Source organism: Streptomyces sp. NPDC047049 (assembly GCF_040643995.1).
In the GTDB taxonomy this organism is placed as follows: domain Bacteria; phylum Actinomycetota; class Actinomycetes; order Streptomycetales; family Streptomycetaceae; genus Streptomyces; species Streptomyces mooreae.
Genome location: NZ_JBEYVM010000026.1, coordinates 57514 through 104453, shown reverse-complemented (window position 1 = coordinate 104453; position 46940 = coordinate 57514). Strand labels below are relative to the sequence as shown.

33 protein-coding genes (1 of these 33 running past the window's edge) are annotated in these 46940 nt (G+C 72.4%); 17 read left to right on the top strand and 16 right to left on the bottom strand.

The annotated features are described in order from the left end of the window. Positions 1-488: 488 nt before the first annotated feature. From ABZ851_RS34545 to ABZ851_RS34525, 5 genes are read right to left on the bottom strand one after another with little or no spacing between them, the layout of a single operon-like run. Positions 489-1799, bottom strand: a complete 1311-nt coding sequence (locus tag ABZ851_RS34545; protein WP_361136287.1) for a DUF58 domain-containing protein — start codon at positions 1797-1799, stop codon at positions 489-491. A gap of 9 nt (positions 1800-1808) precedes the next feature. Beyond that, positions 1809-2774 (bottom strand): MoxR family ATPase, encoded by a 966-nt coding sequence (locus tag ABZ851_RS34540; protein ID WP_361136285.1) that lies wholly within the window; start codon positions 2772-2774, stop codon positions 1809-1811. Next, positions 2755-3984: a DUF4350 domain-containing protein gene (locus tag ABZ851_RS34535; RefSeq protein WP_361136283.1), complete on the bottom strand. Its 1230-nt coding sequence runs from the start codon at positions 3982-3984 to the stop codon at positions 2755-2757. The genes ABZ851_RS34540 and ABZ851_RS34535 overlap by 20 nt, the downstream gene beginning before the upstream one ends. Further along, positions 3981-4634 (bottom strand): DUF4129 domain-containing protein, encoded by a 654-nt coding sequence (locus ABZ851_RS34530; RefSeq protein WP_361136281.1) that lies wholly within the window; start codon positions 4632-4634, stop codon positions 3981-3983. The genes ABZ851_RS34535 and ABZ851_RS34530 overlap by 4 nt, the downstream gene beginning before the upstream one ends. A gap of 43 nt (positions 4635-4677) precedes the next feature. Further along, positions 4678-6345 (bottom strand): hypothetical protein, encoded by a 1668-nt coding sequence (locus ABZ851_RS34525; RefSeq protein ID WP_361136279.1) that lies wholly within the window; start codon positions 6343-6345, stop codon positions 4678-4680. Between the two features lie 152 nt (positions 6346-6497). On the opposite strand from ABZ851_RS34525, the gene mtnA reads away from it, so the two are divergent. The 7 genes from mtnA to ABZ851_RS34490 all read left to right on the top strand — a co-directional run bounded on the left by mtnA (position 6498) and on the right by ABZ851_RS34490 (position 15343). Then, a complete protein-coding gene (gene mtnA / locus ABZ851_RS34520) occupies positions 6498-7664 on the top strand; it encodes an S-methyl-5-thioribose-1-phosphate isomerase (protein ID WP_361136278.1) in 1167 nt (388 codons plus the stop codon). Beyond that, on the top strand, positions 7661-8338 hold the full coding sequence (gene mtrA, locus ABZ851_RS34515; protein ID WP_088797934.1) for a two-component system response regulator MtrA: 678 nt from the start codon (positions 7661-7663) through the stop codon (positions 8336-8338). Before mtnA ends, mtrA begins: the two co-directional genes overlap by 4 nt. Before the next feature lie 64 nt (positions 8339-8402). Then, positions 8403-10454 (top strand): MtrAB system histidine kinase MtrB, encoded by a 2052-nt coding sequence (gene mtrB / locus ABZ851_RS34510; RefSeq protein WP_361136276.1) that lies wholly within the window; start codon positions 8403-8405, stop codon positions 10452-10454. Beyond that, entirely contained in the window at positions 10444-12327 is a 1884-nt protein-coding gene (locus ABZ851_RS34505) for an LpqB family beta-propeller domain-containing protein (RefSeq protein ID WP_361136274.1), read from the top strand. Before mtrB ends, ABZ851_RS34505 begins: the two co-directional genes overlap by 11 nt. 321 nt (positions 12328-12648) lie before the next feature. Beyond that, a complete protein-coding gene (locus tag ABZ851_RS34500; protein WP_361136272.1) occupies positions 12649-13377 on the top strand; it encodes a phosphoribosyltransferase family protein in 729 nt (242 codons plus the stop codon). Between the two features lie 293 nt (positions 13378-13670). Further along, positions 13671-14360, top strand: coding sequence for a ribosome-associated translation inhibitor RaiA (raiA, locus tag ABZ851_RS34495; protein WP_129296074.1), 690 nt, complete (start codon positions 13671-13673; stop codon positions 14358-14360). A 230-nt stretch (positions 14361-14590) separates the two neighbouring features. Further along, positions 14591-15343 carry a response regulator transcription factor gene (locus ABZ851_RS34490; protein WP_361136269.1) on the top strand — a complete coding sequence of 251 codons (753 nt, stop codon included), beginning with the start codon at positions 14591-14593 and terminating at the stop codon, positions 15341-15343. Between the two features lie 128 nt (positions 15344-15471). On the opposite strand, the gene ABZ851_RS34485 is transcribed toward ABZ851_RS34490, so the two are convergent. Further along, a complete protein-coding gene (locus tag ABZ851_RS34485) occupies positions 15472-16701 on the bottom strand; it encodes a crosslink repair DNA glycosylase YcaQ family protein (RefSeq protein WP_361136267.1) in 1230 nt (409 codons plus the stop codon). Positions 16702-16882: 181 nt separating this feature from the next. Further along, the gene (locus ABZ851_RS34480) at positions 16883-17533 is read right to left on the bottom strand and encodes a GNAT family N-acetyltransferase (RefSeq protein WP_361136265.1); all 651 of its coding nucleotides are present in this window, start codon (positions 17531-17533) and stop codon (positions 16883-16885) included. 252 nt (positions 17534-17785) lie between these two features. On the opposite strand from ABZ851_RS34480, the gene secA reads away from it, so the two are divergent. Beyond that, positions 17786-20611: a preprotein translocase subunit SecA gene (gene secA, locus ABZ851_RS34475; RefSeq protein WP_336051939.1), complete on the top strand. Its 2826-nt coding sequence runs from the start codon at positions 17786-17788 to the stop codon at positions 20609-20611. Between the two features lie 191 nt (positions 20612-20802). On the opposite strand, the gene ABZ851_RS34470 is transcribed toward secA, so the two are convergent. Next, complete coding sequence (locus ABZ851_RS34470; protein ID WP_361136262.1) at positions 20803-21471, bottom strand: Rv3235 family protein; 669 nt, start codon at positions 21469-21471, stop codon at positions 20803-20805. Here ABZ851_RS34470 and ABZ851_RS34465 point away from each other — a divergent pair. The 4 genes from ABZ851_RS34465 (at position 21470) to ABZ851_RS34450 (ending at position 28604) form a co-directional block, all read left to right on the top strand. Further along, positions 21470-21685, top strand: coding sequence for a hypothetical protein (locus ABZ851_RS34465; RefSeq protein ID WP_361136260.1), 216 nt, complete (start codon positions 21470-21472; stop codon positions 21683-21685). The genes ABZ851_RS34470 and ABZ851_RS34465 overlap by 2 nt on opposite strands. 262 nt (positions 21686-21947) lie before the next feature. After that, positions 21948-22454, top strand: coding sequence for a hypothetical protein (locus ABZ851_RS34460; protein WP_361136258.1), 507 nt, complete (start codon positions 21948-21950; stop codon positions 22452-22454). A gap of 105 nt (positions 22455-22559) precedes the next feature. After that, positions 22560-23225, top strand: coding sequence for an HAD hydrolase-like protein (locus ABZ851_RS34455; RefSeq protein WP_361136256.1), 666 nt, complete (start codon positions 22560-22562; stop codon positions 23223-23225). Positions 23226-23648: 423 nt separating this feature from the next. Beyond that, positions 23649-28604 (top strand): NAD-glutamate dehydrogenase, encoded by a 4956-nt coding sequence (locus ABZ851_RS34450; RefSeq protein ID WP_361136254.1) that lies wholly within the window; start codon positions 23649-23651, stop codon positions 28602-28604. Between the two features lie 88 nt (positions 28605-28692). Here ABZ851_RS34450 and ABZ851_RS34445 read toward each other — a convergent pair whose 3' ends face one another. After that, the gene (locus tag ABZ851_RS34445) at positions 28693-29490 is read right to left on the bottom strand and encodes an ABC transporter ATP-binding protein (RefSeq protein ID WP_361136293.1); all 798 of its coding nucleotides are present in this window, start codon (positions 29488-29490) and stop codon (positions 28693-28695) included. 31 nt (positions 29491-29521) lie between these two features. Beyond that, the gene (locus tag ABZ851_RS34440) at positions 29522-30457 is read right to left on the bottom strand and encodes an ABC transporter permease (RefSeq protein WP_336051949.1); all 936 of its coding nucleotides are present in this window, start codon (positions 30455-30457) and stop codon (positions 29522-29524) included. Between the two features lie 146 nt (positions 30458-30603). Between ABZ851_RS34440 and ABZ851_RS34435 the strand changes: the two genes are divergently transcribed. Then, a complete protein-coding gene (locus ABZ851_RS34435) occupies positions 30604-31227 on the top strand; it encodes a TetR/AcrR family transcriptional regulator (RefSeq protein ID WP_361136252.1) in 624 nt (207 codons plus the stop codon). Positions 31228-31456: 229 nt separating this feature from the next. Further along, positions 31457-33667, top strand: a complete 2211-nt coding sequence (locus ABZ851_RS34430) for a PIG-L family deacetylase (protein ID WP_361136250.1) — start codon at positions 31457-31459, stop codon at positions 33665-33667. Here the strand turns inward: ABZ851_RS34430 and ABZ851_RS34425 are convergent. Genes ABZ851_RS34425 through ABZ851_RS34415 form a run of 3 tightly spaced genes read right to left on the bottom strand, consistent with a single transcriptional unit; the run spans position 33625 to position 37933 of the window. Then, a complete protein-coding gene (locus tag ABZ851_RS34425) occupies positions 33625-34146 on the bottom strand; it encodes a GtrA family protein (protein WP_361136248.1) in 522 nt (173 codons plus the stop codon). The genes ABZ851_RS34430 and ABZ851_RS34425 overlap by 43 nt on opposite strands. After that, a complete protein-coding gene (locus ABZ851_RS34420; RefSeq protein WP_361136246.1) occupies positions 34146-35132 on the bottom strand; it encodes a glycosyltransferase family 2 protein in 987 nt (328 codons plus the stop codon). Before ABZ851_RS34420 ends, ABZ851_RS34425 begins: the two co-directional genes overlap by 1 nt. Positions 35133-35191: 59 nt before the next feature. Further along, positions 35192-37933, bottom strand: coding sequence for a YfhO family protein (locus ABZ851_RS34415; RefSeq protein WP_361136244.1), 2742 nt, complete (start codon positions 37931-37933; stop codon positions 35192-35194). Between the two features lie 111 nt (positions 37934-38044). Between ABZ851_RS34415 and ABZ851_RS34410 the strand changes: the two genes are divergently transcribed. The 3 genes from ABZ851_RS34410 (at position 38045) to ABZ851_RS34400 (ending at position 40963) form a co-directional block, all read left to right on the top strand. Continuing rightward, positions 38045-39997 carry a glycosyltransferase gene (locus tag ABZ851_RS34410; protein WP_361136242.1) on the top strand — a complete coding sequence of 651 codons (1953 nt, stop codon included), beginning with the start codon at positions 38045-38047 and terminating at the stop codon, positions 39995-39997. A gap of 160 nt (positions 39998-40157) precedes the next feature. Further along, positions 40158-40541 (top strand): hypothetical protein, encoded by a 384-nt coding sequence (locus ABZ851_RS34405; RefSeq protein WP_088797915.1) that lies wholly within the window; start codon positions 40158-40160, stop codon positions 40539-40541. A 149-nt stretch (positions 40542-40690) separates the two neighbouring features. Beyond that, positions 40691-40963: a DUF1876 domain-containing protein gene (locus ABZ851_RS34400; protein ID WP_361136240.1), complete on the top strand. Its 273-nt coding sequence runs from the start codon at positions 40691-40693 to the stop codon at positions 40961-40963. A gap of 67 nt (positions 40964-41030) precedes the next feature. Here the strand turns inward: ABZ851_RS34400 and galE are convergent, their stop codons facing one another. From galE to ABZ851_RS34385, 3 genes are all read right to left on the bottom strand, one after another. Further along, the gene (galE, locus tag ABZ851_RS34395) at positions 41031-42008 is read right to left on the bottom strand and encodes a UDP-glucose 4-epimerase GalE (RefSeq protein ID WP_336051959.1); all 978 of its coding nucleotides are present in this window, start codon (positions 42006-42008) and stop codon (positions 41031-41033) included. Between the two features lie 53 nt (positions 42009-42061). Then, a complete protein-coding gene (locus tag ABZ851_RS34390; RefSeq protein ID WP_361136291.1) occupies positions 42062-43714 on the bottom strand; it encodes a glycosyltransferase family 2 protein in 1653 nt (550 codons plus the stop codon). 265 nt (positions 43715-43979) lie between these two features. Continuing rightward, positions 43980-46940 carry the 3' portion of a CDP-glycerol glycerophosphotransferase family protein gene (locus tag ABZ851_RS34385; protein ID WP_361136237.1) on the bottom strand. Its footprint extends 717 nt past the window's final position, so 2961 of the gene's 3678 nt are visible here — the last part of the coding sequence; its start codon lies off the right edge, out of view; it ends in the stop codon at positions 43980-43982.

The window sequence follows — 46940 nt, the reverse complement described above, 5'->3', positions numbered from 1 at the left end:
GAAGCTAAGCCTTTCAGCGCCGATGGTACTGCAGGGGGGACCCTGTGGGAGAGTAGGACGCCGCCGAACAATTCTTCAGCTCCGGTCCCTGAACCTTCGTGGTTCAGGGACCGGAGCTTTTTTGTGTTGGTGGAATGCCTCGCTTCCGGATTCTGCTCGGGGGGCGGGGGCATTTTTGCCTGGGTGTTGGAGTGTTGCGCTTATGGGGTGTGGTCTGGAGAGGGACTGCAGAGGTCCGGCACAAGGAAGCTGAGGCAGAGCGGTCTCGGCTCTCTGCCGGTGTCCTTCAGCTTGCTCGCCGGCGTTCTTGAGCGTCCTCGTGGCGGGGCTGTGCTGCTGAGAGGTAGGAGCAGCTCCACCTGGCGGTGCTGGTGCTCTCCCGTGAGCTGCGGGGTAGCCAATGTGTGCTGGTAGCCACGCCACGTATTCCGTGGTGTGGGTCGGCTTCTGCCCGGAGCTTGCCTTCCGAGGGGCGGGGCCAGGTGGCTTTAGAGGCGGCCGGTGGACTTCAGGGTGAGGTAGGCGTCGGCCAGGTCGGGGGCCAGGCGGGCCGGGGTGGAGTCGATGACGGTGATGCCGTGGTGGCGGAGGCGGTCTGCGGTGCGGAGACGGGCGGCGTGAGTCTGTTCCGCTGCGGCGGCTGCGTAGACGGCCTGCGGGGTGTGACGGCCGGCGGCCATTTCCTCGATGCGGGGGTCGGCCACGGCGGCGACGATGAGTTCATTGCGTTGGGTGAGGCCGGGGAGGACGGGCAGGAGGGCTTCCTCCACGGGGGCTGCGTCCAGGCCGGTGAAGAGCACGATGAGGGACCGTCGCGGGGTGCGGCGGTGGATGGCGGCGGCCAGGCCCCGGGCATCTGCCTCGACCAGTTCGGATTCGAGGGGCGCCAGGGCGTCGGTCAAGGCCGGGAGGAGGTCGCGTGCCGTGCGGCCTTGTACGGAGGCACGTATGCGGCGGTCGTAGGCGAGCAGGTCCACACGGTCCCCGGCGCGTGCGGCGAGGGCGCCGAGCAGGAGGGCGGCGTCCATGGAGGCGTCGAGGCGGGGAATGTCGCCGACTCGGCCCGCGGAGGTACGGCCGGTCTCCAGGACGAGCAGGATGCGCCGGTCGCGCTCGGGGCGCCAGGTGCGGACTGCGAGGGTGTGCCGGCGGGCGGTGGCACGCCAGTCGATGGAGCGGGTGTCGTCGCCGGGGGTGTAGTCGCGGAGGCTGTCGAACTCGGTTCCTTCGCCACGGGTGAGGATGCTGGTGCGGCCGTCGAGTTCGCGGAGCCGGGCGAGCTTGGCGGGGAGATGCTTGCGGCTGGTGAAGGGGGGCAGGACGCGCAGCGTCCAGGGGAGGTGCCGGCTTCCTTGTCGGGCGGCCAGGCCGAGCGGGCCGTAGGAGCGGATCGTGACGCGGACCGCCTGATGGTCGCCGCGGCGGGTGGGGCGGAGCATCGTGGTGAGGCGGCGGCGTTCGGCGGCGGGGATGCGGAGGGTGTGGCGGGACTCGTCGGTGTCCGCATCGGGGCGGAAGGAGCTCGGGGGCCAGGCGTCGCGGATCGTGGCGCGCAGGGTGCGGTGGCTCGGGTTGGTGACGGTGAGGTGCGAGGAGGCTTCGCCTGTTAGTCGAACTGTTGTGTCACCGGTTCGGGTGATATGCAGCTTTCGCACTGGCGCGGCGAGCAGGAGATCGCACAAAATTGCTAGCAGCAAGGCGAGTTGGACGAGCAGGACGCCGAGCCAGCTGGGCAGTACGAAGCCGACGAAGAGTGCTCCGAGTGCGGAGATGAGGGCGGTGCGTCCGGTAAGGGCCACGGTGTCGTCTCAGCGGGGGACGGGGAGATGAGCGAGAACGGCGTTGATCACGGAGTCCGCGGTGACTCCTTCCATCTCCGCTTCGGGGCGAAGGTGGACGCGGTGTCGGAGCGTGGGAAGAGCAAGGGCCTTGACGTCGTCAGGGGTGACATAGTCGCGGCCGGTGAGCCAGGCCCAGGCTCGTGATGTGGAGAGCAGGGCGGTGGCGCCTCGGGGGGAGACGCCGAGAGAGAGCGAGGGGGAGTCGCGGGTGGCACGGCAGATATCGACGATATAAGCGGTGACTTCGGTGGAGACGGCGGTCTTGGCGACCGCGGCCCGGGCAGCGTCGAGGTCGGCGGCGGAGGCCACGGGGCGTAGTCCGGCGGCGCCGAGGTCGCGGGGGCTGAAGCCGGCCGCGTGCCGGGTGAGGATGTCTATCTCGTCGTGACGGGCGGGGAGCGGCACCGTCAGTTTCAGCAGGAAGCGATCGAGCTGAGCTTCGGGGAGCGGGTAGGTGCCCTCGTATTCCACGGGGTTCTGCGTGGCCGCCACCAGGAACGGCTCGGGGAGGGGACGGGCCGTGCCGTCGACGGTCACCTGCCGTTCTTCCATCGCTTCGAGCAGGGACGCCTGGGTCTTGGGAGGTGTGCGGTTGATCTCGTCGGCGAGCAGGAGATTGGTGAAGACGGGGCCCGGCTGGAAGGAGAACTCGGAGCTGCGGGCGTCGTAGACCAGTGAGCCGGTGACGTCGCTCGGCATCAGGTCGGGGGTGAACTGGACGCGTTTGGTGTCGAGTTCGAGAGCCGTCGAGAGGGCGCGTACGAGCAGGGTCTTGGCGACGCCGGGGGCGCCTTCGAGGAGCACATGACCGCGGCAGAGCAGGGCGACCACCAGCCCGGTGACGGTGGGGTCCTGGCCTACGACGGCCTTGGCTATCTCGGTGCGCAGGTCCTCCAGGGAAGTTCGGGCGCTGTCAGCGGTCGGGGTGCTCACGAGGGGCGTGCCTCTCTTGGGAAACGATCGAGGATTCGAGTGCGTCGAGTTGGTCGGCCAGGTGCACCAAGGCTCTGCCGTCCGCGGGAGCCGGGCCGAAGAGCAGGGCATGGAGTCCTGTTTCGGTGCCGGGGGCGGAGGTCAAGTGGGCGTGGAGAGCAGGCAGGAGGACGTCGGCAGTGTGGGCGTGAGCCGAGGACACTCCGACGAGAGGGGCGAGCCGGGTGCGGGTTGCGGAGCGCAGCACGTCAGCGGCCCGGTCGCGGGCATGGGCCTGCTCGTAAAGGCGGGCGTGGCCCTCGGTGGTCTCGGCGGCCGGGACGGTGACGGGGAGTCGTTCCGCAACCAAGGGGCCGAGTCGGCGGGCGCGCCACAGGGCTGCCAAGACGGCGGCGAAGGCGAGTTGGAGCAGGGCCCAGCGCCAGCCGGAAGGGATGAGGTCGAGGAAACCGCGCTGGTCGTCCTGGGCGGATGACGGGTCGCTCACGGAGGGGAGGTACCAGACCAGATGCTTGTGCGTGCCGAGGAGTTGAAGGGCCAGCGAGGCGTTGCCGTGTTCGGCGAGATGGTGGTTGTAGAGGAGGTCGGCGGAGCCGAGGAGCACGGTGTCGCGGCCGTTGTCCGGTGCCGGAAGGCGCAGCAGGGTAGGAGCGTCGGCGCCGGGGTAGCAGCGATCGGCTCCGTCGACGGCGGTGGTGTAGCGGAGGCCGCCGAGGAGGGCGCTGCCCGCACGGCGGGCATCCGGCAGGGAACAGGAAGGCCGGCGTACCGAGGTGGGGGCCGGGCGTTCCATCTGGACGCCGGGGGCGAAGGCTTCGAGTGCCGGCGGTCGCGGGGCGAGCAGGACGGTACGACCGGGAGTGTGCGCGGTGGCGGTGTGCAGGCCCGTCAGCTGATCTGGTGTCAGCAGGTCGGGTTCGGTGACGAGCAGGGTGGTGCCGGGGCCGGCGGCGGCAGCTGCCTCCTCGGAACTGGTCACGACCTGGGTGGAGATGCCGTGCGCGGCCAGGAGTCGGGACAGGGCCCGGCTGCCGGTCCGGTCGGCGGAGCGCGGGTCGAGCCGTCCGTGCTGCTCGCCGGACTGCAGGGCCCCGAGGACCACACCGCTGACGACGAGCAGAAGAAGGGCCAGCAGCGGGCCGCGGAACCGGGTCCACAGACTACGAACGGTGGAAGCCGGCGCGGGGGCGCCGGTGGGAGCCGTGGTCATCCGCTGCTCCTGGTCGGGGTGGTGGCCAGGGCGGGCTTGGCGTGCTGCAGAGCGGTGTCGAGGCCGGCCAGGAGGGTGTATGCCGCTTCCGTGCCGGGGCGACCGCCGTATGTGACGTCGTCGAAGGTGCGGGCCGCGGTGCGGAGGTGGTCGGCGTACTCGGGAAAGGCGCGGCTGGCTTCCGTGGCGGCCTCGTCAGCGGTGCGGCCCGGGCCGGGCGTGAGCAGAGTGCGCTCTTCCAGAGCGAGGACAAGGGCGCGCATCCGGTCCTGGATGGCTTGGTTCCAGTGGCCTTCGGCGGCGTGCCGGTCAGCTGCGGACCGGTGTTCGGCGGCAGTGCGGGGCGCTTCGGCGAAGAGTGCGCCGCTCGTGGTCGGAGTGCGGCGCACCGCGCCGAGACGCAGCCGGAGGGCGATGAGCAGCAGAACGACGCAGGCGGCGATGGCGATGAGCCCGGTCCAGCCGCCCGGGGTGGTGCCGGCGGCCGCGTTGGCGAGTTCGTTGATGCGTGCCCAGAGCCAGTCGAGGGCCTGCTGGATCGGGTTGGGGTCGTGCTGGTGGTACCGCGGGTCGGACAGTTCGCGTTCGGCCGCCTCGCGGGCGGGGACGCGTGGAGTCCGCACCGGTATGTCGTCGTCGGAGCGTGCCATGAGTCGTCCCGGCACGGCCATTTTCCCCCCTCTGGTCACCGCATCAGTTTCCCGGCGCGGCGCCGTCGGAGCGTGGGGCGGGACCGTCGGCGGGTGTGGTGGTGTCCGTGGCAGGGGCGGCCGGGGGAGTGGCGCCGCCGGTGGTCGCGGTGCCCGCCTCGGGGCCGTGCGCGTCGGTGCTTTCCTCCGGGGCGCCTTCCGTGTGGGGGACGTTCGGCGTGGAGTGGTCCGTCTTCGCCCCGTCCGCAGGGGTGTCGGCGGAGGCCGGTGCGGCAGGTGCCGGTGCGTTGTCGGCGGTGGTGCTCGTGGCGGCGGGAGCGGGCGTGGCCGGGTGGGGGCGGGGAGCGTCGGTGCCGTAGCCGGGGAGGCCCGCGGCGCGGGCGAGTTCGAGGTCGAGCGCTTCGCGGCGGATGCGCTGGTCCATGTACAGGAGCGCGGTGACGCCGGCGGTGATCGGGAAGGTGATGGTGGAGCTGATGACGGCTCCGATGCCCAGCACGATCAGGAAGGGCCAGCTGGTGGTGTTGCTGGTGCCGTTCGCCCAGTCCACGAGGCTCTCGCCGCCGACGACGAAGGCGACGATGGTGGCCGGGATCTGGATGATGAACTCGACGATGCCCACCAGGAGGTAGGCGAGGAGCTGCACCCCCAGCACCCGCCACCAGGCGCCCCGTACGAGCTTCGCGGAGCGGCGCATGGCGCTGATGACGCCCTGCTTCTCCAGCATCAGGGCGGGGGAGGCGAGGCTGTAGCGGACCCCCAGCCAGATGCTCACGATGCCGGCGGCCAGCCCGCCGAGCAGGGTGAGGAGCAGCCCGGCTTCCAGGGCGCCGGTGGCGGTGAGGATGAGGCCCGGGGCCACGCCGACCGCGCATATCGCCGTGATGAGCAGGGGCAGCAGGACGAGCAGGCCGAGCAGACGCGGGAGTTGGGTACGCGCATCGCGCCAGGCTTCCCCGGCGGTCGCCGAGCGGCCCAGGACGGCACGGCTCACGACCATGGTCAGGAGCCCTGTGACGACGATGGTGGCGAGCAGCCCGATCGCCGCGGTGATGCCGCTGGCGGCGAGCGCGGCGCCCGTCTGCTGCAGGGCTTCGCGCAGGGGCGGGACGTTGTCGTTCGCCAGGGAAGGCGCGCGGCCGGAGCCCTGGAACCAGAGGCCGTTGACCACGGTGATGGCGGTCTGTGCGACGACCGCGACGATCAGCGAGATGCCGAGGACCGTGCGCCAGTGGGCGCGCATGGTGGCGACCGCACCGTCGAGGATCTCGCCGACGGCGAGCGGGCGCAGCGGAATGATGCCGGGCTTGGCGGCGTGCGGCACGGGTGCCCAGGCGCCGCCCCAAGGGGGCTGACTGCCGGGGTGGTTGCCCCAGTGGCCGGGGTTGCCGCCCCAACCGGGACCGCCCGGGCCGGGACCTCCCGGGCCCTGCGACGAGGCACGGGAGCGCTCGCCGCTCGCCCGGCTGCCGCTCTCCTGCGGGCCGCTCTGGCCGGGGATGCCGGCGGGGGCCGACCAGCGGCCGGCGGGGGGCTGTTCCTTGGACCAGTTCGGCGGGGGCGACTGCTCGCCGGGGCCGGGCCGGTCTTCCTGCGGGGGCTGTGCTTGCTGAGGCGGCTGCGCTTCCTGAGGGGGCTGCTCCTGAGTGCCGCGGCCCGGCTCGTCGGAGGGCGTGGATCCGGGCGAGGCCCAGCCCGGAGAGTTGTTCATCGTCGCTCCTTCTTGCTGCCCGGCCGCCGGGGCGGCCGGGGTGCGGGGTCCGCGGTGGCAGTCATCGTGTCATGGCCGTCGGCGTTGTGTACCGGTGCCCGGAGCGAGAGGGGACCTTCTGTTCGAGGGGCGATCGGCGGCAGACTGAGCGAATGGGCGATCAGTACGAGGTATCCGAGGCGGGCGCGAGCGCGCTCACCATTCCGTCGTTGCGTTGGGAGGAGCTGCCTGAGGGGCCCGTGGTGGTCCTCCTCGATCAGACCCGGCTGCCGGCGGAGGAGGTCGAGCGGGTCTGCACGGACGTCCCCGCGCTGGTGGAGGCGATCCGGACGCTCGCCGTGCGCGGGGCACCGCTGCTGGGCATCGCGGGTGCCTATGGCGTCGCGCTGGCCGCGGAACGGGGCTTCGACGTGGAGGAAGCGGTGGAGGCGCTGGCGCAGGCCCGGCCGACCGCCGTCAACCTGGGCTACGGCGTGCGCCGGGCGGCTGCCGCATACCGCGCCGCGGCGGCCGGCGGGGCCGATGCCCAGGCAGCCGCGGCGCTGGCCGAGGCGCGGGCCGTGCATGCCGAGGACATCGAGGCCAGCGCCCGGATGGCGGAATACGGGCTGGCGCTGCTGGGCGAGCTGCTGCCGGGTGGCGGCCACCGGATTCTCACGCACTGCAATGCGGGTGCGCTGGTCTCCGGGGGCGAGGGCACCGCCCTGGCGGTGGCGCTGGCGGCGCACCGCGCCGGGGAGCTGCGCCGGCTGTGGGTGGACGAGACGCGGCCGCTGCTGCAGGGGGCGCGGCTGACCGCCTACGAGGCCGCGCGCACGGGTATGGCCTACACGGTGCTCCCGGACGGCGCGGCAGGGTCGCTGTTCGCCGGGGGCGAGGTGGATGCGGTGCTGATCGGCGCGGACCGGATCGCGGCGGACGGTTCGGTGGCCAACAAGATCGGCAGTTATCCCCTGGCGGTGCTGGCGCGGTACCACCACGTTCCGTTCGTGGTGGTGGCCCCGACCAGCACGGTGGATCTGGAGACCGAGGAGGGGTCGGACATCGAGGTGGAGCAGCGGCCGGGCCAGGAAGTGACGGAGTTCTCGTTGCCGTACGCACAGGGGCCCGGAGTGGAGGCGGGCACCGGCATACAGGTGGCGCCGCTGGGCGCACAGGCCTACAACCCGGCCTTCGACGTCACTCCGGCGGACCTGGTGACGGCGATCGTCACGGAGGCCGGAGTGGTGTCGCCGGTGACCCGGAACGGGCTGGCAGAGGTGTGTTCCACGTCACGATGGAGTAAGTCACGATCAGGTAATGGGATGATGGCCGAATGAAGGGACGCGTCCTGGTCGTCGACGACGACACCGCACTGGCAGAGATGCTCGGCATCGTGCTGCGCGGCGAAGGTTTTGAGCCGTCGTTCGTGTCGGACGGTGACAAGGCCCTTGCGGCCTTCCGCGAGACCAAGCCCGATCTTGTGCTGCTCGACCTGATGCTGCCCGGACGGGACGGTATCGAGGTGTGCCGGCTGATCCGGGCCGAGTCCGGAGTGCCGATCGTCATGCTGACCGCCAAGAGCGACACGGTGGATGTGGTGGTCGGGCTCGAGTCGGGCGCGGACGACTACATCGTCAAGCCGTTCAAGCCCAAGGAACTGGTGGCCCGTATCCGGGCGCGGCTGCGGCGTTCGGAGGAGCCGACGCCCGAGCAGCTGGCGATCGGTGACCTGGTCATCGATGTGGCGGGCCACTCGGTGAAGCGGGAGGGGCAGTCGATCGCGCTGACCCCGCTGGAGTTCGATCTGCTGGTGGCGCTGGCGCGCAAGCCGTGGCAGGTGTTCACGCGCGAGGTGCTGCTCGAGCAGGTCTGGGGCTATCGGCACGCCGCCGACACCCGGCTGGTCAATGTCCATGTGCAGCGGCTGCGCTCCAAGGTCGAGAAGGACCCGGAGCGGCCGGAGATCGTGGTGACCGTGCGCGGGGTCGGCTACAAGGCCGGGCCCAGCTGAGATGACCCGGGACGGTTCGGCCCCGGAGGGAAAGCGGGGGCGCACCGTCGACCCGGCGGGTGATATGTCCTTTTCGGGGAAGGTGTCCGCCTGGCTGCTGCGCGGGGGGCAGCTGCTGCCCGACGGCGCGGTGAGCGGGCCGGTCCACCCTCTGCTCCGGCTCTTCAGCCGCTGGGTGCGGCGGCCGCTGCTGCCCGCCCTGCGGCTGTGGCGGCGCAATATCCAGCTGCGCGTGGTGGCGACCACGCTCCTGATGTCGCTGGCCGTGGTGCTGCTGCTCGGCGTCGTGGTCGTCGGCCAGGTCCGTAACGGCCTGCTCACGGCCAAGGCGCAGGCCGCGCAGAGCCAGGCCGTGGGCGGCTTCAGCGTCGCCCAGAAGATGGCCGACGGCGCCGACGACACCCGGCCCGACGACACCGCGCGCACCGGGAACCGCGGCACCCAGGACTCCGCGACCTGGCTGACCGGTCTGGTCGAACAGCTCGCCAGCGGCGGGCAGGGCGTCTTCTCCGTGGTGGCGCTCAGCTCCGACTCCGACGAACCGTTCGGTGACTCCAGCCCCGGCACCCGCGGTCCGCGCGCCTCCGGCGATGTCGATCCGGAGCGGAGCGTGCCCCCCGAGCTGCGGCGGAAGCTGGAGACCAAATCCGGGACGTTCCGCCAGTACACCGAGATCAAGCGCATCGGGTCGGACGACGGCGTACCGGCGTTGATCATCGGCAAGCGGCTCAACGATGTGAACAGCAACCAGTACCAGCTCTACTACCTCTTCCCGTTCAGCCAGGAGGAGGAGTCGCTCAAGCTGGTGACGGGGACGCTGGCGACGGCCGGGGTGTTCGTCGTGATCCTGCTCGGCGCGATCGCCTGGCTGGTGGTGCGGCAGGTCGTCACGCCCGTACGGATGGCCGCGGGGATCTCCGAGCGGCTGGCCGCCGGTCTCCTCCAGGAACGGCTGAAGGTCACCGGCGAGGACGACATCGCCCGGCTCGGCGAGTCCTTCAACAAGATGGCGCAGAACCTCCAGGTCAAGATCCAGCAGCTGGAGGAGCTGTCGCGGATGCAGCGCCGCTTCGTCTCCGACGTCTCGCACGAGCTGCGCACGCCGCTGACGACCGTACGGATGGCGGCCGACGTCATCCATGAGGTGCGGGACGAGTTCGACCCCGCCACCGCGCGCTCCGCCGAGCTGCTGCGCGGCCAGCTCGACCGCTTCGAATCCCTGCTCGCGGAGCTGCTGGAGATCAGCCGGTTCGATGCCGGGGCGGCCGCGCTGGAGGCCGAGCCGATCGATCTGCGCGATGTGGTGCACCGCGTCATCGAGGGGGCCGAACCGCTCGCCGAGCGCAAGGGCACCCGGATAGTGGTGCGCGGCGCAGAGCAGCCGGTGATCGCCGAGGCGGACACCCGCCGGGTGGAGCGCATACTGCGCAATCTCGTCGTCAACGCCGTCGAGCACGGCGAGGGCCGCGAGGTGGTGGTGCGGCTGGCGTCCGCGGGCAGCCCGAGCGGTGGCGCGGTGGCCGTCGCGGTGCGTGACTACGGTGTCGGCCTCAAGCCCGGCGAGGCCAGCCGGGTCTTCAACCGTTTCTGGCGGGCGGACCCGGCGCGGGCCCGTACGACCGGCGGTACGGGGCTGGGCCTGTCCATCGCCGTCGAGGACGCCAGGCTGCACGGCGGCTGGCTGCAGGCGTGGGGCGAGCCGGGCGGCGGCTCGCAGTTCCGGCTGACGCTGCCCCGTACGGCCGGCCAGACGCTGCGCGGGTCCCCGATCCCCCTGGAGCCGGAGGACTCGCGGCGCAACCGCGGACTGGACGAAACGGGTCAGCCGCGGGCCGGGGCGGCGCACAAGACGTCCACGATCCCGGTGCAGACGCGTGCGGCACAAGCGGCCGACAGCGCGGTCCCCGCCCCGGGGGCGAAGGTGTCCTGGCCGGCGGCCGACCCGACCGCGCTGCCCGGCAACGGTGCCCGCGTGGTGCCGCACGGTGAAGGCGCAGGGGGCGACGAGGCGGCGCACGGCGAGAGTGCGCGCACCGACGAGCCGGTCGATGAGGGCCGGGACGAGCAGGAAGCCGGACGGGGCGTGGATCGGGAAGGCGGGCTGCGTGGACACTGAGCGCGGAGGCGGGCACCGGGCGGGGAGCGGACCCCGTACGCGCGCCCGCAGGGGGGCCGGGCCGGCGCGGACATTCCTGCTGCTGGGCTGTGCGGCGGCGCTGCTGGCCGGGTGTGCGTCGATGCCCGACAGCGGGGACGTCACCTCGGTCGACCAGTCGCCGCGCTCCGAAGGCGAGTCGCAGGTGCGGGTCTACGGGGTCCCCCCGCAGGACGGTGCCCAGCCGACCAACATCGTCCGCAGCTTCCTCGATGCCACGACCAGTGACGAGGCGGATTTCCGTACGGCCACCCAGTATCTGGCCAAATCGGCGAAGCGGACCTGGCGGCCGTTCCAGGTCACCAATGTGCTCCAGGAGCGCCCGAAGCCCGAGCCGAAGGCGCTGCCCAACCGGGAGGACTCGAACGGCTACACCGTCACCCTGTCCGGCAGCCAGGTGGCGGCGGTGGACGACAGTCACGCCTACACCCCTGAGGAGAAGCCCTACCGCCAGACGATCCACCTCATCAAGGAGGACGGACAGTGGCGGATCGACCGGCTGCCCAACGGGCTGGTGCTCGGGCTGTCGGACTTCCAGCGCATCTACCGCTCCGTCAACAAGTACTACTTCGCGTCCTACAACTCCGAGTCGGGGGAGCCGAAGGCGAACCGGAACGTGCTCGTCGCGGACCCGGTCTATCTGCGGCAGCGAATAAAGCCGATCACGGCCAGTGTGGAGGCGCTGCTGTCGGGGCCCACCGACTGGCTGAACCACGTGACGACTTCGGCCTTCCCGACGGGCACCCGGCTGGCCGCGCATGACCTGGCGCTGGACGACTCCAATGCGCTGCGGGTCAAGCTCAGCAAGGCCGCGGTGAACACCGACACCACCCAGTGCAAGCAGATGGCGGCTCAGCTCTTCTTCACCGTCCAGGACATGACGCGGGCTTCGAAGATCAGCGAGGTGGAGCTCCAGGACAACAGTGGCAACTCGCTGTGCTCACTGTCCCAGGAGCAGGCCGAGCAGGACTTCGCCCCGTCCCCGGGCACCGGGCGCTCCGGCAGGGAGTACTTCATCGACGCCGACCACAAGGTCGTCGGGATGTCGGACTCCGCGACCGAACCGACGCCGGTGCACGGGCCGTTCGGCACCGGCAAGACCCCGTTGCGCTCGGTCGCCATCTCGCGCGGCGAGGACACCGCGGCGGGCGTGTCGGGCGACGGCCGGTCGCTGTATGTGGCGCCGATGGAGGACGGCATCGAGCGCGGTGATCCGCTGCTGACCAGTACGGGTTCGGCCAAGAACCCCGATATGGGGCTGACGGCGCCGAGCTGGGACGGTCTGGGCGATCTGTGGATCGCGGACCGCGATGCGCACGGTTCACGGCTGCTGCGGCTGCGCGAGGGCAAGAGCGCTCCGGAAAAGGTCGCGGTGCCCGGTCTCGGCGACCGCCGGATCAAGGCGATCAAGGTGGCCGCCGACGGCATCCGGATCGCGGTCCTGGTGGAGGACAAAGGCCGTACGACACTCCAGTTGGGCCGGGTCGAGCGCGACGGGAGTTCGGCGCATCCGGAACTCTCGGTGCAGGAACTGCGGCCGATCGCGCCGCAGTTGGAGGATGTGGTGGCCGCGTCCTGGGCGGGCGGCAGCCGGTTGGTGGTCGTCGGGCGGGAGTCCGGCGGCGTGCAGCAGATGCAGTTCATGGAGACCGACGGCTCGGCGTCCAACGCGCAGACCCTGCCCGGCGTCAACGGCGTCATCGCGGTGGCGGCCTCGGAGGACGAGACCCGGCCGTTGATCGCCGACGCCACGGAGGGCATTGTGCGGCTGCCTCCGGACGCGAACTGGAAGACCGTGGCGAAGGATGGGACGGCGCCGGTCTATCCCGGGTGAGTGGTGAGCTGCCCCGGCGGGCGGTCGTCAGTGGCCGGTGGGCGTGACCCGGGATCGATGATCGTGAGCGGTGAGCGGTGAGCGGTGAGCGGTGAGCGGTGAGCGGTGACGGGTGGCCGGGCGATACGGGCTGCCGCGCCGGCCGGTGCCTGCTGATCCCACAGGTCCCCCGGGCCGCCCAGCCCCGGGCTGCCCGGCCCCAGGCCGCCCGGTCCCAGGCCCCGCGGACCGGCAGGTCGCAGATCCCGCGGAGCGGCAGGTCCGCGGCCATGGTTATCCACAGGGGTGGTGGCCGGGCCGCGACGGCGGGACAGTGGAGTCATGCAGGGGGTGTGGCGCGAACTGGCAGGTCTGGTGCTGCCGGTCGACTGCGCGGGGTGTGGCCGGCCGCGTACGGAACTGTGTGCGGACTGTCGCCGGAGGCTGGCGCGGGACGGACGCGGGGCGCAGCGGGTGCGCCCCTGGCCGGGCCCGGCGGGGCTGCCCCGGGTGTGGGCGGGGGCGCCCTACGCCGACGAGGTGCGGGCGGTGCTGCTGGCCCACAAGGAGCGGGGTGCGCTGCGGCTGGCCGGGCCGCTAGGGGTGGTGCTGGCCGGGGCGGTGCGAGGGCTGGGAGTGGCGGGCGGCCCCCAGCTGCTGGTGCCGGTGCCTTCGGCTCGGAGAGCGGTGGCCGGGCGGGGCCATGATCCGGTGCGCAGGATGGCGCTGAAGGCGGCCGGGGAGCTGCGGCGGGCGGGCCTGGGGGCCCGGGTGCTCGATGTGCTGCGGCAGCGTCGCGCGGTGTCCGACCAGGCGGGACTGAGCGCCCGCCAGCGGCTGGCGAATGCCGCCGGTGCACTGGAGGTGCCGGGCCCTGCCGCGAGGCTGCTGGCGGGGCGGCCAGTGGTGCTGGTGGACGATCTGGTGACGACGGGCGCCACCCTCGCCGAGGCGGCCCGTGCGGTCAGGGCGGCCGCCGGCCGGGTGACCGGAGCCGCGGTGGTGGCGGCACCCCGCAGTGCGTTCACCACCGGGCGTGAAGCGAGGGAGTCATTACCACGTGGCAGATAGGCGGGGAGGAAAAGTCACCCAAATGGAGCCGAGGGCTCCGAGGGGGTGCCGACATCCGTCCGGGAGAGCTATGTTCGGTTGTGAGGACTTGGCGAGTGGTTTGCCTCGAATGTCGTGATGAGTGCGTTCAGGGGCGTTTGCGACGACCCTGAAAACGGGGGAGTGGAGAGCCGGTCGTCGGGGGAGGAGGAGGTGAAAGTCGCCAAGTCCGAGGCTTCGGCAACCACCGGAGCCTGGTGCAAGAAGGAATTGCTCCGCCTGATGAGCGGAGCGATCCGGGAACGGAGTTCTGCGTGGACATCGTCGTCAAGGGCCGCAAGACAGAGGTGCCCGAGCGGTTCCGTAAGCACGTGGCCGAGAAGCTGAAGCTGGACAAAGTCCAGAAGCTCGACGCCAAGGTGATCAGCCTGGACGTCGAGGTGTCCAAGGAGCCCAACCCGCGGCAGGCGGACCGTTCCGACCGGGTGGAGATCACGCTCCACTCCCGTGGTCCGGTGGTCCGGGCCGAGGCCGCCGCGGCCGATGCGTACGCCGCACTGGATCTGGCCACCGCGAAGCTCGAGGCGCGTCTGCGGAAGCAGCACGACAAGCGCTACTCGCGTCGCGGCAACGGCCGCATCCCGGCGAGCGAGGTCGCCGTCAGCGTGCCGGACGCCGCGAGCCTGAACACCAACGGCGAACTGGCCGCCGCCGAGGCCGGCCAGACGGTGCCGACCACGAAGATGGGATGCATCGACGTCCAGGGCGAAGGACCCCTGGTCGTCCGCGAGAAGACTCATTCGGCCGCGCCGATGCTGCTCGACCAGGCGCTCAACGAAATGGAGTTGGTCGGGCACGACTTCTACCTCTTCGTCGACGCTGACACCAAGCTGCCGAGTGTCGTCTACCGCCGGCACGCCTACGACTACGGAGTCATTCATCTGAACCCCGACTTGTTCGGGGAGGAGGAGCCCGGCGGCGCAGGCGGCGCGCTGGGTGGCTGAACCCCACTCGCTCGGTGCCCCCGGCGCACGCCGGGGGCACCATCGTGCCCGGAGGGGGCAAGAGTTGAAGCCGTATAGTGTTTGTGCCGACCAGGGAGTATGTGGACACGTAACGGCGACGTGCCGGGGAGGCGGTCGTATGGCAGCGATCGGGCCGGCAGGGGGCTGTTGTCAACCAGCCTTATTTCCAAGCTCTGGCCTCGCGGCCGAGTAGTTGACGGGGAGGACCCATGGGGGACAGTTTCGGGCCCGTACGCGACACCGCGGACGATGACCACGGCGGTGACGACGAGGCCGGCCGGGCCGTGAGTATGCCGCGCAAGGAGCCGATCCGGGTCCTGGTCGTGGACGACCATGCACTCTTCCGGCGGGGGCTGGAGATCGTGCTGGCCCAGGAAGAGGACATCCAGGTTGTCGGCGAGGCGGGGGACGGTGCGGAGGCGGTCGACAAGGCCGCGGATCTGCTGCCCGACATCGTGCTGATGGATGTCCGGATGCCCAGGCGCGGTGGGATCGAGGCGTGCACCTCCCTCAAGGAGGTGGCCCCCAGCGCGAAGATCATCATGCTGACGATCAGCGACGAAGAGGGCGATCTCTACGACGCGATCAAGGCCGGCGCCACCGGCTACCTCCTCAAGGAGATCTCCACCGACGAGGTGGCGACCGCGATCCGCGCCGTGGCCGACGGTCAGTCGCAGATCAGTCCGTCGATGGCGTCCAAGCTCCTGACGGAGTTCAAGTCGATGATCCAGCGTACGGACGAGCGCAGGCTGGTGCCCGCGCCCCGGCTCACCGACCGTGAGCTGGAGGTCCTCAAGCTGGTCGCCACGGGCATGAACAACCGCGACATCGCCAAGGAACTCTTCATCTCCGAGAACACGGTGAAGAACCACGTCCGCAACATCCTGGAGAAGCTGCAGTTGCACTCCCGGATGGAAGCGGTGGTGTACGCGATGCGGGAGAAGATCCTCGAGATCCGGTGATCTGCTGAGCCCGTGAGCCCGTGAGCCCGTGCGTTGGTAAGGGCGGTCGGTCGTGGCCGTCGGTCCGGTGAGTGCGGCCTCGGCGCGCCGGGTGAGCGGGGGCGAGCCCCCGCAGCCCTCCGCCGGTGCTACTGGTCGCCCGTACGGGTGAGTTCCGCGCGCAGTGCGGTGGCCAGCTTCGGATCGTCGCAGCGCTCGATGCGCACCCCGTCGCAGCCGACCCAGGTCGCGGCTTCCCGAAGGGCCCGGGCCATCGGGGCGACGGCCTTGGCATCCCGCATCGAGACCTGGCGGGCGACGAGGGCGGTGCCCTCACGCGCCGGGTCCACCCGGCCCACCAGCCGGCCGCCCGCCAGCAGGGGCATCGCGAAATAGCCGTGAATCCGCCGGGGGCGCGGGACGTACGCCTCCAGCCGGTGCGTGAAGCCGAAGATCCGCTCCGTGCGCGGCCGGTCCCAGATCAGGGAGTCGAAGGGCGAGAGCAGGGTGGTGCGGTGCCGGCCGCGGGGCGGATCGGCCAGCGCGGCAGGGTCGGCCCAGGCGGGCTTTCCCCAGCCCTCCACCTCGACGGGAACCAGACCGGAGTCGGCGATCACGGCATCGACCTGCTCGGCCTTCAGACGGTGGTAGTCCGCGAGGTCGGCGCGCGTGGCCACTCCCATGGCGGCGCCGGCCTGGGCGACCAGGCGGCGGATGCACGTGGAGTCGTCGAGATCGTCGTGGAGCAGGGCGTCCGGGACGGCCCGTTCGGCGAGGTCGTAGACGCGCTTCCAGGCGCGGCGCTCGGTACAGACCACCTCGCCGGTGTCCAGCAGCCACTCCACCGCGATCTTGGTCTCGGACCAGTCCCACCACTCGCCGCCGTTGCGTCCGCCGCCCAGCTCCGAGGTGGTCAGCGGGCCGTCGGCCGTCAGGCGCTCCAGGACGGCGGCGCACGAGCGCTCGCGGTCCTCCATGACGTGCCAGCGGTGGCCCTTGGCGCGCCGGGCGCGACGGCGGAAGGCGAAGTGCGGCCACTCCTCGATGGGCAGGATGCAGGCGGCGTGCGACCAGTACTCGAAGCTGTGGGGCCGTGCCGCGGACGCGCCGGAAGGAGCGGCGGACCAGTAGGCGGCCTCGACGGCGGGGCGGCCGACGGCGCCGAGGCGGGCGTAGGGCACCAGCTCATGGGAGCGGGCCAGCACCGAGATCGTGTCCAGCTGCACCGCGCCCAGATGCCGCAGCACCCCGCGCACCCCGGCCCGCCGGTCCGGGGCGCCCAGCAGCCCCTGGGCCCGCAGCGCCAGGCGCCGGGCGTCGTCGCGGGACAGGGTGGTCACGGGCTGTGGCAGAGGCGGTGGCTGCGTCACGGCGGTCATGCGGCACAGCGTAGGGGCGGGCACTGACAACGGCCCCGGGCACGGGAATCGCCGCTGGTGGTGGCGTTGCCCACGCCCGGGCGCCGCGTGACCGCCGTGCCGCGGCGGGCTGCCCGGCCGGTGCGCCCGGCCGGTGCGCCCGGCCGCTGACCGGCCGGGGCAGGACAGCGGCCGCCGGTCGTCAGCCCGGGTAGGGCAGATACGGGGTCGCATCCGGGCGGCGGGTGCCGGCGCGGCCGGCCGGTGCGCGCTCCCCGGACTCCCTGGCTTGCCCGGACAGGTCAGGCAGGTCGGACGGGAGCAGGGAGCCGATCCAGACGTCCCGGCGGGTGCCCTCGTGCACCGTCTTGGCGCGCAGCGTGCCCTCCATATGGAAGCCGAGCTTGCGGGCCACCGCCCGGGAGCCTTCGTTTCCGGCCTCCGCGTGCCACTCCAGGCGCTCCACCCCCAGAGCGTCGAAGCCCCAGCGCACCACGGCGCGGGCCGCCTCGACGGTGCAGCCGCGGCCGCGGTGCTCCTTGGCGGTCCAGTATCCCAGCTCGGCCTGCCGCTCGGGGGTGTGCAGCCGGTCGAGGCGTACCAGGCCCATCGCGCCCACCAGGGAGCCGTCCGCCCGGGAGACGACGGCGAAGTTGTACGTGGTGTCGTCGCGCCAGCCCTCGGGGACGACCGTGCCGACGAAATGCTCCGCGTCCTCGATGCCGTACGGTGACGGGACACTCGTCCAGCGCGGAATATCGGGCTCCTGGCACGCGGCATGCACCGCGGGCGCGTCGGAGGGCTCGAAGGGACGCAGCACAAGGCGCTCGGTGGCGAGGGTGACGGGCTTCATGACGTGAGTCTGCAAGGTGGCGCGCGGCGTGGCGAAGGGTTTTCCGCGCGATTCCCGGCACCTGCCCGGCACCTTCTCGCGGCCTCGTGCGTTCACGCTGAGGAGGGGACAGCGGGGTTCGCTGCGGCGGACCTCCCGGCCCGGCAGCGTCCTCCTTTACGATGGCCGTTGCGGCGGGGCCTGCCCCCTTGGAAAAATGCCGCGCCCGCGCACTCGACCGTGCAGGCCCGACCGGCAAGGAGACCAGCCCAAGTGTCCGTCTTGACGAAGATCATGCGTGCAGGCGAAGGAAAGATCCTGCGCAAACTGCACCGCATCGCGGGCCAGGTCAACTCCATCGAGGAGGATTTCGCCGCGCTCTCCGACGCTGAGCTGCGGGCGCTCACGGATGAGTACAAAGAGCGCTACGCCGACGGCGAGAGCCTTGATGACCTGCTGCCCGAGGCGTTCGCCACGGTCCGTGAGGCCGCCAAGCGCGTGCTCGGCCAGCGGCACTACGACGTCCAGCTGATGGGCGGCGCGGCCCTTCACCTGGGGTATGTGGCCGAGATGAAGACCGGTGAGGGCAAGACCCTGGTCGGTACCCTCCCGACGTATCTCAATGCGCTGTCCGGCAAGGGCGTCCACCTGATCACGGTGAACGACTACCTGGCCGAGCGCGACTCCGAGATGATGGGCCGGGTCCACAAGTTCCTGGGCCTGACCGTCGGTTGCATCCTCGCCGACATGACCCCGGCCCAGCGCCGTGAGCAGTACAACTGCGACATCACCTACGGCACGAACAACGAGTTCGGCTTCGACTACCTGCGTGACAACATGGCCTGGTCGCAGGACGAACTCGTCCAGCGGGGCCATAACTTCGCGGTGGTCGACGAGGTCGACTCGATCCTCGTCGACGAGGCCCGTACGCCGCTGATCATCTCCGGCCCGGCGGACTCGGCCACCAAGTGGTACGGCGACTTCGCCAAGTTGGTGCGCCGCCTGAAGCGGGGCGAGGCCGCCAACCCGCAGCGCGGCATCGAGGAGACCGGCGACTACGACGTCGACGAGAAGAAGCGCACCGTCGGCATCCACGAGTCCGGTGTCAGCAAGGTCGAGGACTGGCTGGGTATCGACAACCTGTACGAGTCGGTCAACACCCCGCTCGTCGGTTACCTCAACAACGCGATCAAGGCCAAGGAGCTCTTCAAGAACGACAAGGACTACGTCGTCATCGACGGCGAAGTCATGATCGTCGACGAGCACACCGGCCGTATCCTCGCCGGCCGCCGCTACAACGAGGGCATGCACCAGGCCATCGAGGCGAAGGAAGGGGTGGAGATCAAGGACGAGAACCAGACCCTCGCCACGATCACCCTGCAGAACTTCTTCCGCCTCTACGACAAGCTCTCCGGCATGACCGGTACGGCCATGACCGAGGCCGCCGAGTTCCACCAGATCTACAAGCTCGGCGTCGTCCCGATCCCGACGAACCGCCCGATGGTCCGTATGGACCAGGCGGACCTGATCTACCGCACCGAGACCGCGAAGTTCGACGCGGTCGTCGAGGACATCGTCGAGAAGCACGGGAAGGGCCAGCCGATCCTGGTCGGCACCACCTCGGTCGAGAAGTCCGAATACCTCTCCCAGCAGCTCAACAAGCGCGGTGTCGCCCATGAGGTGCTGAACGCCAAGCAGCACGACCGTGAGGCGCCGATCATCGCGCAGGCCGGCCGCAAGGGCGCGGTGACGGTCGCCACGAACATGGCCGGCCGTGGTACGGACATCAAGCTCGGCGGCAACCCCGACGACCTGGCCGAGGCGGAGCTGCGCCAGCGCGGCCTGGACCCGGTCGAGCACGTCGAGGAGTGGGCGGCCGCGCTGCCCGCCGCCCTGGAGCGCGCCGAGGCCGCGGTCAAGGCGGAGTTCGAGGAGGTCAAGGAGCTCGGCGGGCTCTACGTCCTGGGCACCGAGCGGCACGAGTCGCGGCGCATCGACAATCAGCTGCGCGGTCGCTCCGGCCGTCAGGGCGACCCGGGCGAGTCGCGGTTCTACCTCTCCCTGGGCGACGACCTGATGCGGCTGTTCAAGGCGCAGATGGTCGAGCGGGTCATGGCGATGGCCAACGTCCCCGACGATGTACCGATCGAGAACAAGATGGTGACGCGGGCGATCGCCTCCGCCCAGTCGCAGGTCGAGCAGCAGAACTTCGAGACGCGGAAGAACGTCCTGAAGTACGACGAGGTGCTGAACCGCCAGCGTGAGGTCATCTACGGCGAGCGCCGCCGCGTCCTGGAGGGCGAGGACCTGCAGGAGCAGATCACGCACTTCATGGAGGACACCATCGACGCCTACATCCAGGCGGAGACGGTCGAGGGCTTCGCCGAGGAGTGGGACCTGGACCGCCTGTGGGGCGCGTTCAAGCAGCTCTACCCGGTCAAGGTGACGGTCGAGGAGCTGGAGGACGAGGCCGGCGACCGCGCGGGCCTCACCGCCGAGTTCATCGGCGACGCCATCAAGGACGACATCCACGAGCAGTACGCCGCCCGCGAGGAGCAGCTGGGCTCGGACATCATGCGGGAGCTGGAGCGCCGGGTCGTGCTGTCCGTCCTGGACCGCAAGTGGCGTGAGCACCTCTACGAGATGGACTACCTCCAGGAGGGCATCGGCCTGCGGGCGATGGCCCAGAAGGACCCGCTGGTCGAGTACCAGCGCGAGGGCTTCGACATGTTCACCGCGATGATGGAGGGCATCAAGGAGGAGTCCGTCGGCTACCTGTTCAACCTGGAGGTCCAGGTCGAGCAGCAGGTCGAGGAGGTCCCGGTGGAGGAGGCGGCGGAGCCGGCCTCGCTGGACAAGCAGGAGGCGGTGCCCGCGGCTGCCGGGCGTCCGGAGATCCACGCCAAGGGCCTGGAGGCGCCGCAGCGGCCGGACCGGCTGCACTTCTCCGCCCCCAAGGTGGACGGTGACGGCAGCGTCATCGAGGGCGACTTCATCAGCGACGAGGAAGCGGTGCCGGCCCGTTCCGAGTCGGACGGTCTGACCCGTGCCGAGCGTCGCAAGGCCCAGAAGAGCGCCGGGCGTCGCCGTAAGAAGTGAGCGAGGAGGCGGCCCGGGCAGCTGATGCCTTGGGGGGTGTCTCCCCAGCCGTGTGAACGAGGGCGCCCCGGCCGGAGAACGGCCGGGGCGCCCTTGCGCTGCCGGGCGGGTCCGCGCCGACGAGGCGTCGTCCGCAGGCCGGACGGGTCCGCTGCCGGGTGGGGCGTCGTCTGCGCTGCCGGGCGGGCGGGTCAGGACGCCGGGCCGCTGACGGCCGGGGACGGGCCGATGTCGAGGGCGGCGCAGCGCCACCGGGAGTCGGCGCCCAGCTCCAGCCGGAAGGCCAGGGCCCGCAGCCGTCCGTCCGCCGCGATCCGGGCGAAGGCCTCGATGACGCCACGGCACGGCCGGCACAGGCCGCAGTCGCGCACGGTGGGGGCCTCGCCGCGCCGGCCGGACGCCGTGACCGGCCGCAGCGGCGCCTGCGGCGCGAGCTCCGCCAGCCGGTCGTACGCGGCGGGCAGGGCATGCCCCAGCAGGGCGTGGACGGGGCGCTGCCCGCTGAGCGCGAGCACCAGCTGATGGGCGAACCAGTGATGCGGCCGGCTCTCGTGTGCCCGGCGCCGTGCCCCGGCGGTGGGCAGGGGGGCACCGGCCGCGTTCACGGGCGTGGCCGGGGCCGGAGTGCCGGTCCGCCGGCTCGCGGCGGCGGCCAGGGCGGCGGGGCGGCCGGGGCGCGGGCCGCCGCGGGTGGGGCCGCGGCCCGCGGAGCCGGGGCCGCGGTGCCTCGGACCGGTGCCCCGGCCGGGCGCGCCGGGGCCGCTCCCGGCGGGGCCGAGGGGGCGGCGGTCGGTCGGAGTGCGGCGGGTGCGGGCGCGAGGAGCGCCGGCGTCGTCGCCCGGGGTGCCGGTGGAGGGCATGGGGGCGATGCCGGCCGAGGGAGCGGGCGTGGTGCCGGCGGACGCGGCAGGCGTGGGGCCTGCGGACGGAGCGGGCGGAGCGGGCGGCGTGGACGGAGCGGGCGTCCGGGGCCGCTCCGTGTGCTCGCTGCCGGCGGCTGTGGTGGGTGTGGTGTGCGCCGTGGTGCCGTTCGTGCCGGTCATGCTGGTCGCCCCCGTGGTGCCGGGCCCGTGAATTACTGGGCGGTAGCTTTCTTGGTGGGGAACTTCGTATCGGCGCGATCGGGGCGGCAGCAAGGCGCGACGAGGCCGGGATGAGGGGTGCGGCGAGTTCACCCGTCCGTGGTGCGCACCTGCGGCGAGGCCTCGGGAGCGGGGTGGAAGCCGGGCTCCGGGCGGGCGGCCCGGGGGGTGCCGGGGCGGCACGATGGGGGACTCGCGCCCGTATGCTGGCGGGACAATCTTCGGAGTCGAGCGAACGAGCGGAAGCGGCTGCCATGCGCGTCTATGTCCCCCTGACCCTTTCCGGTCTCGCAGAGGCGCACAAGAACGGCGAACTCGGCCCGGGCCCCTTGGACGCGTACGCCGTCACGCCCGCGCTGCGCGAGTGGTACGTCTCCGACGACATCGAGGAGCTGGAGTACGCCGCGCTGAACCGCGCCGCGCAGGCCTCGCTGCGGCTGCTCGCCGGGCACCCGGACCTCGCGCGGCGGCGCGTGGTGGTGGCCGTGGACGTGGCGGACGGCGCCGCCGTGGCGGATCCGGACCGGGGGCTCGACCATTCGTCGCTGGGCGAGGTGCGGGTCGCCGGGCCGGTGCCGTTGTCGAAGGCCGCAGCGGTGCATGTGGATGCAGCGGACGCGGAGGCGGACATCGCGGCGGCCGCGGCGGCGCTGGGCGCGGCGGACCAGGGCGATGACGATGCGCAGTTCACAGTGGACGGCGCGGAGGACCACGACCTGATGTGGTTCGGGGTGCAGGAGATCCCGCATCTGATCGGCTGAGGGCGCCGGTCCGCGGCTCCGGCTCGGCGGATCCGGCGCCGTTGTCAGTGGCGGCGGGTACTTTTTCTTCAGGGGAAACGCACGGGGAACGACGTGGGGGACCACATGGGGAAGCGCGCGACACACATCGTCTGGGACTGGAACGGCACCCTGTTCCACGACATCGACGCCGTCATCGGGGCGACGAACTCCGCCTTCGCGGAGATCGGGCTGGAGCCGATCACCCTGGAGACGTACCGGGACCTGTACTGCGTGCCCATTCCGCGGTTCTACGAGCGGCTGATGGGGCGCCTGCCGACGGACGCCGAGTGGCTGGTGATGGACGAGGCCTTCCACCGCCACTACGACACGCACCGCCTGGGCTGTGAGCTCGCCGAGGGCGTGGAAATGCTCCTGGAGGGGTGGCAGACGGCCGGGCGCAGCCAGTCGATCCTGAGCATGTACGGGCACGACGAGCTGCTGCCGATCGTCCGCGGCTTCGGGATCGAGTCGCGGTTCGTGCGGGTGGAAGGCAGGACCGGGCCGTCCGGGGGCACCAAGAGCGCGCACATGGTGCGGCATCTGGCGGCGATGGAGGGCGTGGATCCGGCGCGTACGGTGGTGATCGGTGACGCCGTGGACGATGCCGTGGCCGCGGGGGACGCGGGCGCGCATGCGGTGCTCTACACGGGCGGATCGCACAGCCGGGGGAGCCTGGCGGCCGCCGGGGTGCCGGTGGTGGACACGCTCGCCGAGGCGGTCGAGCTGGCGGGCGAGATAGCCGTCCAGTGATCGCCCAGGGGGCCTGTTTCCGCAGCCCCGGGGTGCGGGGCGGCATGGACGCCAGGCATATTCCGCCCCGTCGCGCCGTTGTCCAGAAGGTCTAAGTTCGGGCCGAGGATTTGTACGCACAAGGCCCATGACGGCATCCGCGTGGAGAGCGATAGCCTTGCACCGTGATCAGCGCGATAATCCGCGGGGGCATCGAGGCCCCTGCCGTGCGCCCGGGGCACCACCGTGACCGGGCGGCCGCTGGTCTTTGCGGCCGGTACTCCCCGTCGACTTCGTCAAAAACTGTCGATAACGGCACGGCCCTCTCTCATCGCGGCATAGCGTCGACAGCGACAGGACACCTCGCGTCGCGGCGGCGTTGTGCGGCTTCCATCACGTTCTTCCACAACGTCACGCAACGGCGCGCGACAGGAGCCAGAGGACATGCAGACCAAGCTGGACGAAGCCAAGACCGAGCTGCTCGCCAGGGCCGCCCGGGTCGTAGAGAGCAGCCCGGCCGGGGGTAAGCACCCGGTACGGGGGCTCGACCCGGACACCCTTGCGGGATACCTCCAGCGCTACTACCTGCACACCGCGCCCGAGGACCTGACCGGCCGCGACCCGGTCGACGTCTTCGGCGCCGCGCTCTCCCACTACCGCCTCGCGGAGATGCGTCCTCAGGGCACCGCGAACGTCCGGGTGCACACCCCGACGGTCGAGGAGAACGGCTGGACCTGCAGCCACTCCGTCGTCGAGGTCGTCACCGACGACATGCCGTTCCTGGTCGACTCGGTCACCAACGAGCTCTCCCGGCAGGGCCGTGGCATCCATGTCGTGATCCACCCGCAGGTGATCGTCCGCCGTGATGTCACCGGCAAGCTCATCGAGGTCTTCGACTCCAGCTGCGACGCGCACAGCAGGAACGGCAAGGGCGCGAAGCTGCCGCACGACGCGGTCACCGAGTCCTGGATCCATGTCGAGATGGACCGCGAGACGGACCGCGAGGACCTGAAGCAGATCACCGCGGATCTGCTGCGGGTGCTGTCCGACGTCCGTGAGGCCGTCGAGGACTGGGAGAAGATGCGCGCCGCCGCCGGCCGTATCGCCGACGCGCTGCCCGCCGAGCCGATCGCCGACGATCTGCGCGGCGAGGACATCGAGGAGGCCCAGGAGCTGCTGCGGTGGCTGTCCGCCGACCACTTCACCTTCCTCGGCTACCGCGAGTACGAGCTGGCGTCGGTGCCCGGTGAAGGCGGCGTCGACGAGGACGTGCTGACCGCCGTGCCCGGCACGGGCCTGGGCATCCTGCGCGCCGACCCGCCGCACCACGAGAGCGCCGACGGCCACCCCGTCTCGCCGTCCTTCAACCGGCTGCCCGCGGACGCCCGCGCCAAGGCCCGTGAGCACAAGCTGCTCATCCTGACCAAGGCCAACAGCCGTGCCACCGTCCACCGCCCCTCCTACCTCGACTACGTCGGCGTCAAGAAGTTCGACGCCGAGGGCAATGTCATCGGTGAGCGGCGCTTCCTGGGCCTGTTCTCCTCGGCCGCGTACACCGAGTCCGTGCGCCGCGTCCCGGTCATCCGCCGCAAGGTCGCCGAGGTCCTGGAGGGCGCCGGGTTCAGCCCCGACAGCCACGACGGCCGCGACCTGCTGCAGATCCTGGAGACCTACCCGCGCGACGAGCTGTTCCAGACGCCCGTCGACGAGCTGCGGTCCATCGCCACCAGCGTCCTCTACCTGCAAGAACGCCGCCGGCTGCGGCTCTACCTCCGCCAGGACGAGTACGGCCGCTACTACTCCGCGCTGGTCTACCTGCCGCGCGACCGCTACACCACCGCGGTGCGGCTGCGCCTGATCGACATCCTCAAGGAAGAGCTCGGCGGCACCAGCGTCGACTTCACCGCCTGGAACACCGAGTCGATCCTCTCCCGGCTGCACTTCGTCATCCGGGTCGAGCCCGGCGCCAGCCTTCCCGAGCTCACCGACGCCGCCGCCGACCGCCTCGAAAGCCGGCTGGTGGAGGCCGCCCGCTCGTGGGCCGACGGCTTCGGCGAGGCGCTGACCGCCGAGGTCGGCGAGGAGCGCGCCGCCGAGCTGCTGCGCCGCTACGGCCACGCCTTCCCCGAGGGCTACAAGGCCGACAACGGCCCGCGCAGCGCCGTCGCCGACCTCCAGCACCTGGAGAAGCTGACCGGCGAGCCCGGCCAGGACTTCTCCGTCAGCCTGTACGAGCCGGTGGGCGCGGGCCCCGGTGAGCGCCGCTTCAAGATCTACCGCAGGGGCGAGCCGGTCTCGCTCTCGCGGGTGCTGCCCGGCCTGAACCGCCTGGGCGTCGAGGTCGTCGACGAGCGCCCGCACGAGCTGCGCTGCGCCGACTCCACCATCGCCTGGATCTACGACTTCGGGCTGCGGATGCCCGAGCACGTCAAGGGCGACGACGCGCGCGAGCGCTTCCAGGACGCGTTCACCGCGGTGTGGACCGGCGCGGCCGAGAGCGACAACTTCAATACGCTGGTGCTGCGGGCGGGCCTCAACTGGCGCCAGGCGATGGTCCTGCGGGCCTACGCCAAGTACCTGCGGCAGGCCGGTGCGACCTTCAGCCAGACGTACATGGAGGACACCCTCTCCAACAACGTCCACACCACCCGGCTGCTGGTCTCCCTCTTCGAGGCGCGGATGTCCCCCGGCCGCCAGCGGGCCGGCACGGAGCTGACCGACGCCCTGCTGGAGGAGCTGGACGCCGCGCTCGACCAGGTCGCCTCCCTGGACGAGGACCGGATCCTGCGCTCCTTCCTCACCGTCATCAAGGCGACCCTGCGCACCAACCACTACCAGAAGGACAGCCAGGGCCGGCCGCACGCCTACCTGTCCATGAAGCTGGACCCGCAGGCCATCCCCGACCTGCCGGCGCCCCGCCCGGCGTACGAGATCTGGGTGTACTCCCCGAAGGTCGAGGGCGTCCACCTCCGGTTCGGCAAGGTCGCGCGCGGTGGTCTGCGCTGGTCGGACCGCCGGGAGGACTTCCGTACGGAGATCCTGGGCCTGGTCAAGGCGCAGATGGTCAAGAACACCGTCATCGTGCCGGTCGGCGCCAAGGGCGGCTTCGTCGGCAAGCAGCTCCCGGACCCCTCGCAGGACCGGGACGCCTGGCTGGCCGAGGGCATCGCCTGCTACAAGACCTTCATCTCCGGTCTGCTGGACATCACCGACAACCTCGTCGGCGGCGAGGTCGTCCACCCGCAGAACGTCGTCCGGCACGACGAGGACGACACCTACCTGGTCGTCGCCGCCGACAAGGGCACCGCGACGTTCTCCGACATCGCCAACGAGGTCGCCGAGTCGTACGGCTTCTGGCTCGGTGACGCCTTCGCCTCCGGCGGCAGCGCCGGCTACGACCACAAGGGCATGGGCATCACCGCCCGCGGCGCCTGGGAGTCGGTCAAGCGCCACTTCCGCGAGCTGGACCACGACACCCAGACCGAGGACTTCACCGCGGTCGGCGTCGGCGACATGTCCGGTGACGTCTTCGGCAACGGCATGCTGCTCAGTGAGCACATCCGGCTGGTCGCCGCCTTCGACCACCGGCACATCTTCATCGACCCGAACCCGGACGCGGCGACCTCCTACGCCGAACGCCGCCGGCTCTTCGAACTGCCCCGCTCCTCCTGGGCGGACTACAACACCGAGCTGCTGTCCCAGGGCGGCGGCATCCACCCGCGCTCGGCCAAGTCCATCCAGATCAACGCGCAGGTGCGGGCCGCCCTCGGCATCGACGCCGGGGTCAAGAAGATGACGCCCGCCGACCTGATGCGGGCCATCCTCAAGGCGCCGGTCGACCTGCTGTGGAACGGCGGCATCGGGACGTATGTGAAGTCCTCGGCGGAGACCGACGCCGATGTGGGCGACAAGTCCAACGACGCCATCCGGGTCAACGGCGAGGACCTGCGGGTCAAGGTCGTCGGCGAGGGCGGCAACCTGGGCCTGACCCAGCTGGGCCGGATCGAGTTCGCCGTGGCCGGCGGCAAGATCAATACCGATGCGATCGACAACAGCGCCGGTGTGGACACCTCCGACCACGAGGTGAACATCAAGATCCTGCTCAACGCCGTGGTCGCGAACGGCGACATGACCGTCAAGCAGCGCAACAAGCTGCTGGCCGAGATGACCGACGAGGTCGGCGCGCTGGTGCTGCGCAACAACTACGCGCAGAACACCGCACTGGCACTGGCCCTCGCCCAGTCCTCCAGCATGCTCCACGCCCAGCAGCGCTTCATGCGCCGCCTGGTGCGCGACGGCGACCTCGACCGGGCGCTGGAGTTCCTGCCCACCGACCGGCAGATCCGTGAGCGGCTGAACGCCGGGCGGGGGCTGACCCAGCCCGAGACCGCGGTGCTCCTGGCGTACACCAAGATCACGGTCTCCGAGGCGCTGATCCAGACCGGGCTGCCGGACGATCCCTACCTCCAGCGGCTGCTGCACGCCTACTTCCCCTCGGCGCTCCACGAACGCTTCGCCGAGCAGGTCGACGGGCATGCGCTGCGCCGCGAGATCGTCACGACGGTGCTGGTCAACGACACCGTCAACACCGGCGGTACGAGCTTCCTGCACCGGATGCGGGAGGAGACCGGGGCCTCCCTCGAAGAGGTCGTGCGGGCGCACACCGCGGCCCGTGCGATCTTCGGGCTGAACCAGGTCTGGGACGACGTCGAAGCGCTCGACAATGTCGTCGCGGCCGATGTCCAGACCCGGATCCGGCTGCACTCGCGGCGGCTGGTCGAGCGCGGCACCCGCTGGCTGCTCAACAACCGCCCGCAGCCGCTGGAGCTGTCGGAGACCATCGGCTTCTTCGCCGAGCGGGTCGCCGGGCTCTGGAAGGAGCTGCCGAACCTGCTGCAGGGCAGCGACCTGGAGTGGTTCCAGACGATCCTGGAGGAGCTGACCGCCGCGGGCGTGCCCGAGGCGCTGGCCGTCCAGGTGTCCGGCTTCTCGTCGGTCTTCCCGGCGCTGGACATCGTCGCCGTCGCGGACCGGATGGGCAAGGAGCCGCTGGCTGTCGCCGAGGTCTACTACGACCTGGGCGAGCGGCTGCGGATCAACCAGCTCCTCGACCGCATCCTGGAGCTGCCGCGCAACGACCGCTGGCAGTCGATGGCCCGCGCCTCGATCCGCGAGGACCTGTTCGCGGCCCATGCGGCGCTGACCGCTGACGTGCTGTCGGAGGGCAACGGCACCTCGACGCCGGAGCAGCGGTTCAAGGCCTGGGAGCAGGCCAACGCCGCGATCCTCAGCCGCGCGCGGGCGACGCTGGAGGAGATCTACGGCTCGGAAGGGTTCGACCTCGCGAACCTGTCCGTGGCCATGCGCACGATGCGCACGCTGCTGCGCACCCACAGCTGACGCCCGCAGCACGGCTGACGCCCGCAGCACGGCGAACGGCCCCGGAAGCTCATGCTTCCGGGGCCGTTCCCGTTCACCAAGACACCGCCTAGCGGTGCGCCTCGTAGGCCTTGATGACCTCGTCCGTGGGGCCGTCCATGAGGAGTTCGCCGTGTTCCAGCCACAGGGTCCGGTCGCAGGTGTCGCGGATGGACTTGTTGTTGTGGCTGACGAGGAAGACGGTGCCGGCTTCCTTGCGCAGTTCGCGGATGCGGGCCTCGGAGCGCTTCTGGAAGCTGCGGTCGCCGGTGGCCAGGGCCTCGTCGATCATCAGCACGTCGTGGTCCTTGGCCGCGGCGATGGAGAACCGCAGGCGGGCGGCCATGCCGGAGGAGTAGGTGCGCATCGGCAGCGAGATGAAGTCGCCCTTCTCGTTGATGCCGGAGAAGTCGACGATGCCGTCGTAGCGCTCGCGGACCTGTTCGCGGCTCATGCCCATGGCCAGGCCGCCCAGCAGGACGTTCTTCTCGCCGGTCAGGTCGTTCATCAGGGCCGCGTTCACGCCCAGCAGCGAGGGCTGGCCGTGCGTGTAGACCTTGCCGCGCTCGGCGGGCAGCAGGCCGGCGACCGCCTTGAGCAGCGTCGACTTGCCCGAACCGTTGGAGCCGATCAGGCCGATCGACTCGCCCCGGTAGGCGGTGAAGGAGACGCCCTTGACCGCGTGCACCTCGCGCACCCCCGTGGAGGGCTTGCGGCGCACGATGCGGTTCAGCGCCGCGGTGGCGCTGCCCTTGCCCGCGCCGGTGCCGTAGACGCGGTAGACGATGTGCAGATCGTCCGCGATCACCGTGGGGACGCGGGCCTCGGCGGCCTGTGCCGGGCGGGTGCCGTTCGTGTGCTCGGCCATGTCGCTGCCGTTCCTCTGTTCCGTCATGACCTCAGCCACGTCCGTACCGCTCCTCGGCCTTCCAGAAGTACACAAAGCCCACGACACCGGCCAGCAGGGCCCAGCCGGCCGCGAACGCCCAGACGTGCGGCGGCAGCTGGTTCGCCTTGAAGCTGTCGATCAGGGCGAAGCGCATCAGGTCGATGTAGACCGCGGCGGGGTTGCCGTTCAGCAGCATCACCACGAACTGCGGGAGGTGCTTGCCCTGGATGATCAGGCTGATGCTGAACATCACGCCGGAGGCGTACATCCAGGTCCGCATGATGAAGGGCATCAGCTGCGCCAGGTCCGGGGTCTTCGCCCCCAGCCGCGCCATGACCATCGCCAGGCCGGTGTTGAAGACGAACTGCAGCGTCAGCGCCGGGACGACCAGCAGCCACGACCAGGTCGGGACCTGCCCGAAGCAGAGCAGGATGACCGCCAGCACGCCCATGGAGTACAGCAGTTGCTGGAGCTGCGCCAGGCAGAACGAGATCGGCAGGCAGGCCCGCGGGAAGTGCAGCGCCCGCACCAGGCCGAGGTTGCCGGAGATCGCCCGCGTACCGGCCATCACCGAGTTCTGCAGGAAGGTGAAGACGAAGACGCCGGTCACCAGGAACGGGACGAAGTCGTGGACGCCTCGCTTGGTGCCGATCAGCACACCGAAGATCAAGTAGTAGACGGCCGCGTTCAGCAGGGGGGTCAGGACCTGCCAGAGCTGGCCGAGCTTGGCGGTGGTGTACATCGCGGTGAGCTTGGCGCTGGCGAACGAGGTGATGAAGTGCCGCCGGTGCCACAGCTGGCGGGTGTACTCCGGCAGCGAGGGGCGGGCGCCGCTCACCGTGAGGCCGTGGCGTTCGGCCAGCGCGCGCAGCTCGGGATCGGGAGAGGCGCCGGGGGCGGGCGCCCGGGCGGGCGTCGGGGCCGGGGGCGCGAGGGTCTGGGGCATGGAGGAGGCCGCTTTCGCTTGCGTACGGGGGCGGGGGAACGAGAACGGAGCCATACGACGGAACGGGGCCGTATCGTCGCGACGTCGACACTAAAGGGTGCTCACGTCGAAACGCAACCGTAGCGTCGTGACGCTATGCTCGAGGCATGGCACTAGACGGCAGCGGGAACCAGTCCGCGGCGGCGCGCCGGACCCCGGCAGGCGCCGCCGTACTACGCGAGGACAAGACCGAGGCGATCCGTGCCGCGGTCTTCGAGGAGCTTGCCGCGGTGGGTTTCGCCCGGATGTCGATAGAGGGCATCGCACGGCGGGCGGGCGTGGGCAAGACCGCCGTCTACCGGCGGTGGCGCTCCAAGCTGCACCTCGTGCTCGATGTGGTCTCCGCCGTGGCCGCGGCGGGGATGCCGACGCCGGACACCGGCTCGCTGGCCGGCGACGTACGGATGCTGCTGGAGGTCGCGGCCCGGGCGCTGCGGCACCCGATGGCCTCGCAGATCATTCCGGACCTGCTGGCGGAGGCGGCCCGCAGCCCCGAGCTGGCGGGTGCGCTCAAGGCCGCGCTGCACGACAGCCAGGAGGGCGTCGCCACGGCGATGGTGGCGCGTGCCGTCGAACGCGGGGAGATCCCGGCCGGCGCGGACGGCCGGCTGGCCCTGGATCTGCTGACCGGGCCGCTGTACTGGCGGCTGCTGGTCGTCCGCGACGAGGTGCCGCCCGGCTATCTCGATGAGCTGACGGCGGCGGTGGTCAGCGCGCTCGGGGGGCGCTGAGACGGCGGAACGGCGCCGGTGCGGCGCACCCGCGGGCGCGGGACCAGGGACCGGGTGCACCGGGCGGGCGGGCCGCGGGCGCAGGACGGCGGACGGCGGTCCCGGCGGGTGACGGACCGCGCGCCCGGAGGCCGGCCCGCCCCCGCCCCGTACACCCATCGAGTCAAGACGAGTCAAGAGATGTGCCGACACGTGCGCGCGATCGGGCGGGCGCCCGAATACTGAGGGTGTGTCAGCTGCGCGCCCGCCCCATGAGTCCGTGTCCCGCCGATGGCTGCTCCGTGCCACCGGCGCCGGTGTGCTCGCCGCGACGGCGGGCGTGGGCGTCTGGGCCCGGCTGTCGGACGACGGCGCCCGGACGGCCCGCCCCGAGGGCTCCGGGCGGCCTCTGACGGACCCGGCGGACCAGTCCTTCCTGCAGATCATCGCGCATGCCGATGACGGTCTGTACTTCATGAACCCCGATCTGGAGCAGTCGCTGCGCAGCGGGGCGCGCTCGGTCACCGTCTGCCTCACCGGCGGCGAGGCGGACGGCCGTAACGTCAGCCCGCGTGCCCACGACCCCGCCCGGGTTCCCCAGGACCGGGCCGCCTTCTCCCGGGCGCGGGCCAACGGCCTGCGCGCCGCCCATGCCGCGATGGTCACCGGCGACCCGGCCGCCCGCTGGGACGTCGCGGCGCTCTCCCTGCTCCCCGGCCTCGAAGTGGAGATCCAGACGCTGCGCGCCGCCCCGCAGCACCAGCTGATCTTCCTGGGGCTGGTGGAGGCCAGGGCCGTCTGGCAGGGCCGGGCGAGGAGTCTGCGCGGGCTGTGGCTGGGCGCCACCGGCACCCTCCCCACGCTGCGCCCGGCCGGCACCCCCGTGCAGCGGCGCTTCCACTACACCCGCGACCAGGTCATCCAGACCCTGGTGGCGGTGCTCGACCGGGCCGGGCCCACGGTCGTGCGCACCCTGGACCCGAACGCGGTGCACTCCCCGAAGCGGCCGCCGGCCACCGCGGACGGCGACCCCCGCCTGGCCGGGCTGCGCTACTACGACCACCAGGACCACACCGCCTCCGCCCACTTCGCCGAGGCCGCACTGGCCGCCTACGGGGGCCGCGGCCGTCCGGCGATCGTGGAGAACTACCTCGGCTACGAGGACGGGGTGCTGCCCCACGACCTCGACCTCGCCGCCGCCCGCCGCAAGGCCCGGCTGCTGTCGGTCTACGGCTGGGCCGACCACCGCGCCTGCGGCGACCCGGCGGGATGCGGGGACCGCAAGGTGGGCGGCTCGGCGCTCAACGGCAGCTCCCGCAACTGGACCCGCAGCACCCGGCTGCGCGCACCCGGCTCCAACGCCTGGCTGCGCCCGGCCGCGGACGGCCGGCTCACCGCCTTCGCGGTGCTGGGCACCACGGCGTACTGCTGGGCGGAGACCCGGCCGGGCAGCGGGAGCTTCGGCGCGCCGGTGCCGGTCGGCGGTGCGCCGCTGCAGGGGCAGATCCAGGTGGTGCACCGCCCCGGCGGTGCGCTCCAGCTGTTCGCCTCCCGCACCGTGCTGCCGGGCCGCACCGCCGCCCACCGCCGCGAACTGCTGACCGCACCGCAGACCGGCACCACCGCGGACGGCGTGCCCGTCTTCGCGCGCTGGGAGTCGCTGGGCTCGCCGGACCCCGACCCGGTCCGGTCGCTGGAGACCGGCTTCCCGGCGGCGGTGGCCGGCCCGGACGGCACGGTGCATGTCTTCGTCCGCACCTGGGACGGCAATGTCGCCCACCGCGGTGGCCCGCACGGCAGGCACTTCTCGCCGTGGCAGCGGCTGGAGGGGCCGGTCAGCACGCTGACGGCCTCACCGCGGATCGTCGACGGGCTGGATGCCTGCGTGGACTCCGAGGGGCTGATCCATCTGGCCGCGCCGACCGGCGGGACCGTGCAGCACTGGGTGTCGAAGGAGCCGGGGCGCCTCCCGCGGCCGGCCGCGGCCACCGGGCTGCCGCAGCCGGGCGGCCCGGTCAGCCTCGTCCCGGTGGCCGACGGCGCGGTGCGGGCCGTCTTCCGGCGGTCGGTCACCGCCCAGGTCCTGATCGCCGAGCGGCAGCGGATGGCCGGCGCCTGGCGGGTCTCGGCGCGCTGCGCGGCGGTCGGCGGCTACGGGCGGGTGGCGGCGGCGCCGGTCGGCAGCGGGGGCCGGATGGTGCTCGCGGCGCGCGATGACGCGGGTGAGGTACGGATGGCGATGGCCCAGGACGGCGCAGGGCCCTGGCAGCGGGGCCGGGTGGCGCATACGGCGGCGGCCGGCGTCGCCCAGGACGCCGTGGGGCGGGCGGTGGTGGTCGCGCTGGGCCTCGACGGCAGGCTGTACACGGCGCGCCAGATGTCGGTCGGGCCGTCGGTGCGGTTCGGGGGCTGGCGGGCTCAGACGGGCCCGCTGGAGCGGGCGGGCGGCGGTCCGGCCTGAGCGGTGGGACCGGGCTGAGGGGTGGGACCGGCCGGGGTGGCGGAGCCGGTCCGGGCGGAGCGCTCCGCCCGGGTACGGCGCCCGGTCCGGGCGGGCGGGCGCAGGATGCGGCGGGAGAGAAGGTAGCTGAAGGGGAGCGCACACAGCGCCGCCACCAGCGGCGCCACCGTGGTGCTCAGCCGGCACCAGCCCACCAGCGCCACCAGCCCCGCGCTCTGCACCCCGTAGTTGGTGACCTGGGTCAGCGGGAAGAGCAGGAACTTCGTCCAGGTCGGGCGGGTGCGGTAGGTGATGTAGGTGTGCAGGAAGAACGAGCCGGTCATGCTCGCCACGAAGGCAGCGGTGTAGGCCGCGAAGTACGGCAGCAGGTGGTGCAGCGCCAGGTAACAGGCGGAGAACGTCAGGGTGTTGACCCCGCCGACGGCGGCGAAGCGCACGATCCGGCCCCCGGGGCGGCCGGACGTCGGCGAAGCGCGCATCAGCGGGCCCGCGCACCGGCGGTGGCGGAGTCCGCCGGACCGGGGACGGGCGCCGCGGCGGGAACGGCGGCGCTGCTCTCCTTGACCAGGAAGTGCGGCCGCCCCTTGGCCTCGTAGTAGATCCGCCCGATGTACTCGCCGATCAGACCGAGCATCACCATCTGCAGCCCGCCCAGGCCCACGACGATGGCCACCAGCGTCACATACCCCGGCGCGGTGACGCCGCCGACGAGGGCCGCGCCGACGATCCACAGGGTGTAGAGGGCGGCGAGCGAGGCCAGGCCGAGCCCGGCGTAGAGGGCCCGCCGCAGGGGGCGGCAGTTGAAGGAGAGCATGCCGTCGATGCCGTAGTTGACCAGCGAGCCGAGGCGCCACTTCGTCTCGCCGGCCTCCCGGGCGGCGTTGCGGTAGTCGAAGGTGACGGTGTCGAAGCCGATCCAGGAGAACAGGCCCTTGGAGAAGCGGTTGTACTCCGGCAGCGAGAGCAGCGCGTCCACCGCCTTGCGCGACAGCAGCCGGAAGTCGCCCACCCCGTCGGTGAGTTCGACATCGACCCACTTGTTGACGGCGCGGTAGTAGAGCCTGCTCAGCGCCGTCCGCAGCCGCTGGTCGCCGGTCCGGCTGCGCTTGGCGACGACCTGGTCGTGGCCGAGCTGGTAGAGGTCGAGCATCGTCTCGATCAGGCCGGGCGGATGCTGCAGATCGGCGTCCATGAGGATCACCGCGTCGCCGGTCGCCGCCCGCAGGCCGGCCAGTATGGCGGGCTCCTTGCCGAAGTTACGGCTGAAGGAGAGGTAGCGGGTGGTGCCGCGGTGCTGCTGGGCCAGGCCCCGCAGCCGGGCCAGGGTGCCGTCGGCGCTGCCGTCGTCGACGTAACACAGCTCGTACTCGACGGCGAGCCCGGCGAGGACCGCGCGGACCGTCTCGTCGAAACGGCTCAGGACGGCCTCTTCGTTGTAGCAGGGGACGACGATGGAAAGCTTCATGAGCAGGCCTTTTCGCCGGGGTCAGGGGCGGCTCAGGCACCGTCCCCTGGAAGGTAATTCTACAAATCTGTTGGTTTGTCATGATGTGTCCGGCGTGGCGTGGTGGGGCGGAGGCGCCACCGGTCGCGCCACCGGTCGCGCGACCGGCCGCGCGTGGTGCCGCTCGCCGCCACCCCGGCCAGCGCCAGCGCCGCCGCGCCGCTCGCCGCAAGCCCCGTGTGCAGGCCCGGCGGCAGGTAGGAGCACGAGAGCCGGGTGGCGCCCGGACCCAGCGGGACGGCCAGCAGACCGCCGAACGCGTACGGCGCGTGCCGCGGTCCGCCGTCCACCGAACAGCCCCAGCCCGGGACGGCGGGCAGCGCCAGCACCGCACTGCCCTTGCTCCCCGGCCGCAGCCGGGCCGTCAGCCGGTGGCCGGCGGCGGTCAGTTCCACCGGGCCGCGGGCGCGCAGCGCGTGCACCGCCGCCGTCAGCCGGCGCCCGGACAGGCAGCCGATCGCCCGCTCCGGGAGGTGCTGCCGCCCGCGGCCGGTGAAGCGCACCGCCACCGTGCCGTCCGCCGGCACCCGGCCCAGGACCCGCAGCGGATTCGCGGTGACGTCCCCGCTGCCCGTCCCCGTGGTGCGCAGGCCCAGGCCGCTGACCTCGCCGGAGAACCAGGGGGCGTACCACAGGGCGGTGCTGCCCGGGGTGCACCGCGCGGTGAAGGTGGTCCCGGCGCCGCCCGCGCCGTCGCCGTCCGGGCCCGCGCTGTTCGTGCCCCCGCCCTTCGCGCCCGTGTCCTTCGGGCCCCCGTCGCCCGCTCCCGTACCCGCCCGTCGCGCGCCCGGCAGCAGCCAGCCGCCGTCACGGTCGCGCAGCGGTGCCTCGCCCGCGGTGGGCCTCAGGGCCGGCACCTCGTACACGGCGGCGCCCAGCACCCGCTCCTGACGCGCGAAGACGGTCTCCTTGCCGGCGGCGCGCGGCAGGGCGTCCCGTACGGTCAGCAGCGGGGCCGGGCGCGCCGCATGCGGGGTGAAAAGGGCGCGGTCCTCCGGCACCGGGGAGAGATAGCTGCCGACGCCCATGAGCGCCCGGCCCACCGGGTCCTCGAAACTGAGGGTGTGACGGCCCCTCATGTACCAGCCGGCGCCCAGGCCCCGCAGGGTGCGGGCGGTGACCGCGGGCGCGAAACTGCTGTAGTACGAGCCGCCCTCGCCGCCGATCAGCAGCGGGTCGTTGTTGGCGAACTCGTGCGGGCCCGGGTCGGTGCGGCTGCGCGGCCAGTCGGCGCGGGCCAGCAGCCCGTCCCGGGCGGTCAGCGACGCACCGGTGAACGTGATCTTGGGCTGGAACCAGGCGATCGCGCCCCGTGCCGCGGTCACCGACAGCGCCGTGTACGCCGAGCCCAGCAGGACCGTGCCGGTCAGCGCGGCGAGGGCGGCGGCCCGGGCGCGGGGGGTGCGCGACCTGCCGAGCGCGGCCAGCCCCAGGAGGGCCGGCACACCGCCGCCGGCCACCAGGATCCAGGTGTCGGTGCCGATGGCGCCCTGGTCGCGGCTGAGCCAGGCGAGCAGCGCGACCGCCGCCGCGCCCGCGGCCAGTTCGCGGAGGCGCGGGCGGTGCGCCAGCGCCAGCCAGGAGATCATCACGAGGATGCCGCTGAGCACGAAGGCGGCGCGGTACGGACTGCCGTTGGGCAGCGCGAAACCGTGCCACAGCAGGACCGTCGGCTCCTGGACGAAGGAGGCGGCGACGCCCGCCGCCAGGGCGCACCAGCCCACGCGCACCCGCAGCGGCACGGCCCGCACGAACGGGAAGACGGCCACCAGCAGCAGCCCGAGGACCCCGGTGGAGATGTTGGGGACCGGCGCCCCCGGGTGGCCGCCCGGCAGTAACTGTGCCCACTGGTCGAGCGGCGGCGGCCGGTCGTCGTAGGACACCGCGGGCGCGGGCTGGGCGGCCCGGCTGGCCGCCAGGGTGACGGTCAGCACGGGCGCGGCGAGCAGGATGCCGGTCAGCGCCATCGAGGCCGCGCGGGCCAGCGCCCGCAGCCTCGCGCGCCACGGCATCGCGGCGGCCGTCAGCAGCCGCACCACCAGCACCAGCGCCATCGCCAGGGTCGCCATCGCGGCCGTGTAGAAGTTGCCCGCCCAGGCGAGGGCGACCAGCAGCGTGCCCGCCACCCAGCGGGTGCGGCGCAGACACCAGTCCGCGGCGATCCCGGTCAGGGGCAGCGCCACCAGGCCCCACATCCACATCGGGTCGGCGAAACCGTCGTTCAGCACCCAGGCGCACAGCCCGTACCCCACCGACAGCAGCGCCCGCAGCACGCCGGAGCCCGGCCGCAGCCGCCCGAGGAAGACGGTCATCAATGCCGAGCCCAGGCCGATGCTGAACAGGGTGACCAGGAAGACCGGCAGGTCGGCCAGCGCGCGGGGGAAGAGCCCGACGAGCCAGGAGAAGGGGTTCATCAGGTAGGTGAAGAAGTCGGCGAGGAACGGCACGCCGTAGCCGCTGCTCCAGTTGAAGAACAGATCGCCGCTGGTGGTGCCGTGCAGCAGGTCCCACAGCCGGGCGTGGAACGGGACGAACTGATTGCCCAGGTCGTTGACGGCGCGTGAGTGCGGGCCGAAGGGGTAGCTGCCGTAAAGGGTGAGCGCGAGGCAGTACGCCCCCATGGACAGGGCCGCCGCGAGCCAGGGCGCCGTCCGCTGTCCGGGGGAGGCCTCCGCTGCGGCCGGGCGTTCACCTACGGGAAGAGGCCGGGCAACCTCCAGGGGCCGGACCGCCTCTTGTGGGGTGGGGGGCGTCGGAGCCACCGGCACTCCTCCACGATCGGCGAACGTTCACCCCACGTTATATGTCTTAATCACCCCCTTTGCCTGGCCGGTACGCCGGGCATTCCGGGGATTGCGGAAAGAGTGGAGGGCATGGTGCCCGTTCCTGACGACCTCGTGGCCACGGCCGGTGACGGACCGGATGCCACGGCGACGCCGACCGTCTCCGTGATCGTGCCGGTGCACAACACCCGGCGCTACCTCGACCGCAGCCTCGGCTCGGTCTTCGCGCAGACCCTGGACCGGCGCCGGATCGAGGTGATCGCGGTCGACGACGGCTCCACCGACGGCAGCGCCGAGTGGCTGGACGAACAGGCCGCCCTGCACCCCCACCTGACCGTGCTGCGCCAGGAGGCCTCGGGCGGCCCGGGCAAGCCCCGCAACGCCGGGCTGGACCGTGCCACCGGCGACTACGTCTTCTTCCTCGACTCCGACGACCGGCTCGCCCCCGCGGCGCTGGCCCGGCTCGTCCACATGGCCAAGCGGTGCGGCTCGGACGTCGTCTACGGCCGGATCGCCGGCGCCGAGGGCCGCTCCGCCCCCGTCGACCTGCGCACCACCAGCGACCAGGTCTCCGTCTTCGACTCCCCGGTCTACTGGTCCCTGGCCGCCTTCAAGCTCTTCCGCCGCTCCTTCCTCGAAGAGCACCGGCTGCGTTTCGTCGAGGGCCGGCTGCTCGCCGAGGACCTGCCCTTCGGCATCGCCGCCCTGCTGCGCGCCAGGACCGTCTCCGTCCTCGCCGACCAGGACTGCTACTACCTGCACGGCCGCGACGACGACAGCAACGCCAGCCGCCAGGACATCGACTGGTGCGACTACCTCGACTACATCGGCACCGTCCTCGACGGCCTCGCGGACGAGGTCCCGCCCGGCGAACAGCGCGACAAACTGATGATCCGGCACTTCCACGGCGAGATACTCATGCCCTTCGGGGCCGCCTACCTCGCCCGCGACGCGGCGGACCGGCACGCGATGGCCGCGGCCGCCCGCCCGCTCGTCGAGCGCTACCTCACCGACCGCGTCCGGGCCGCCCTGCCGCCCCGGCTCCGGCTGCGCGCCCACTGCCTGCGCGCCGGGCTCGACGACGCCCTGACCGCCGTCGTCCGGGCCGACACCGAGCGGCAGCCCGATCCGCCGCGCCTCATCGACGGCCGCGTCTACGCCGGATACCCCCACTTCCGCGACCCGCAGCAGCCCCTCCCCGACGCCTGCTACGACCTCACCGACCGCGTGGTACTGCGCCAGCGCCTGATCCGCTGGGGCTGGGTCGGCGGCATCCTGCACCTGCGGGGCACCGCCGGCCTGAACCTGCTCGGCGGCGACACCGTCGAGGTCCAGCTGCAGCGCAGCGGCGCCGTCCACCGTGTCCCGGCGCGGTACGCCGACGGCACCTGGCAGGCCGCCGTCGACCCGGCGACCGCCGCGGACGGCGGGCCGCTGACCGACGGCATCTGGGGCCTCAAGATCGTGGTCACCGCGCACGGCGGAGCGGGCGCCGAGGGGCCCGTCTTCCGCCGCGAGGCCTGGCTGGCCCCGGAAGGCGGGGCGAACGGGCGCGAGTGCACCCCGCGGATCGCCGGCCGGGGCCCGGCCGGCCCGGCCGTCGCCGCGCTCTTCCTCTCCGAGCCGCACGGCCATCTCCACCTCGACCTGGACCAGGCCGGGGCCCGCCGCCCGCTCGGCGGCGACCTGCGCGGCACGGCGCACCGCAGCCGCGCGGGGCGGACCACCCTCGCCGCGCACCTCACCCTGCCCGGCTGCCCCGTGGACGCCGAACTGCGGCTGGTCCTCCACGACGCGACCCGCACCGTGGCACTGCCCACCACGGTCGCACGCGGCGCCGACGACCACTACACCGTGCGCTCCGTGCTGCGCGGCGGCCCCCCGGGCACCTGGCAGGTGTCCCTGCGGGTGACCGCGGGCCCGCTCCGAAGCGACCTGCCCGTCCGGAAGGCCGGCGGCCGGGCCGGCGAGCGGACGCCGCTGACGCTCACCGTGCCCGGCGCCACCCTCCCCAGGAGGGTGCTGCGCCGCCTGCGCGGCTGACGGCCGACGTCCGGCACCAGAGCCCGGCCCCTTCGGCCACCGCCGAAAATCCTTGTGCGTGCCGCCCCCGCGGGACGAGGCTGACCCACCATCAGGCACCTGCACAGGTGCACCCGCGACGACCATCTCGCGGGGCCACATGACCAAGGGGGAACGTCACATGTCCGTATGGAAGCGAGCCGGAATGGCGGCCATGGCCGTCGCGGCGCTGATCGTCCCGGCGGGCGCGGTCGTCGGGACGGCCGGAACGGCGGCGGCCGCGGCGGGCGGCACCGTCCAGGGCTGCCCCTACGGCGCGGTCTGCATCTACCCGCAGAACGCCGGATGGAACGGCGGCCACCCGTCGCTCTTCTACTACAGCTACGGGGCGCACAACCTCAGCAACCAGGTCGGGACGCACCGCATCTACAACAACCAGTCCGGGGGCGCGACCATGCGGACCTGCACGGGCTACAACGGCACGGGATGCCAGGGCTACCTCTCGCCCGGCTACTACATCGACAAGGACCTCACACCGATCAACTCGATCACCCTCCAGCCGTAGCCGGCCCCCAGGCGGCCGGGCGGCATGAGCGCGCCCGGGGCGGAATCCGGTCAAGGACCCGCCCCGGGCGCTGCCGTGCCGCCACGGACGCCGTGCGAGGGCCGCCCGCGGGGCGCACGCTGGAAGCAGGGGCTCCGGAGGTGATCGTGATGCTGCAGACCGTTGTCGGATGGCATGTCGACATGGAATTCGAGGAGGACACCCACCGCACCCGCGCCGCGGCCCTCGTACGGCTTCCCGACGGAACCGAGGTACGGGCCCACGGCTACGCCAGCCGCCACCCCGTCGACTCCCACCAGCCGCGCGTCGGCGAGGAGGTCGCGGGAGCCAGAGCGCTCAACGAACTGGCGATGAAGCTGCTGACCAAGGCGCACGACGAGATCGACGAGGCCTCGGGCCGGACGTCGCACCCGCTGACCTGACCGGCGCCCGCCCCGGCCCCGGTCCGCGCACCCCGGCCGCCGGCCGGCCGGGGCCCGCGGCCCGCGCTCAGCCCTGCGGACGGTGGTGCTGCCAGCCGGCCCAGGCCGAGGTGATCATGTCGCGCACATCGTGGCGGGCCTTCCAGCCCAGCTCCGCGGCGATCCGGTCGGCGGCCGCGACCACCCGGGCCGGGTCGCCCGCACGGCGCGGGGTGACCTCGGCACCGACGCCCGCATGCCCGGTGATCTCGGTGATCAGATCCACCATCTCGCGCACCGAAACGCCCTCACCGCGCCCGATGTTCAGCGTCAGATCGCGCACCGGACCCGGCTCGGCGAGCTTGCGGGCCGCCGACACATGGGCCTCGGCGAGATCCGCGACATGGATGTAGTCGCGGATGCAGGTGCCGTCGGGCGTGTCGTAGTCATCGCCGAAGATCCGCGGCGCCGCGCCCTCGGTGAGCTTTTCGAAGACCATCGGGACGATGTTGAAGACCCCGGTGTCCGCCAGCTCGGGGGTCGCCGCCCCGGCGACGTTGAAGTAGCGCAGACAGGCCGTGCTGATGCCGTGCGCCTTGCCCGCCGCACGCGCCATCCACTCGCCGACGAGCTTGGTCTCGCCGTACGGGTTGATCGGGGTGCAGGGCGTCTCCTCGGTGACCAGGTCGACATCCGGCATGCCGTAGACCGCCGCCGAGGAGGAGAACACCAGCCGGCCGACACCGCCCGCGGCCATCGCCTCCAGCAGTGTCTGCAGCCCGTGCACGTTCTCGCGGTAGTAGTGCAGCGGCATCTCGACGGACTCGCCGACCTGCTTCTTGGCGGCCAGATGCACCACATCGGTGATGCCGTGCTCGGCGAGGGTGGCATCGAGCAGCGCGCGGTCGAGCGTGGAGCCGACGACCAGGGGGACGCCCTCCGGGATCCGGGCGGCCACACCCGTCGTCAGATCGTCGAACACGACGACGCTCTCGCCGGCCTCACGCAGGGCCCGTACGACATGGGCGCCGATGTAGCCGGCACCACCCGTGATCAAGTAAGACATAGTGCCCATCCTAGGTCGGGGTAGAGGAGTGCGGGGAAAGGAACCGGCCCGGTTCAGCCACGCAGCCGCCGGGCGGCGATCCGCCATACGCTGCGCAGGCCGGAGGCGACCCGCAGGGACAGGGCGCCGCCGGTCGTCGCATACGGCTGCACCAGCAGCACGGCATGACGGCGGCTGGGCAGCACCCGGCGGCGCAGCCCCGGCCCCAGGGCCCGCAGCGCCGCGCGGAAACCCGCCCCGTCCGCGCAGCTGACCTGCGCCATCAGGTCCCACGGCTCGGGGTCGGCACCGGGCCCGCCGCCCGGTTCGGCCAGCGCCGCGAGATCCAGCACGACCTCGGCGGTCCAGCAGGCCTGGGACCCGCCGACCGCCGGGGCCGGGGTGAGGGCGGCGGTGTGGACCGGGCCGCGCCGGTCGTCCCGGCGGCGCCGCAGCTCGATGTCGATGCTCTCCGGACCGGACGCGGCCAGCCGCCCGTACAGATCGTGCACCCGCAGCCGCAGCACCCCCGGGCCGCCGGTGGACGGTTCGGCATCTATGGTCACCGGCAGCCGGTGCATCGGCTTGGTGCCCAGCGCGTCCAGCACGACCTCGGGCAGGTCGGCGGACCACACCGCGCGGCCGCCGGCCTCCGCGTACGGCGGCAGCAGCCGGCCCGGCCGGGCCGCCAGCTGGGTCAGCCGCTCCAGGTCCCGGGGAACCGGCGAGGCCAGCACCACCCGGGCCAGCCAGCGCGCCGGCGCCCGCGCCGCACGCAGATCGGCCTCGTCGAAACCCGCCAGATACTCGCGGGTCAGCCGCCACCACTCGGCCCGGTAGTCCGCGCCGCGGGTGTGCAGCTCGCGGACGTACATCCGCAGATCGTGGTCGAGGAACTTGGTGCTCGCGGCGTGCGCCAGCGCCTTGTGCCCGGCGTCCAGGAAGATCTGCACGCTGGCGCGGTGCGCCGCGATCCGCGCCTGCCAGTTGGCGACGTCGTTACGGTCCAGCGAGATCGACTGCCGGGCCGCCGAACGCCGCACATGCCAGACGTAGACCCGGTCGGGGATCGTCACGATGCGCGGGGCGGCGGCCAGCACCCGCGCCGTGAACACGAAGTCCTCGTAGGTGAACCGGCCCTCGGGGAAGGTGATCGCGTGCTTGTCGAGGAACGCCCGCTCGTAGAGCTTGTTGACGCACAGCGTGTCCCGGACCAGCTGCGGCGCCGCGTCGGGGGAGTGGTGCACCGCCGTCTCGCGGTAGAGGCCCGGCTGCCAGGGGACATCGCGGTGCGCGGGCAGTTCACGGCGTACGCAGGCGCCGGCCACGACCGGGGCGTCGTGCTCACCAGCGGCGGCCAGCAGCGCCCGGGCCGCACCCGGGGGCAGCACATCGTCGCTGTCGAGGAACATCACGAAGCGCCCGGTGGCGGCCCGCAGACCGTCGTTGCGCGGAGTACCGCAGCCGCCGCTGTTCGTGTCGCGGTGGATCACCCTCAGCCGCGGTTCGCCGTGGGCCAGGGCGTCCAGGGCGGCGCCGGTGCCATCGGTGGAGGCGTCGTTCACCGCGATCACTTCGGTGACCGTCTCGCCCACGGGGTCCTGCGCGAGCGCGGAGCGCACCGCATCGCAGACATGACCGGCATCGTTGAAGGCGATGACGACGATGCTGACCTGCGCGGAAGGCGTGATGGTGGGCCCCGTCAGCGGATCGAGGGCTTCTTTCACAGTCACTGAATCTACATTTCGTGTCGACAGCATCTCTTGGCGCGAGCGGGGTTCCGAACCTTTTTCCGATGGTTCAGAGGGCGAATCCCGTCGAGCGGTTGCACCCCCTGCCCCGCTTTTCCCGCCCTCTTGCCGTCTTCTTACGGTCGGGAGCCGGGGGCTCGGGGGTGTGCAGACCCGTAAGGGCGCCCGCACATGCTGTAACGACGCGAGTGCCGCACGATGTTGATCCGCACGCCACCACCTTGCGACGGACCGGCCCCGGTCACCGCTCCATCAGGTCCGCGACCCGGCCGGCCGCACCCCCGTCGTCCCGGTGACAGAACGCTTCCCGGAAATCCGCGTACGCATCCGCCCCCGCGGCGGCAATTTCCTCCAAGTCGCCCAGCGCGTCGATCAGTTCACCCGTCGAGGTGAGCAGCGGACCCGGCACCCGGGCCTCGAAATCGAGGGTGAAGCCGCGCAGGGTGTCGCGGTAGTGCGGCAGATCGGGCGTCAGAAAGAGCATCGGACGCCCGGTGTTGGCGAAGTCGGCAGCCAGCGACGAGTAGTCGGTGACCAGGACATCCGCCGCCAGCAGCAGCTCGGTGGCGTCCGGGTGCGCGGACACGTCGAGCGCGAACGGCGCGTGGTGGGCGGGCAGCCGGTCGACCACCAGCGGATGCGAGCGCACCAGCAGCACATGGTCGTCCGCCAGCTCCCGCCGCGCCAGCTCCAGATCGAGCGGCAGATGCAGCCGGTGGTGGCCCGCGTCGTAAGCCAGATCGTCCCGCGGGGTCGGCGCGTACAGCACCACTTTCTTACCCGGCTCGATGCCCAGGCGCTCGCGGACCGCCGCCGCCCTGAGGTCACGGTCGGCGGCGAAGAAGGCATCGGTGCGCGGCAGCCCGGTCTCCAGCAGCCGCCCGGAGTAGCCCAGCGCCGAGCGCAGCACCGGCGTGCTGTGCGCGTTCGGCGACAGCAGCACGCTCCACTGCCGGCTGACCCGCGGCCGCGGCGCCAGATGCGCCAGCCCCGCGCACAGCGTCCCGGCCAGATCGGCGCCGATCCGCTTGAGCGGGGTGCCGTGCCAGGTCTGGATGATGCGCTGCCCGCCGCGCCGGGTGAACCACCGCGGCAGATGGGTGTTGGTGACCACCCAGCGGCTGTGCGCCAGCGCCCCGTGCCACTCGGCGCTGCCCACCAGCACCGCACGGGCCGTCTCCGGCACCGCGGTCTGCGCGTCGCGCACCGCCCACAGATGCTCCACGTCCATGCCCCGGCGCACCAGCTCCTCGTGCACCGCCCGCGGGGAATCCCCGTACGCCCGGCCGCCGAAGCTGCTGTAGAGGACGGTGTCGCGCAGCGGACGGGAACGGTGCAGCGCATAGTGCTGCTCGCGCAGCATCCGGCGGCGGTAGGGGCCGCGGTCGGTGGCGGGCAGCGCCGGCCCCGCCACCACGAGCGCTTCGTCGTGCCGGTGCCGGTCGAGGGTGAGCGGCTTGCCGCGCACCGTACGGGTCGCCGGCAGCCCCTCCAGGAGGGACGGCAGGGCGCGGACCGGGGCGTCCAGCGCGGAGCCGGGCGCGCCCCGCTCGCGCAGATGCAGCGTCCAGCGGCCCTCCCGCAGCGGCAGCGGACCGGCCAGCGAGGGCAGCGCGCCGAGCGGCAGCGTGGCGTGGAACCGGCCCTCGTCGTGCGTGGTGGGGAAGGCCAGCTCCGCGGCGTGCGCCCCGTGCTTGAGGACCAGTTCGGTGGCGAGCGGCGCGGCGCCGGGCAGCGCGCCCGCCAGCAGCAGGGTGCCGTCCGCCCGCCACAGCGCCCGGTCCAGGTACGGCTGCGGGGTCCGGTCGTGCAGGACCAGGTTCCCGGCCGGCCCGGCCGCCACGACCAGCTCGCGGCCGTGCGGCAGCGGATGGGCGGCCGGCGCCAGAGCGAGGTCACAGGCGATCGGGTCGGCACCGCCGCCGGGCAGCACCACCTCGGCCGCCCAGCTCTCGGTGTGCACCGGCAAGATCGCCCGCGGCGCACCGTCCCGCGGGGGCCGCGCGGCGGCCAGCGCGTCGAGACGGATACGGAAGGTCAGGGGCGGGGAGGGGGCGCGGGGCACGGCCCCGGGGACGTCGCGGGGCGCGGCGCCGGGCACGCGGTCCGCCTGCCCCGGTCCCGTTCCCGGCCGCGCTGTCGTTCCCGTTCCCGCCGGAGGTTCCGCTTCCACCGGGAACGACACCACCGTGCCGGTCCCCTGATGGGTCAGCCGCAGGGCGGTGGGCGGCGGGCCGGCCGTGGTGACCGTCAGGTCCAGGGCGCCGGCCGCCGCCGCCCGGTGGCCGGTCAGCCGCGTGGCCGGACGGACCACCGACAGCCGCAGCCGCCCGTCCGGGTACCAGGGCGTGACCCGCACGGCACCGCTGCCGTCGCCGGGCAGTTCACGGGCGCACGGGGCGGCCCCGGAGCCGGTCTCGGCGGCGTGCAGCGCCGAGGCCCGCACCACCCCCGCCGACGCCAGCAGCACCCCCACCGACCAGTCGCTCTCCTCCCAGCGCCCGCCCTTGCGCAGCCGCGCCGCATCGAGCCGCAGCTCGAAGCCCGACCAGTCGTAACAGTGCAGCTCCTGCCCGGACTCGGCGGTCGCCTCCGGCATCGCCACCGGCCGCAGCGGCAGCAGGATCCGGCGCCGCCCGCACGACAGCACGGCCGTCCTGAGACAGCTGTGCCGGGTCGCGGCGTCCAGATTCCGGATATAGGCGTAGCCGCGCAGCACCAGCACACCGCCGCGCCACTCCGCCTCCCTGACCCGGGCCCGTACGGGGAAGTCGGCGCGGTCCAGCCGGGTCACCCCCGGCGGCAGCTCCAGCGGCGGGGTCAGCGGCAGCACCGCGCGCTTGCGCAGCGGCGGCCCCGCGACGGCGAACCCGGCCGGGTTACGGGCCTCATGGGTGAGCAGGGTGAGCAGATCGGCCAGCCGCCCGGCACGGATCAGATACCAGCGCATCCGCAGTTCGACGGGGAGCGTGGGGAACAGCCGCGGATCGACACCGGAGAGGAAGTCGCGGGCGCAGTCGAGGAACGCCGTCCGGCACTCCGGCGCGGCCGCCGGCAGCGCATCGACCAGATCGAGCAGCCCGTCGGTGAGCTGCGCACGGTCGTAGTCGCGCTGATAGCCACGCAGCCGGGCGTGGGCCGGGTCGGCGAGGAAGCGCCGGATGCCGGCCACCGCCGCGAACCGGTCCCGTACGCCCCGGGC

Coding starts and splice junctions, on each gene's coding strand:
- ABZ851_RS34445 (WP_361136293.1), bottom strand. CDS start 29,490: ATGGCCGAGCACACGAACGGCACCCGCCCGGCACAGGCCGCCGAGGCC.
- ABZ851_RS34530 (WP_361136281.1), bottom strand. CDS start 4,634: ATGGCACGCTCCGACGACGACATACCGGTGCGGACTCCACGCGTCCCC.
- ABZ851_RS34465 (WP_361136260.1), top strand. CDS start 21,470: ATGGGGGCGATGCCGGCCGAGGGAGCGGGCGTGGTGCCGGCGGACGCG.
- ABZ851_RS34400 (WP_361136240.1), top strand. CDS start 40,691: ATGCTGCAGACCGTTGTCGGATGGCATGTCGACATGGAATTCGAGGAG.
- ABZ851_RS34450 (WP_361136254.1), top strand. CDS start 23,649: ATGCAGACCAAGCTGGACGAAGCCAAGACCGAGCTGCTCGCCAGGGCC.
- ABZ851_RS34500 (WP_361136272.1), top strand. CDS start 12,649: ATGCAGGGGGTGTGGCGCGAACTGGCAGGTCTGGTGCTGCCGGTCGAC.
- mtnA (WP_361136278.1), top strand. CDS start 6,498: ATGGGCGATCAGTACGAGGTATCCGAGGCGGGCGCGAGCGCGCTCACC.
- mtrA (WP_088797934.1), top strand. CDS start 7,661: ATGAAGGGACGCGTCCTGGTCGTCGACGACGACACCGCACTGGCAGAG.
- ABZ851_RS34490 (WP_361136269.1), top strand. CDS start 14,591: ATGGGGGACAGTTTCGGGCCCGTACGCGACACCGCGGACGATGACCAC.
- ABZ851_RS34525 (WP_361136279.1), bottom strand. CDS start 6,345: ATGAACAACTCTCCGGGCTGGGCCTCGCCCGGATCCACGCCCTCCGAC.
- ABZ851_RS34480 (WP_361136265.1), bottom strand. CDS start 17,533: ATGAAGCCCGTCACCCTCGCCACCGAGCGCCTTGTGCTGCGTCCCTTC.
- ABZ851_RS34435 (WP_361136252.1), top strand. CDS start 30,604: ATGGCACTAGACGGCAGCGGGAACCAGTCCGCGGCGGCGCGCCGGACC.
- ABZ851_RS34425 (WP_361136248.1), bottom strand. CDS start 34,146: ATGCGCGCTTCGCCGACGTCCGGCCGCCCCGGGGGCCGGATCGTGCGC.
- ABZ851_RS34455 (WP_361136256.1), top strand. CDS start 22,560: ATGGGGAAGCGCGCGACACACATCGTCTGGGACTGGAACGGCACCCTG.
- ABZ851_RS34420 (WP_361136246.1), bottom strand. CDS start 35,132: ATGAAGCTTTCCATCGTCGTCCCCTGCTACAACGAAGAGGCCGTCCTG.
- ABZ851_RS34535 (WP_361136283.1), bottom strand. CDS start 3,984: ATGACCACGGCTCCCACCGGCGCCCCCGCGCCGGCTTCCACCGTTCGT.
- ABZ851_RS34470 (WP_361136262.1), bottom strand. CDS start 21,471: ATGCCCTCCACCGGCACCCCGGGCGACGACGCCGGCGCTCCTCGCGCC.
- ABZ851_RS34460 (WP_361136258.1), top strand. CDS start 21,948: ATGCGCGTCTATGTCCCCCTGACCCTTTCCGGTCTCGCAGAGGCGCAC.
- mtrB (WP_361136276.1), top strand. CDS start 8,403: ATGTCCTTTTCGGGGAAGGTGTCCGCCTGGCTGCTGCGCGGGGGGCAG.
- ABZ851_RS34410 (WP_361136242.1), top strand. CDS start 38,045: ATGGTGCCCGTTCCTGACGACCTCGTGGCCACGGCCGGTGACGGACCG.
- ABZ851_RS34405 (WP_088797915.1), top strand. CDS start 40,158: ATGTCCGTATGGAAGCGAGCCGGAATGGCGGCCATGGCCGTCGCGGCG.
- ABZ851_RS34485 (WP_361136267.1), bottom strand. CDS start 16,701: ATGACCGCCGTGACGCAGCCACCGCCTCTGCCACAGCCCGTGACCACC.
- ABZ851_RS34440 (WP_336051949.1), bottom strand. CDS start 30,457: ATGCCCCAGACCCTCGCGCCCCCGGCCCCGACGCCCGCCCGGGCGCCC.
- galE (WP_336051959.1), bottom strand. CDS start 42,008: ATGTCTTACTTGATCACGGGTGGTGCCGGCTACATCGGCGCCCATGTC.